This window comes from Nocardioides sp. NPDC057577, from assembly GCF_042801335.1.
GTDB lineage: Bacteria > Actinomycetota > Actinomycetes > Propionibacteriales > Nocardioidaceae > Nocardioides.
In genome coordinates this window covers 1-55,034 of the sequence record NZ_JBHVGB010000013.1, presented here as the reverse complement: position 1 = coordinate 55,034, position 55,034 = coordinate 1, and the positions used below count along the sequence as shown (strand labels likewise).

Annotated in this window: 59 protein-coding genes (1 of these 59 running past the window's edge); 28 read left to right on the top strand and 31 right to left on the bottom strand. The window is 69.7% G+C overall.

The genetic code is table 11. The annotated features are described in order from the left end of the window. From ACFU7D_RS04710 to ACFU7D_RS04685, 6 genes are all read left to right on the top strand, one after another. A protein-coding gene (locus ACFU7D_RS04710) for a carboxyl transferase domain-containing protein (RefSeq protein WP_378863963.1) crosses the window boundary here: on the top strand, positions 1-378 show its final stretch. The gene continues 1,149 nt to the left of window position 1, outside the view; 378 of the gene's 1,527 nt are visible here — the last part of the coding sequence; the start codon falls outside the window, past its left edge; the stop codon is at positions 376-378. Between the two features lie 5 nt (positions 379-383). Next, positions 384-2,300, top strand: a complete 1,917-nt coding sequence (locus ACFU7D_RS04705) for an acetyl/propionyl/methylcrotonyl-CoA carboxylase subunit alpha (RefSeq protein WP_378863959.1) — start codon at positions 384-386, stop codon at positions 2,298-2,300. Between the two features lie 111 nt (positions 2,301-2,411). After that, on the top strand, positions 2,412-3,350 hold the full coding sequence (locus ACFU7D_RS04700; RefSeq protein WP_378863957.1) for a hydroxymethylglutaryl-CoA lyase: 939 nt from the start codon (positions 2,412-2,414) through the stop codon (positions 3,348-3,350). Positions 3,351-3,450: 100 nt separating this feature from the next. Next, entirely contained in the window at positions 3,451-4,560 is a 1,110-nt protein-coding gene (locus ACFU7D_RS04695) for a hypothetical protein (RefSeq protein ID WP_378863954.1), read from the top strand. Then, complete coding sequence (locus tag ACFU7D_RS04690) at positions 4,560-5,681, top strand: hypothetical protein (RefSeq protein ID WP_378863951.1); 1,122 nt, start codon at positions 4,560-4,562, stop codon at positions 5,679-5,681. Before ACFU7D_RS04695 ends, ACFU7D_RS04690 begins: the two co-directional genes overlap by 1 nt. Before the next feature lie 12 nt (positions 5,682-5,693). Next, positions 5,694-6,893 (top strand): hypothetical protein, encoded by a 1,200-nt coding sequence (locus tag ACFU7D_RS04685; protein ID WP_378863948.1) that lies wholly within the window; start codon positions 5,694-5,696, stop codon positions 6,891-6,893. On the opposite strand, the gene ACFU7D_RS04680 is transcribed toward ACFU7D_RS04685, so the two are convergent. Both ACFU7D_RS04680 and ACFU7D_RS04675 read right to left on the bottom strand, forming a co-directional pair. Continuing rightward, positions 6,890-7,492, bottom strand: a complete 603-nt coding sequence (locus ACFU7D_RS04680) for an AAA family ATPase (RefSeq protein ID WP_378863945.1) — start codon at positions 7,490-7,492, stop codon at positions 6,890-6,892. The two genes, ACFU7D_RS04685 and ACFU7D_RS04680, sit on opposite strands and share 4 nt — an antisense overlap. A gap of 90 nt (positions 7,493-7,582) precedes the next feature. Beyond that, positions 7,583-8,281, bottom strand: coding sequence for an EcsC family protein (locus ACFU7D_RS04675; RefSeq protein WP_378863942.1), 699 nt, complete (start codon positions 8,279-8,281; stop codon positions 7,583-7,585). A gap of 56 nt (positions 8,282-8,337) precedes the next feature. Between ACFU7D_RS04675 and aat the strand changes: the two genes are divergently transcribed. Then, positions 8,338-9,066, top strand: coding sequence for a leucyl/phenylalanyl-tRNA--protein transferase (gene aat / locus ACFU7D_RS04670; protein WP_378863940.1), 729 nt, complete (start codon positions 8,338-8,340; stop codon positions 9,064-9,066). Positions 9,067-9,075: 9 nt separating this feature from the next. On the opposite strand, the gene ACFU7D_RS04665 is transcribed toward aat, so the two are convergent. After that, positions 9,076-9,402, bottom strand: a complete 327-nt coding sequence (locus ACFU7D_RS04665; protein ID WP_091043669.1) for a rhodanese-like domain-containing protein — start codon at positions 9,400-9,402, stop codon at positions 9,076-9,078. Between the two features lie 9 nt (positions 9,403-9,411). After that, positions 9,412-10,275 (bottom strand): Fpg/Nei family DNA glycosylase, encoded by an 864-nt coding sequence (locus ACFU7D_RS04660; RefSeq protein WP_378863937.1) that lies wholly within the window; start codon positions 10,273-10,275, stop codon positions 9,412-9,414. Positions 10,276-10,480: 205 nt separating this feature from the next. On the opposite strand from ACFU7D_RS04660, the gene ACFU7D_RS04655 reads away from it, so the two are divergent. The 5 genes from ACFU7D_RS04655 (at position 10,481) to ACFU7D_RS04635 (ending at position 13,579) form a co-directional block, all read left to right on the top strand. Beyond that, a complete protein-coding gene (locus ACFU7D_RS04655; RefSeq protein WP_378727347.1) occupies positions 10,481-11,677 on the top strand; it encodes an AAA family ATPase in 1,197 nt (398 codons plus the stop codon). A 114-nt stretch (positions 11,678-11,791) separates the two neighbouring features. Then, entirely contained in the window at positions 11,792-11,959 is a 168-nt protein-coding gene (locus ACFU7D_RS04650) for a hypothetical protein (protein WP_378727348.1), read from the top strand. Beyond that, positions 11,956-12,372: a hypothetical protein gene (locus tag ACFU7D_RS04645; RefSeq protein ID WP_378863934.1), complete on the top strand. Its 417-nt coding sequence runs from the start codon at positions 11,956-11,958 to the stop codon at positions 12,370-12,372. Before ACFU7D_RS04650 ends, ACFU7D_RS04645 begins: the two co-directional genes overlap by 4 nt. Before the next feature lie 78 nt (positions 12,373-12,450). Continuing rightward, a complete protein-coding gene (locus ACFU7D_RS04640; RefSeq protein WP_378727351.1) occupies positions 12,451-12,795 on the top strand; it encodes a VOC family protein in 345 nt (114 codons plus the stop codon). Between the two features lie 31 nt (positions 12,796-12,826). Next, complete coding sequence (locus tag ACFU7D_RS04635; protein WP_378727352.1) at positions 12,827-13,579, top strand: hypothetical protein; 753 nt, start codon at positions 12,827-12,829, stop codon at positions 13,577-13,579. On the opposite strand, the gene ACFU7D_RS04630 is transcribed toward ACFU7D_RS04635, so the two are convergent. From ACFU7D_RS04630 to ACFU7D_RS04590, 9 genes are read right to left on the bottom strand one after another with little or no spacing between them, the layout of a single operon-like run. Further along, positions 13,539-14,723 carry an acyl-CoA dehydrogenase family protein gene (locus ACFU7D_RS04630; RefSeq protein ID WP_378863931.1) on the bottom strand — a complete coding sequence of 395 codons (1,185 nt, stop codon included), beginning with the start codon at positions 14,721-14,723 and terminating at the stop codon, positions 13,539-13,541. The genes ACFU7D_RS04635 and ACFU7D_RS04630 overlap by 41 nt on opposite strands. A 20-nt stretch (positions 14,724-14,743) precedes the next feature. Further along, on the bottom strand, positions 14,744-15,895 hold the full coding sequence (locus ACFU7D_RS04625; RefSeq protein WP_378863928.1) for an acyl-CoA dehydrogenase family protein: 1,152 nt from the start codon (positions 15,893-15,895) through the stop codon (positions 14,744-14,746). Further along, a complete protein-coding gene (locus ACFU7D_RS04620; protein ID WP_378863925.1) occupies positions 15,895-16,794 on the bottom strand; it encodes a 3-hydroxyacyl-CoA dehydrogenase family protein in 900 nt (299 codons plus the stop codon). Before ACFU7D_RS04620 ends, ACFU7D_RS04625 begins: the two co-directional genes overlap by 1 nt. Next, positions 16,791-17,570, bottom strand: a complete 780-nt coding sequence (locus tag ACFU7D_RS04615) for an enoyl-CoA hydratase/isomerase family protein (protein ID WP_378863923.1) — start codon at positions 17,568-17,570, stop codon at positions 16,791-16,793. Before ACFU7D_RS04615 ends, ACFU7D_RS04620 begins: the two co-directional genes overlap by 4 nt. Beyond that, complete coding sequence (gene pcaF / locus ACFU7D_RS04610; RefSeq protein ID WP_378863920.1) at positions 17,567-18,769, bottom strand: 3-oxoadipyl-CoA thiolase; 1,203 nt, start codon at positions 18,767-18,769, stop codon at positions 17,567-17,569. The genes ACFU7D_RS04615 and pcaF overlap by 4 nt, the downstream gene beginning before the upstream one ends. Continuing rightward, positions 18,766-20,406: an AMP-binding protein gene (locus tag ACFU7D_RS04605; RefSeq protein WP_378863917.1), complete on the bottom strand. Its 1,641-nt coding sequence runs from the start codon at positions 20,404-20,406 to the stop codon at positions 18,766-18,768. The genes pcaF and ACFU7D_RS04605 overlap by 4 nt, the downstream gene beginning before the upstream one ends. A gap of 24 nt (positions 20,407-20,430) precedes the next feature. Further along, complete coding sequence (locus tag ACFU7D_RS04600; RefSeq protein ID WP_378727357.1) at positions 20,431-21,171, bottom strand: SDR family NAD(P)-dependent oxidoreductase; 741 nt, start codon at positions 21,169-21,171, stop codon at positions 20,431-20,433. Between the two features lie 24 nt (positions 21,172-21,195). Further along, positions 21,196-22,344, bottom strand: a complete 1,149-nt coding sequence (locus tag ACFU7D_RS04595) for an acyl-CoA dehydrogenase family protein (RefSeq protein ID WP_378863915.1) — start codon at positions 22,342-22,344, stop codon at positions 21,196-21,198. A gap of 28 nt (positions 22,345-22,372) precedes the next feature. Further along, positions 22,373-23,170 carry an enoyl-CoA hydratase-related protein gene (locus ACFU7D_RS04590; protein WP_378863912.1) on the bottom strand — a complete coding sequence of 266 codons (798 nt, stop codon included), beginning with the start codon at positions 23,168-23,170 and terminating at the stop codon, positions 22,373-22,375. 131 nt (positions 23,171-23,301) lie between these two features. On the opposite strand from ACFU7D_RS04590, the gene ACFU7D_RS04585 reads away from it, so the two are divergent. From ACFU7D_RS04585 to ACFU7D_RS04575, 3 genes are all read left to right on the top strand, one after another. Then, on the top strand, positions 23,302-23,973 hold the full coding sequence (locus tag ACFU7D_RS04585; RefSeq protein ID WP_378863909.1) for a TetR/AcrR family transcriptional regulator: 672 nt from the start codon (positions 23,302-23,304) through the stop codon (positions 23,971-23,973). A 65-nt stretch (positions 23,974-24,038) separates the two neighbouring features. Then, entirely contained in the window at positions 24,039-25,763 is a 1,725-nt protein-coding gene (gene poxB / locus ACFU7D_RS04580; protein ID WP_378863906.1) for a ubiquinone-dependent pyruvate dehydrogenase, read from the top strand. A 79-nt stretch (positions 25,764-25,842) separates the two neighbouring features. Beyond that, positions 25,843-26,280: a hypothetical protein gene (locus ACFU7D_RS04575; RefSeq protein ID WP_378863903.1), complete on the top strand. Its 438-nt coding sequence runs from the start codon at positions 25,843-25,845 to the stop codon at positions 26,278-26,280. 49 nt (positions 26,281-26,329) lie between these two features. Here the strand turns inward: ACFU7D_RS04575 and ACFU7D_RS04570 are convergent, their stop codons facing one another. Together ACFU7D_RS04570 and ACFU7D_RS04565 are read right to left on the bottom strand one after the other, a co-directional pair. Then, positions 26,330-27,784 (bottom strand): dihydrolipoyl dehydrogenase family protein, encoded by a 1,455-nt coding sequence (locus ACFU7D_RS04570; RefSeq protein ID WP_378863900.1) that lies wholly within the window; start codon positions 27,782-27,784, stop codon positions 26,330-26,332. A 1-nt stretch (position 27,785) separates the two neighbouring features. Continuing rightward, positions 27,786-28,358 (bottom strand): hypothetical protein, encoded by a 573-nt coding sequence (locus tag ACFU7D_RS04565; RefSeq protein WP_378863897.1) that lies wholly within the window; start codon positions 28,356-28,358, stop codon positions 27,786-27,788. A 141-nt stretch (positions 28,359-28,499) separates the two neighbouring features. On the opposite strand from ACFU7D_RS04565, the gene ACFU7D_RS04560 reads away from it, so the two are divergent. Then, positions 28,500-29,075: a TetR/AcrR family transcriptional regulator gene (locus ACFU7D_RS04560; protein ID WP_378863894.1), complete on the top strand. Its 576-nt coding sequence runs from the start codon at positions 28,500-28,502 to the stop codon at positions 29,073-29,075. Here ACFU7D_RS04560 and ACFU7D_RS04555 read toward each other — a convergent pair. The 6 genes from ACFU7D_RS04555 to ACFU7D_RS04530 form a co-directional block, all read right to left on the bottom strand. Continuing rightward, entirely contained in the window at positions 29,068-29,994 is a 927-nt protein-coding gene (locus tag ACFU7D_RS04555; protein ID WP_378727365.1) for an ABC transporter substrate-binding protein, read from the bottom strand. The genes ACFU7D_RS04560 and ACFU7D_RS04555 overlap by 8 nt on opposite strands. Before the next feature lie 27 nt (positions 29,995-30,021). After that, positions 30,022-30,735 (bottom strand): ABC transporter permease, encoded by a 714-nt coding sequence (locus ACFU7D_RS04550; protein WP_378863891.1) that lies wholly within the window; start codon positions 30,733-30,735, stop codon positions 30,022-30,024. After that, entirely contained in the window at positions 30,732-31,388 is a 657-nt protein-coding gene (locus tag ACFU7D_RS04545; RefSeq protein ID WP_378863888.1) for an ABC transporter permease, read from the bottom strand. Before ACFU7D_RS04545 ends, ACFU7D_RS04550 begins: the two co-directional genes overlap by 4 nt. Next, positions 31,385-32,458 (bottom strand): ABC transporter ATP-binding protein, encoded by a 1,074-nt coding sequence (locus ACFU7D_RS04540; RefSeq protein WP_378863985.1) that lies wholly within the window; start codon positions 32,456-32,458, stop codon positions 31,385-31,387. The genes ACFU7D_RS04545 and ACFU7D_RS04540 overlap by 4 nt, the downstream gene beginning before the upstream one ends. A gap of 224 nt (positions 32,459-32,682) precedes the next feature. Further along, positions 32,683-33,231, bottom strand: coding sequence for a cysteine dioxygenase (locus ACFU7D_RS04535; RefSeq protein WP_378727369.1), 549 nt, complete (start codon positions 33,229-33,231; stop codon positions 32,683-32,685). Beyond that, positions 33,228-34,151: an amidohydrolase family protein gene (locus ACFU7D_RS04530; RefSeq protein WP_378863885.1), complete on the bottom strand. Its 924-nt coding sequence runs from the start codon at positions 34,149-34,151 to the stop codon at positions 33,228-33,230. The genes ACFU7D_RS04535 and ACFU7D_RS04530 overlap by 4 nt, the downstream gene beginning before the upstream one ends. A 63-nt stretch (positions 34,152-34,214) precedes the next feature. Here ACFU7D_RS04530 and ACFU7D_RS04525 point away from each other — a divergent pair, with 63 nt between their 5' ends. Then, complete coding sequence (locus ACFU7D_RS04525) at positions 34,215-35,231, top strand: NADP-dependent oxidoreductase (protein WP_378863882.1); 1,017 nt, start codon at positions 34,215-34,217, stop codon at positions 35,229-35,231. Between the two features lie 6 nt (positions 35,232-35,237). Here the strand turns inward: ACFU7D_RS04525 and ACFU7D_RS04520 are convergent, their stop codons facing one another. Further along, complete coding sequence (locus ACFU7D_RS04520; protein ID WP_378727372.1) at positions 35,238-36,617, bottom strand: lytic transglycosylase domain-containing protein; 1,380 nt, start codon at positions 36,615-36,617, stop codon at positions 35,238-35,240. Positions 36,618-36,810: 193 nt separating this feature from the next. Here ACFU7D_RS04520 and ACFU7D_RS04515 point away from each other — a divergent pair, with 193 nt between their 5' ends. From ACFU7D_RS04515 to ACFU7D_RS04495, 5 genes are read left to right on the top strand one after another with little or no spacing between them, the layout of a single operon-like run. Further along, positions 36,811-37,581 (top strand): hypothetical protein, encoded by a 771-nt coding sequence (locus ACFU7D_RS04515; protein WP_378863879.1) that lies wholly within the window; start codon positions 36,811-36,813, stop codon positions 37,579-37,581. Continuing rightward, a complete protein-coding gene (locus ACFU7D_RS04510; protein WP_378863876.1) occupies positions 37,578-38,294 on the top strand; it encodes an SDR family NAD(P)-dependent oxidoreductase in 717 nt (238 codons plus the stop codon). Before ACFU7D_RS04515 ends, ACFU7D_RS04510 begins: the two co-directional genes overlap by 4 nt. A gap of 45 nt (positions 38,295-38,339) precedes the next feature. Beyond that, positions 38,340-38,720, top strand: coding sequence for a DoxX family protein (locus tag ACFU7D_RS04505; RefSeq protein ID WP_378863872.1), 381 nt, complete (start codon positions 38,340-38,342; stop codon positions 38,718-38,720). Positions 38,721-38,768: 48 nt separating this feature from the next. Continuing rightward, positions 38,769-39,539: a glycerophosphodiester phosphodiesterase gene (locus tag ACFU7D_RS04500; RefSeq protein ID WP_378727376.1), complete on the top strand. Its 771-nt coding sequence runs from the start codon at positions 38,769-38,771 to the stop codon at positions 39,537-39,539. Positions 39,540-39,583: 44 nt separating this feature from the next. Further along, the gene (locus ACFU7D_RS04495) at positions 39,584-40,522 is read left to right on the top strand and encodes a DUF5926 family protein (RefSeq protein ID WP_378863869.1); all 939 of its coding nucleotides are present in this window, start codon (positions 39,584-39,586) and stop codon (positions 40,520-40,522) included. A gap of 98 nt (positions 40,523-40,620) precedes the next feature. Here the strand turns inward: ACFU7D_RS04495 and ACFU7D_RS04490 are convergent, their stop codons facing one another. The 8 genes from ACFU7D_RS04490 to ACFU7D_RS04455 form a co-directional block, all read right to left on the bottom strand. Beyond that, on the bottom strand, positions 40,621-41,493 hold the full coding sequence (locus tag ACFU7D_RS04490) for a GyrI-like domain-containing protein (RefSeq protein ID WP_378863866.1): 873 nt from the start codon (positions 41,491-41,493) through the stop codon (positions 40,621-40,623). 97 nt (positions 41,494-41,590) lie between these two features. Then, entirely contained in the window at positions 41,591-42,478 is an 888-nt protein-coding gene (locus ACFU7D_RS04485) for an adenylate/guanylate cyclase domain-containing protein (protein WP_378863863.1), read from the bottom strand. 131 nt (positions 42,479-42,609) lie between these two features. Then, positions 42,610-42,981 (bottom strand): cyclic nucleotide-binding domain-containing protein, encoded by a 372-nt coding sequence (locus ACFU7D_RS04480; RefSeq protein ID WP_141802178.1) that lies wholly within the window; start codon positions 42,979-42,981, stop codon positions 42,610-42,612. A 104-nt stretch (positions 42,982-43,085) separates the two neighbouring features. Continuing rightward, positions 43,086-44,288 carry an arginine deiminase gene (locus ACFU7D_RS04475; protein WP_378863860.1) on the bottom strand — a complete coding sequence of 401 codons (1,203 nt, stop codon included), beginning with the start codon at positions 44,286-44,288 and terminating at the stop codon, positions 43,086-43,088. 25 nt (positions 44,289-44,313) lie between these two features. Further along, a complete protein-coding gene (locus ACFU7D_RS04470; RefSeq protein WP_378727381.1) occupies positions 44,314-44,916 on the bottom strand; it encodes a TMEM165/GDT1 family protein in 603 nt (200 codons plus the stop codon). Between the two features lie 111 nt (positions 44,917-45,027). Next, entirely contained in the window at positions 45,028-46,251 is a 1,224-nt protein-coding gene (gene larC, locus ACFU7D_RS04465; RefSeq protein WP_378863858.1) for a nickel pincer cofactor biosynthesis protein LarC, read from the bottom strand. Next, the gene (larB, locus tag ACFU7D_RS04460) at positions 46,248-46,925 is read right to left on the bottom strand and encodes a nickel pincer cofactor biosynthesis protein LarB (RefSeq protein ID WP_378863855.1); all 678 of its coding nucleotides are present in this window, start codon (positions 46,923-46,925) and stop codon (positions 46,248-46,250) included. The genes larC and larB overlap by 4 nt, the downstream gene beginning before the upstream one ends. Before the next feature lie 3 nt (positions 46,926-46,928). Next, positions 46,929-47,768: a prephenate dehydratase gene (locus ACFU7D_RS04455; protein WP_378727385.1), complete on the bottom strand. Its 840-nt coding sequence runs from the start codon at positions 47,766-47,768 to the stop codon at positions 46,929-46,931. A 24-nt stretch (positions 47,769-47,792) separates the two neighbouring features. Between ACFU7D_RS04455 and ACFU7D_RS04450 the strand changes: the two genes are divergently transcribed. Beyond that, positions 47,793-48,203, top strand: a complete 411-nt coding sequence (locus ACFU7D_RS04450; protein WP_378727386.1) for a DUF4446 family protein — start codon at positions 47,793-47,795, stop codon at positions 48,201-48,203. 406 nt (positions 48,204-48,609) lie between these two features. Here the strand turns inward: ACFU7D_RS04450 and ACFU7D_RS04445 are convergent, their stop codons facing one another. Beyond that, on the bottom strand, positions 48,610-50,181 hold the full coding sequence (locus ACFU7D_RS04445; RefSeq protein ID WP_378863852.1) for a YegS/Rv2252/BmrU family lipid kinase: 1,572 nt from the start codon (positions 50,179-50,181) through the stop codon (positions 48,610-48,612). A gap of 1 nt (position 50,182) precedes the next feature. Here ACFU7D_RS04445 and ACFU7D_RS04440 point away from each other — a divergent pair, with 1 nt between their 5' ends. From ACFU7D_RS04440 to ACFU7D_RS04420, 5 genes are all read left to right on the top strand, one after another. Then, complete coding sequence (locus ACFU7D_RS04440) at positions 50,183-52,903, top strand: calcium-binding protein (protein ID WP_378863850.1); 2,721 nt, start codon at positions 50,183-50,185, stop codon at positions 52,901-52,903. A 117-nt stretch (positions 52,904-53,020) separates the two neighbouring features. Continuing rightward, positions 53,021-53,695 (top strand): peptidoglycan-binding protein, encoded by a 675-nt coding sequence (locus ACFU7D_RS04435; protein WP_378863847.1) that lies wholly within the window; start codon positions 53,021-53,023, stop codon positions 53,693-53,695. Between the two features lie 137 nt (positions 53,696-53,832). Continuing rightward, on the top strand, positions 53,833-54,453 hold the full coding sequence (locus ACFU7D_RS04430) for a nucleotidyltransferase domain-containing protein (RefSeq protein ID WP_378863844.1): 621 nt from the start codon (positions 53,833-53,835) through the stop codon (positions 54,451-54,453). Between the two features lie 82 nt (positions 54,454-54,535). Continuing rightward, on the top strand, positions 54,536-54,868 hold the full coding sequence (locus ACFU7D_RS04425) for a hypothetical protein (RefSeq protein WP_378863841.1): 333 nt from the start codon (positions 54,536-54,538) through the stop codon (positions 54,866-54,868). 61 nt (positions 54,869-54,929) lie between these two features. Continuing rightward, positions 54,930-55,034 (top strand): hypothetical protein (locus ACFU7D_RS04420; RefSeq protein ID WP_378863982.1); only part of this gene is annotated, 105 nt, incomplete at its 3' end.

Genomic DNA, 55,034 nt, shown 5'->3' with positions numbered 1-55,034 from the left:
GCGGTCGCCTGCTCGGTGGTCCCGAAGTTCACCATCGTCATCGGCGGGTCCTACGGCGCCGGCAACTACGGCATGTGCGGGCGTGCGTACGACCCGAGATTCCTGTGGATGTGGCCCAACGCGCGGATCTCGGTCATGGGCGGCGAGCAGGCCGCATCGGTGCTCGCGACGGTCGCGGGCAAGCCGGACGACGAGGAGTTCAAGGCGCCGATCCGGGACCAGTACGAGACCCAGGGCTCGCCCTACTACGCCACCGCGCGTCTGTGGGACGACGGGATCATCGACCCCGCCGACACCCGACGGGTGCTGGCGATGGGGCTCGCGGTGGCGGCGAACGCGCCGACGCCCGAGCCCCGCTACGGAATCTTCAGGATGTGACTGGGATGTTTGAGTCTGGGATGTTCGAGACCCCGATCTTCGAAAGCGTGCTGGTCGCCAACCGCGGCGAGATCGCGCGACGCGTCTTCCGCACCTGTCGTGAGCTGGGGATCAGGACGGTCGCGATCTACACCGCGCTCGACGCGGATGCGCCCCACGTACGCGACGCCGACGAGGCCGTCGAGGTCGCGTCCTACCTCGACGCCGACGCGGTGGTCGCGGCCGCCGCCGAGGCGGGTGCCGAGGCCGTCCACCCCGGCTACGGGTTCCTCTCCGAGCGGGCGGAGTTCGCGCGAGCGGTGGCGAAGGCGGGGCTGACCTGGGTCGGCCCGACGCCCGAGGTGATCGAGCAGATGGGCCGCAAGGACGCGGCCCGGGAGATCGCGGTCGCCGCCGGCGTACCCGTGGTGCCGCGGGGCGAGGACAGCCCCTACCCGTTGCTGGTGAAGGCCGCGGCGGGCGGCGGCGGCAAGGGCATGCGGATCGTCCGCTCGCCGGAGGAGCTCGACGAGGCCCGCGCGGCCGCCGCCCGCGAGGCGCTGAGCGCGTTCGGCGACGAGACCCTCCTGATCGAGAAGTACGTCGAGCGTGGCCGCCACATCGAGGTGCAGGTCTTCGGCGACACCCACGGCAACGTCATCCACCTCTTCGAGCGCGACTGCTCGGTCCAGCGCCGCCACCAGAAGGTGATCGAGGAGGCGCCCGCGCCGACGCTCACCGACGAGCAGCGAGACCTGGTCCTGACCAGCGCCGTCGCGCTCGCTCGCCAGGTCGACTACACCGGCGCCGGGACGGTCGAGTTCCTCCTCGACGAGGCGTCCGGCGAGGCCTACTTCCTGGAGATGAACACCCGTCTCCAGGTCGAGCACCCGGTCACCGAGGAGGCGGTCCGCATCGACGGTGCCGCCGCCGATCTCGTCGCTCTCCAGCTCCGGGTCGCCGCCGGTGAGCCGCTGGGCATCGCCCAGGACGACGTACGCATCGACGGCCACGCCATCGAGGTCCGGGTCTACGCGGAGGACGCCTTCGAGGGCTTCCTTCCCCAGGCCGGCCGGACGAGCATCGTGCGCTGGCCCGAGAGCGCTCGCGTCGAGCATGCCTTGGAGAGCGAGCAGGTGGTGAGCACCGCCTACGACCCGATGCTCGCCAAGGTCATCGTCCGCGGCGCCGACCGCGAGGAGGCCCGGGCCGCGATGGTCAAGGCGCTCGATGCGACCGCCGTCCTCGGACTGACCACCAACACCGGCTTCCTGCGCGTGCTGGCCGCCTCGGACGCCTTCCGCGAAGCGGAGATCGACACCGCCTGGCTCGACCGCAACGAGGTCGCCGCGCCTGATCCCGAGGTTCCGCGGACCCTCGTCGCCTGGGTCAGCGCGATGCTGTCGGCGTCGTCGGACACCACGACGCCGTTCCGTGCCGACGGCTGGCGGCTCGCCGGATCACCGGCGCCGACCGTCGTCGACCTCGACCGCAGCGTCACCGTCGACCGCCCCTCCGGCCGCGTCGCCAGCGATGTCGCCAGTCACCTCGTCCGGCAGCTCAGCGCGGCCGACCACGTCCTCGTGGCCGTCGTCGACGGCGTACGTCACCGGGCAGTGATCAACGTCCAGCCCGGCCTCGCCGAGATCGTCCACCAAGGACACCGCTTCGACTTCTCCCCTCCCGACCGCGTCGCCGGCGCCGCCGCCCACCACAGCGACGGTGCCGTCGAGGCCAAGATGCCCGGCACTGTCATCGACGTACGCGTCCAGGTCGGTGACCAGGTCGAGGAGGGCCAGGTCCTCGGCGTCATGGAGGCGATGAAGATGGAGGTCTCCCTCAAGGCCCCGTTCGCCGGCACCGTGACCGTGGTCGGTGCGTCAGCGGGATCCCAGGTCCCCCTCGGCTCCGAGTTGTTCGTCGTGGAGCCGACCGATGCCTGACCGCGATCCGTGTAACACGTCGTTCGTAGGTCTTTCCGGTCGTTCTCATAGGGCGAGTAGTCCTACGAACAGCGTGTTACACATGGAACGAACCGAGCAGGAGCCAACTCCATGAACGATCTTCCCGCAGTCGTACGCCACGACGACCTGCCCAGCAGGATCACGATCTACGAGGTCGGTGCGCGTGACGGCCTGCAGAACGAGCAGACGGCGATCGACACCGGCGTCAAGGCGGACCTGATCACCAGGTTGCTCGACGCCGGGCTGAGCCCGGTGGAGGCGACGAGCTTCGTGCACCCGAAGTGGGTGCCGCAGCTGGCCGACGCGAAGCAGCTCATGGAGGAGCTGGTCGACCGTCTCGGTGACAGGGCGCGCGAGCTCCCCGTGCTCGTTCCCAACGAGAAGGGTCTCGACCGTGCCCTCGAGCTGGGGCTGCGGCACATCGCGATCTTCGGCAGTGCGACGGAGACGTTCGCCAACAAGAACCTCAACCAGACCTTCGACGGTCAGTGGGCGATGTTCGAGCCGACGATGGAGCGGGCGAAGGCGGCCGGGATGACGGTCCGCGGTTACCTCAGCATGTGCTTCGGAGACCCCTGGGAGGGGCAGGTCGAGATCGCGAAGGTGGTCGAGGCGGGCAAGCGGCTCCTGGATCTCGGTGCCGACGAGCTCAGCCTCGGGGACACGATCGGCGTCGCGACGGCCGGTCACGTGAAGGCCCTGATCGGAGCGTTCGAGGAAGAAGGCGTCACGACCGACCGGCTCGCGCTGCACTTCCACGACACCTACGGTCAGGCCCTGGCCAACACCCTCGCCGGGCTCCAGTCCGGCGTGACCACCTACGACGCCAGCGCCGGCGGTCTGGGCGGTTGTCCGTACGCCAAGAGCGCGACCGGCAACCTGGCCACCGAGGACCTGCTCTGGATGCTCGACGGCCTGGGGATCGAGCACGGTGTCGATCTCGGCAAGGTCGCTGACACGAGTCGTTGGCTCGCCGACCACCTCGGCAGGCCGAGCCCCTCGGCCGTCGTACGTGCCTTGCGCTCCTAGCTGGAGACACGCCCTAGACTGCACTCAAGAGTGACGGCCGGGTGACAAAAGACGGACCGCCGCGACAATCTCTACTAACTTGGTGCAGAATAGCGGGATCATGGCGCGCAAAGTCTTCCTCCACGTCGGCGCTCCGAAGACGGGCACGACGTACCTCCAGGACAGGTTGTTCCACAACCGGGTGTCCCTGGAGAACCATGGCGTCTTCTATCCGGTCGGCGGCCAGCCCGACTTCTTCCGGCCTGCGCTCGACCTGATCGACCGCCCGTGGGGCGGGATGAGGAAGACCGTCCACGGCGAGTGGGACACGCTCGTCAAGCGGGTGCGCCGCCACGAGTCCGAGACGATCCTGATCAGCCACCACCTCTTCGCCGGCGCCCGGCCCGACCGGGTCGAGAAGGCGATGACCGACCTCGGTGAGGGCGGGCGCACCGAGGTGCACATCGTCTACACCGCCCGCGACATCGCGCGCGTGCTGGCCGCGGAGTGGCAGGACCAGGTGCAGCGCGAGCGCAAGGTCACCTTCGCGCGCTACCTCGAGCGGATGCAGACCGCGAAGCAGTCCCGCTCGGCCGCCTGGTTCTGGCGTACGCACGGCCTGCCCGACGTGCTCAGCCGGTGGGGTCGCAACCTGCCGCCGGAGCGCGTCCACCTCGTCACCGTGCCGCACGACGGGGCGCCGAGCGAGGTGCTCTGGCGCCGGTTCTGCGAGGTCGTCGGGATCGAGGAGTCCTGGACCCCGATCGACAGCGACCGTCACAACCAGTCGCTCGGCCGGGCCGAGGCGACGCTGCTGCGCCGGCTCAACGCGCGGCTCGAGGCGGAGGAGCTCCCCCGCGAGGACTACCGCCACTTCGTCACCGACGTGATCGCCAAGCGCACCCTCGCCCACCGCGACGGCCGCGAGCGGGTCACCCTGCCGCCATACGCCTTCGACTGGGCCGACCAGGTCGCCGAGTCCTGGATCGAGTGGGCCGAGCTGGCCAAGGTCGACATCGCCGGCGAGCTCGACGACCTCCACCCGCAGCGTCCCGGTGCCGACGTCGAGTGGATCGATCCGGACGCGCCGCGCACCAAGGACGTCGCCGACGCGGCGATCGACGCCCTGGTCGCGGTCGTCGTCGAGGCCGCACGCACCGACCCGCCCCAGCGCCCGGTCGCCTCCCGCGCCGCCGGCCTCATGCGGCGGGTCAAGGGGCGACGCTCCTGATGCCAGCTGCACCCACCAGGGGTTGGGGTTGGGCCGCGCACCTGCGCGAGGGCGGTACGACTCCTTGGACATCCTGGTCCGAGACCGCCACGCCCTTCACGACCGACCACCTGCCGGGTGCCGAGTTGCTCGAGCTGCTGCGGCGGCTCAACGAGACCGGCCCGTCGGAACCGCACCGGGTCGACGCGCTGCTGAGCACCAGCCCGCCCGGCCGCGGCCGCCGTGACCTGCCGCTGCTCGGGGACACCGGGACGAGGACGTACGGCCCGCTGCCGGTCGATCCGGCGACGCTGTCGGCGCGCGAGCTGCTGAGAGCGGCGAGCGTGCTGCTCGCCGAGGACCTGCTCGCCACCGTGGAGACCGCGCCCCGTCCGCGCTCGCGACGGTGGCCGCGCCGACCCAGGAAGTCGGAGCCCGACCAGCAGAAGCTCCCCTATCGCCTGGTCGGTTCGCCGTGGCTCACGCTGCCCATCCGCGAGGAGCTGGAGCGGCGGGGAAGGCTGCCCGGCGGGGATGGCTACACCGTCTACGTCCTCGGCGGCCCGTTGGACGAGGTCGCCGCCGGTGCCTGGAGGTTCCGCACCTTCACCAACCGGGTCAACCCCTGGCACATCTGGATCCGTGACGCACAGTGGCGCGGTTGGCTCGGTCCCCGTGCCGACCTGCCCAGGATCGCCCGCTGGTGGGCCGCACGGGTCGGGAAGGACCGCGTCGAGATCGTCACCGATCCCGCCCTGCTGCCCGGCCTGCTCGGTGTGGACAGCCTGCCCGGCCCCTGGCCGATCTCGGCCGAGGGCAACGAGGTCGCTCGCGTGATCGGGCAGGTTCTCAGCGTACGAACCGATCTCGAGACCCAGCGGAAGCTGCTGATGGGCCAGCTGCGACCACGCTTGGAGAAGCTCGAGACGCTCGTTCCGGACGCCCGAGAGATCGGCGTGCCTTCGCAAAGTTTGGAATGGGTCGAAACACAGGCGCGGGCCCAACGTGATGCATTGGTGGAAGCCGGATACGCTCTCCACGGAGACCCTGACCGGCTGCTCCCCTCGGGGGTGGCGACGCAGGGTCCCGACGAGCGCCGGGCGCTGGCGCTCGCGTTGTCATTGCTGGCGGGGCGTTCCTAGAGGAGTAGAACGTTGGAGACTGGGCGGCGCGTGCTGCTTCATGTCGGCACCCCGAAGACGGGCACGTCCTATCTTCAAGACGTCCTCTTCCACAACCGGGAGTCCCTGGCCGGGCAGGGAGTCCATTACTTCGCCGATCGCTTCGACGCCCACTTCCTTGCGGCCCTCGACCTGATGGACCTGCCCTGGGGCGGCATCGAGGAGGAGGCGACCGGCGCCTGGGACACGCTCGCGGAGCAGGTGCGCTCCGTCGAGAACGGCACCGTGATCATCTCCCACGAGATCCTGGCGAGCGCGTCCTGGCAGCAGGCCAAGCACGCGCTGGACTCGCTGGGCGGCGACTCCGAGATCCACATCATGCTCTCCGCGCGCGACCTGGCCAGGCAGATCCCGGCCGAGTGGCAGGAGAACGTCAAGCACCGCTCGGTCGTGACCTACGCCGAGTTCCTCGAGGAGATCCGTGACCCGGCCCGCGAGGGGCGGATCGGATCGTGGTTCTGGGGCGTCCAGGAGCTGCCCGACATCCTCGACAGGTGGACCCAGGGCATCGCGCCCGAGCGCGTCCACCTGATCACCGTCCCGCCGCCGGGGTCGTCCTCGTCGCTGCTGTGGGAGCGATTCTCCACGGCCTTCGGCCTCGACGACCTGACCATCGACTTCGACGGGATCGACCGCGGCAACCCGTCCCTCGGCGTACCCGAGGCGGCGCTGCTCCGCGAGGTCAACCTGGCGGTCGTGCCGGTGCTCGAGCCGGCCGACTACCGGCCTTTCGTGCGCGAGTTCCTGGCCCACCGCACGCTGGCCAAGCGCCGCGACTCCGCGCGCCTGGCGCTCTCCCCCTCGATCCTGCCGTGGGTCGAGTCGCTCTCCGAGAGTTGGGTCAAGGCGCTGTCGGGACGTGGCTACGACGTGGTCGGTGGGTTGGAGGAGCTGCTGGTGCCGGCCGACCTGGCGGACAAGCCGTTCATCGACCCGGACACCATCTCCTCGCGCGAGGTGCTCGACGCCGGCGTCGCCACCATCGACGCGCTGCTCCAGGAGGCCATCCGGCTGCGCAAGTCCGAGGCGCGGCTCGAGGACGAGGTCGGTGAGCTGCGCGCCGAGCTGGAGCACACCCGGTCGCTGGTGCCGAAGCAGCGTGCCCGCGAAGGTCTCGAGCGTCGCTGGTGGGGCCGCGCGGTCCTGAAGCTCTACCGCCTCGTTCGGCGCTAGAGGATCGCCTCGAGCCGTCCCGCCGCGCGGGCACGGTCGATGACGTGGACCCGGTCCCAGGAACCGTCGGCGTCACCGAAGGTCGCCGCCGTCAGGAGCCGCGGCTGGTCGTCGGTCCAGCGGTGCCAGTGACGCTCGAAGGACTCCGTGCGGACCATCCGTCCGCGCTCGTGCTGGCCGTCGAGCGCCGCGACGCGCGGCACGTCGATCATGACCAGCGACGTACGCCAGCCGCGGGCGCGGGCGATCCGCCCGAGCAGCTCGCGCCGACCGGGCCGGGTGGCCGGGTCGTGGACGAGGAGGGTGTGGCCACCGGCGGTGGGGCCGAGCAGGACCAGGACCAGGGTCGCGATCGCGTGCCACAGATGCACCAGCGGCCGGTAGAGGCGGTAGGGCACCTCCGGCAGCCGTGCCGCGAGCCAGCGCCCCGGGGACTCCGGGTCGAGAGTGCGTACGTCAGGACGCCGGTCGGCCACGTCGCGGATCAGCGTGCTCTTACCGGCGCCGGGTACGCCGCCAAGGAGAAGCAGGTGAGGTCTCACCTCGACCCCGGCAACGCGGGCTGGGCTGATCGGGGCGCACGTCGTGTCGACGGTCATCTGCTGCTCCTCCCAAGCGGACACCAACAGTGTGGAGTTCCGTGCTCAGAGGAACGTAGGACGGACCTGTGAAGTTCCTGTGAGCCGGGCTCAGGGGAGCTCGGGGTGGCGCGGCAGCAGCTCACGCGAGGCGTAGCGACCGATCTGGTAGGTCATCCACCCATCGGCCCCACCACCGACGACACCGCCGACCAGCGGAATCCGCTTGGCGGCCATGGAGATCATGCCCCTGCCGGTGACCCGGCTGAGCAGCTCCTGGGCCACTTCCGAGGCGACGATGGCGTCGATCGTGCGGTCGTAGGTCGGCGCGGTCGCGATGGCCATCGGCGGAGCGGGGATCTTCTTCGCCTTGATCTGCTTGCCGACCTTCTCCTCGCTCAGGAGGGTGAGCAGGATGCCGTTGCGCACCCGAGGATCGGTCAGGTCGTAGCCGCGGAGATGCGCGATCACGGCCACCATGCGGCACTGGATGATGGCCATCCCGGTGATGTTGGCCGGGAGCGTGATCGCCTGGGTGACCACACCGCCGATGTTGGTCGCGAAGCCACCGACACCAGCCAGCCGCACGTGGTTGTCGATGACCTGCTTCACCGCGAGCTCGACGTCGTTGCCGTGCTCCTTGAGGTGCTTCTCGGCGGCCGCGGCGGCTGCTGGGAGCGGTCCGACCCCGACGATCGCGTGGTGCAGCGCCTGCCGGACCACGGTGGTGGTCACGCCAGGAGCGGACTGGATGACCTTGGGCGCGAGCCGGCCGGCCGCACTGGTGAGCACTGCCTTGGGACCGATCATGAGGCAAATCCTAAGTGTGTGGTGGTTGGCGCCGCACGGGGCGATAACGTTTCGTCGTGGCGAATCTTCGGGGACCGATCGAACCCGAGCCCTCGCCGTGGGCCTTTGCCGACCTCCGGGAACCGGGTGCGGGCCATGGCGGGGCTGAGCTGGACGATCTGGTGGGCATGGGTGCGGACGTCGCGCCCGGGACACTCTTGGCTGCGTACCGGCACGGGATCTTCCCGATGCCTGGGGAGTCCCTGCGCGATCCGATGATGTGGTTCTCGCCGGTCCGGCGCGGCGTACTTCCGCTGGACGGGCTCGTCGTCTCGCGGTCGTTGCGCAGGTCGGTGCGGGACTTCGAGATCAGGATCGATACCAGCTTCGACGAGGTGATGGCCTCGTGCGCCGACCCGCGCCGGCCCCACGGCTGGATCGACAAGCGGATCCGCCGGGCGTACGGGAACCTGCACGAGCTGGGCTGGGCACACTCGGTCGAGGCCTGGCAGGACGACCGCCTGGTCGGTGGGCTCTACGGGGTCGCCATCGGCGGTCTCTTCGCCGGTGAGTCGATGTTCCACCGGGTCCGCGACGCGTCCAAGGTCGCCCTCGTCGGGCTGGTCTCGGCGCTGCGCGAGGCGGGCTCGAGTGACCAGCGGATCCTGGACGTGCAGTGGCGCACCGATCATCTCGGTTCGCTGGGTGTCGTCGAGGTCGGTCGCAACGACTACCTCGATCGCCTGGAGAAGGCGCTCAGGCTGCCGCTCCCGGAGGCGTTCGGCGGACCGCCGGCCCGGTCTTAGGGGGTAGTCCTAGAGGACGTACGCCTCAGCGCCGGTCTCGCTGACCATCGGCCGTCCGGCGGCGGCCCAGTCGAGCATCCCGCCGGCCAGGTTGACGACCTCGAAGCCCTGCTGGGCGAGGTAGTTGACCGCCTGGGCGCTGCGTCCGCCGACCTTGCAGACCACCAGGGTCTGGCCCTCGGGAAGGTCGCCGAGACGCGCCGGAAGCTCCTGGAGGGGGATGTGCGTCGCGCCCTCGATGTGGCCTGCGGCCCACTCGTCGTCCTCGCGGACGTCCAGGACGGCCACGGGCAGGGGATCGGGCACGCCGGCGATCTCGACGGTGGGGATGGTCACCGGTCAAGCCTACTTGAGAAGCCGGGACATCCGCCGATCGGCGAGCGGCTTCCCGCCGGTCTGACAGGTCGGGCAGTACTGCAGGCTCGAGTCGGCGAAACTGACCTCGAGGACCGTGTCTCCGCAGGCCGGACACTTCTTGCCGGCCTTGCCGTGCACGGCGAGGTTGGTCTTCTTCTCGCCCTTGAGCTCGCTCATCGCCAGCCCGGAGTCGCGCTGGACGGCCTCCTCGAGCGTCGTCCGCAGCGCGGCGTAGAGGTTCTCGGACTCCTCCTCGGTCATCTCGGCGGGTTTGAAGGGCGACATCTTCGCCGCCCACAGGATCTCGTCGGAGTAGGCGTTGCCGATGCCCGCGATGATCGACTGCATCCGCAGCACGCCCTTGATCTGCTTACGGCCTTGACCTGCGAGGATCTCGCGGAACCTGGCCAGCGTGAAGTCGTCGGCGAGGGGGTCGGGGCCGAGCGAGGCGACGCCGGGGACGTCCTGCGGGTCGTGGACGACGTAGAGCGCGAGGCGCTTCTTGGTGCCGCCCTCGGTGATGTCCAGCCCGGTGTCGTCGTCGAGCACGATCCGGATCGCCAGCCCCGACTTCGACCCCGGGCGGGGTGGCGCCGCCGGGATCTCGTCGCGCCACCTGATCCAGCCGCCGCGGGCCAGGTGCAGCAGCAGATGGATGCCGCTGGCCTCGATGTCGATGAACTTGCCGTGGCGGGTCACGTTGTCGACGAGCGTGCCCTCGACCGCGGTCAGCGGCGGATCGTACGTCTTCAGGGCGCTGAACTGCGGGACGTGCACCTTCGTGATCGCACGACCGTCGAGGCGCCCGCGCAGATCCTCGGCGAGCGCTTCCACCTCGGGGAGTTCCGGCATGTTCGCGAGTCTAGGTCTTCGAGGTTGCACCGGGGGAGAGAATGCCGCTATCATCGAACACACGTTCGAGACTAGCGATCGATCGGGCTGTCTGCGCCTTTCTAGGATTGATCTTAGAAAGATGAATAGAGACCTACGCTCGTGAAAGATGTGGCTCGCTAGCGAAATCTAAGACGCGTCCTAGAGATGTGGATATCGTCTGATCATGGACCCGATCCGCAATCCGTACGCTCCCGGCGCCGGTCAGCGGCCCCCTGAGCTCGCCGGCCGCAACGAGCAGCTCGGGCAGTTCGATGTGGTGCTGGAGCGGGTGGCGCGCGGTCGCCCGGAGCGGTCGCTGGTGCTCACCGGGCTCCGTGGGGTCGGCAAGACCGTCCTGCTCAACACGCTGCGGTCCGCGGCGGTCCGCAAGGGGTGGGGCACCGGGAAGATGGAGGCGCGCCCCGACCAGTCGTTGCGCCGGCCGCTGTCGAGCGCCCTGCATCAGGCCGTGCGCGAGCTCGGTCATCCGAGCTCCGACGACGTCGACCACGTGCTCGGCGTCATCCGCTCCTTCGCCCAGCGAGAGGCCGGTCCCAACGCCAAGCTGCGCGAGCAGTGGTCACCCGGCATCGAGGCGCCGGCGGTGCGGGGCCGGGCCGACTCCGGTGACATAGAGATCGACCTGGTCGAGCTGCTCACCGACGTCGGCGGGCTCGCTGCCGATGTCGGCAAGGGCGTCGGCGTCTTCATCGACGAGATGCAGGACCTCGGCCCCGACGACGTCTCGGCGATGTGCGCGGCCTGCCACGAGATCAGCCAGTCGGGACTGCCGGTGATCGTCGTCGGCGCCGGCCTGCCGCATCTGCCGGCAGTGCTCTCGGCGAGCAAGTCCTACTCCGAGCGGCTCTTCTCCTACCAGCGCATCGACCGTCTGCAGCGTGACGCCGCCGACCGCGCCCTCGCCGCCCCCGCCGGCGAGGAGGAGGCCGAGTTCGAGCCCGCCGCCCTGGCGGAGATGTACGCCGCCACCGGCGGTTACCCCTACTTCATCCAGGCCTACGGCAAGACCGTGTGGGACCAGGCACCGCGCTCGCCGATCACCCTGGAGGATGTGAAGGTCGCGGCCCCCGAGGCCGAGCGCGAGCTGGCGGTCGGCTTCTTCGGCTCGCGCTACGAGCGCGCCACCCCCGCGGAGCGGGACTATCTGCGGGCGATGGCCGACGCCGCCGTCGAGCTCGGCGCCGACGACATCGGCACCGTCGCCACCGCGGATGTCGCCGCCTTCCTCAACAAGAAGCCGCAGTCGCTCTCCCCGGCGCGCGACGCGCTGATGAAGAAGGGCCTGATCTACTCCGGCGAACGCGGCCGGATCGCGTTCACCGTCCCCCACTTCGGTCGCTACCTGCGCCAGCAGGGCTGAGGGACCACCGTCCCGGCGTACGGGCAGTTCGGCCCTCACCGGCGCGACGACGGTGCCTCTAGCGTCGTGAGCAGGCGCAGTCGTGGGGACGCGCGGCGGAAGGTGGGATCGCCGATGACGATCGTCTGGTTCATCATCTGGCTCATCGCGAACAACGTGGGGGCCGACGAGCCGCTCCTGTTCGACCCGGTCAACGTCTGGACCGGCACGCTGATCCTGGCGATCGCGCTGGACCTCGCCGGCTCGCACGCGGCGACGGTCTCGTCGAGGCGCGACCAGTGAGCACTGCGGGTGCCGGCGCGATCGCCCCGGTGCCCGCGTGGCGACGTACGGTCGGGGTCCTCTCCGCGCTGACCGGCGCCGCCGCTGCGGTCGGATCGGTCCAGCTGCTCACCGGCACCTTCGCCCCGCCGGTCAGCGACCTGGAGGCACTGGGTCTGGAGTCGTGGGCGCTGCCCGCGCTGTGGCTGGCCGGAACCGTCGCGGTTCCCTGCGCGGCTACGGCCGTCCTGGCATGGCGGCGATCGCGGTGGATGGGTGCCGCGGCGGTCGCGGCCGGGTCCCTGCTCCTCGTCGAGCTCGCGGTCCAGCTGCCCTTCGTGGGCCTCGATCCGCTGCAAGGTGTCATGGCTGTCGTCGCGGGCTCCCTGGTGTGCCTGGGGTGGTCGAGTGCCCGCCGGGCGCAGGACCAATGACCGGCCGGTGCGGACCTTCTCCCCTGCGACCGTTCCAGCGTCTCGTCGGATGCTCGAAGGAGACGGAAGGAGACGGTGATGGCACATCCTGTGGTGCACTTCGAGATCGCCGGGCCGGACGGGAAGGGGCTCGTCGAGTTCTACCGCGACCTGTTCGGCTGGGATATCAAGGAGTCCGGGCCCGACTACTGGCTGGTGGCGCCCCCGGATGGCGGCATCGGAGGCGGCGTCATGCAGACCCGCGACGAGATGCCCTCCTACCTCACGGTGTACGCCTCGACCGACGACCTCGAGGGCAGCCTCCGTCGCGTCGGCGAGCTGGGCGGCGAGACCGTCGTACCGCCCACCGAGATCCCCGACGTCGGGTTCTTCGCGATGTTCCGCGACCCCGGCGGCAACGTCATCGGACTGTTCCGTGAGTGACCCGGCGGGGCGGCCGCGCGAGGCGGGCCCCATGACGAGCGAGCGACCTGAGGAGCCCCGTCCGACCCGGAGCCGCTGGACGGCCGGGCGGGTCATCGCCGTCGTGGCCGGCAGCGTCCTCCTGGTGATCTCGTTCGGCTTCATCGCCGGCGGAGCTGCGCTCACGGTGGCCTCGATCCTGCGCGACTCCGACGGCTATCTGATGACCGACGTGGTGGCGATCTCCACTCCTGGTCACGCGATCACCTCCGAGTCGATCTCCGTCGAGACCGGCCCCGGGGTGGATGTCCCCGAGCGACTGATCGGGGATACGAGGCTGGTCGTCACCTCGGCCGACGAGCGGCCGCTCTTCGTGGGCATCGGGCGGTCCGAGGACATCGCCGCGTACCTCGACGGTGTCCGGCACTCGACGATCGACGGCTTCGACGGCCGGACCCCGACCTACGACACGGCGTCCGGAGCCGCCCCGGCGACCCTCCCCGCGGACGCTGGGATCTGGGTCGCCTCGACGACCGGCACCGGGCCCCGGACCCTCACCTGGGACGTCGAGTCGGGTGAGTGGACCATCGTGGTGATGAACGCCGACGGCAGTGCCCCGGTGACCGCCGTCGCAGCCGTCGGGGCGACCGTTCCGGCGCTGGGCACCGCGATCGGTGTGCTGCTCGGCGTCGGTGGCGTACTCCTGCTGGTGGCACTCGCCCTGCTGATCGGTGGGCTGCTGTCGGCGAGCCGGGCGGAGCCCGCTAGCGATAGGCAGCCTGTCCGGTCAGCGCCTGGCCGATGATCAGCTGGTGCACCTCGCTGGTGCCCTCGTAGGTGAGCACCGACTCGAGGTTGTTGGCGTGGCGCATGATCGGGAACTCCAGCGTGATGCCGGCGGCCCCGAGGATGGTGCGGCACTCCCGCGCGATCGCGATCGCCTCGCGGACGTTGTTGAGCTTGCCGAGCGAGATCTGCTCCGGCCGTAGCAGTCCCTCGTCCTTGAGTCGTCCGAGCTGGACGGCGAGCAGCATGCCCTTGCCGAGCTCGAGGGCCATGTCGGCGAGCTTGGTCTGGGTGATCTGGTACGCCGAGAGCGGCTTGTCGAAGATGTCGCGGCCGGCCGCGTAGTCGATCGCCGTCTCGAGGCAGTCGCGGGCAGCACCCAGTGCGCCGAAGACGATGCCGAAGCGGGCCTCGTTGAGGCAGGAGAGCGGACCCCTCAGGCCCCTGACCTCCGGGAAGGCGGCGGAGGCGGGGAGGCGTACGTCGTCGAGCACCAGCTCGCTGGTCACCGAAGCACGCAGCGAGAGCTTGTGCTTGATCGCGGGCGCGGAGAAACCGGGGGTGTCGGTGGGGACGACGAAGCCGCGGACGCCCTTGCCGTCGTCGCCCTCGTCGGTCTGGGCCCAGACCACGGCGACGTCGGCGACGGAGCCGTTGGTGATCCACATCTTGTTGCCGGTCAGGATCCAGTCGCCGCCAGCGTCGCGGCGGGCGCGGGTGCGCATGCCGGCGGGGTTGGAGCCGAAGTCGGGCTCGGTGAGCCCGAAGCAGCCGATCGCCTCCCCGGCGGCCATCCGCGGCAGCCACTCCTGCTTCTGCTCCTCGCTGCCCCACTTCCAGATGGCGTACATCGCCAGGGAGCCCTGGACCGAGACCAGCGAGCGCAGCCCGGAGTCTCCGGCCTCGAGCTCGAGACAGGCCAGGCCGTACGCCGTCGCGGAGGTCCCGGCGCAGCCGTAGCCCTCCAGGTGCATGCCGAGGACGCCGAGGCTGCCGAGCTCCTTGGCCAGCTCCTTGGCGGGGATCTGGCCGGTCTCGTACCAGTCGGCGACATGGGGTTTCACCGATTTGTCGACATAGGCGCGGACGGTGTCGCGGATCGCCCGGTCCTCCTCGGTGAGGAGGTGGTCGATCGAGAACAGGTCGAACGGGGTCTGGGCCATGACAGGCCCTCCTTTCGGGGTCAGACGAACGCGTTGATGCCGGTCTCGGCGCGGCCGATGAGGAGCTTCTGGATCTGGCTGGTGCCCTCGTAGAGGGTCATGACGCGGGCGTCGCGCATGTATTTCTGGACGGGGTACTCGTCGACGTACCCGTAGCCGCCGAAGGCCTGGATCGCCAGGTTCGCCGCCTTGACCGCGGCCTCGGAGGCGAACAGCTTGGCCTTGCACGCCTCGGTGCCGAACGGCTCGCCGGCCTCGATGAGCGTGGCCGCACGCCAGGTGAGCAGCCGCGCGGCATCGGCGTCGACCGAGATCTCCGCGATCATGTCCTGGATCAGCTGGTAGGAGGCGATCGGCTTGCCGAACTGACGGCGCTGGGTCGTGTAGTCGACCACCGCCTCCAGGCAGCCCTGGATGATCCCGGTGCAGCCTGCGCCGACCGAGACCCGGCCCTTGTCGAGCGAGGTCATCGCGAACCTGAAGCCGTCCCCCTCGGCACCGACGATCGCGTCCGCCGGGACACGGACGTCGTCGAAGCTCAGCTCGGCGGTGGCCTGGCCGCGCAGGCCGAGCTTGCCGTGGATCTCGGTGCGTCCGAAGCCGGGAGCGTCGGTGGGCACGAGGAAGGCCGAGATGCCCCGGGCTCCCTCGCCTCCGGTGCGGGCGAAGACCATGCACACGTCGGCCCAGGTGCCGTTGGTGATGAAGATCTTCGACCCGTTGATGACCCAGTCGCTGCCGTCGCGCACGGCCCGGGTCTTCAGGCCCGAGGGGTCGGAGCCGTTGTCGGGCTCGGTGAGACCGAAGCAGCCCAGCTGGGCGCCGGTCGCGATGCCCGGGAGCCACTGCTGTTTCTGCTCCTCCGAGCCGTGGTCGAGCAGGACCTTGCCGAACAGGCCCATCGAGACCGACACGATGCCGCGGATCGAGGAGTCGGCGCGGCCGAGCTCCTCCATGCCGAGGCAGTAGGTGATGTAGTCGCCGCCGACGCCTCCGTACTCCTCCGGGATGGTGAGCCCGAAGAAGCCGAGCTCGCCGAGCTTGGGGACGATCGCGAGGTCGACGGCCTCGCGGCGGTCCCACTCTGCACGGAACGGCACGACCTCCTTGTCGAGGAAGTCGCGCGCCATCTTCTTGAACGCCAGCTGCTCCTCGGTGAGCGTGAGATCCATCAGTCCTGTCCCTTCAGGTCGGCGGTGCCGGTGCGGTTGCCCGCCTCGTCGTAGGTGTAGAAGCCGCGGCCGCTCTTGCGGCCGAGGTGGCCCTGATCGACCAGCCGGGTGACGGTCGCGGAGGGCGCGTCGGCCGGGTCGCCGGTCTCCTCGAAGCGGGCGCTCTTGGTGAGGTGGCCGATGTCGATGCCGGTGAGGTCCATCAGCTCGAAGGGCCCCATCGGGTAGCCCAGCGCGGTCCGCGCGGCGGTGTCGATCGCCTCGACCCCGGCGTAGCCGCCCTCGAGGAGGCCGATCGCCTCGTCGCGTACGGCCCCGAGGAGACGGTTGGCGACGAAGCCCGGGATCTCGTTGTCGAGCACCACCGAGGTCTTGCCGAGACGTTTCACGAACTCCAGCGCTTCCTCGACGGTGACGTCCGCGGTCTGCGGCCCGCGCACCACCTCCACGCAGGCCATCACCAGGGCGGGGTTGAAGAAGTGCATGTTGAGGAACCGGTCCGCGCGGGCGGTGGCGGAAGCCATCGAGGACGGTACGAAGCTGGAGGAGTTGCTGGCCAGCAGCGTCCGTGCGGGGCAGAGCCCGTCCAGTCGCGCGAAGAACGCCCGCTTGAGCGGGAGCCGCTCCACGATCGCCTCGATCACCAGGTCGACGTCGGCGGTCTCCTCGGTCAGGTCCGTGGTGAGGGCCAGGCGGCCGAGGGCAGCCTCGACCTCCTCGGCGGGCCGGCGGCCCTTGGCGACCTGGCGGTCGAGCCGCGTGCGGAGGTCGGCGAGCGCACGGTCGAGCGCGCCCCGGTCGATGTCGTAGAGGGTGACCTCGCACCCGGCGAGCGCGGCGACCATCGCGATCTGCGATCCCATGGCCCCGGAGCCCGCGACGAGAACCTTCTCGATCATCGTCCGCTCCACTCCGGCGCCCGCTTGGCCAGGAAGGCCTCCGCTCCCTCACGCTTGTCGTCGGTCGTGTAGAGCAGCGACTGGGCCAGCTGCTCCACGACGAGTCCGGTACGCCGGTCGGCATCCATCCCGGTGCGGATGACCGTCTTCGCCAGCCGGACCGCCAGCGGCCCCTTGGCCAGGATCGACCGCGCCACCTCGTGTGCCGTCGGGAGCAGGGCATCGGGGTCGGTGACACGCGTGACCAGGCCCGCGGCGAGCGCGTCCTGCGCGCCGAGCATGTCGCCGGTCAGGATCAGGTCGATCGCGCGGCCGACCCCGACGAGCCGGGCGAGCCGCTGCGTGCCGCCGGCACCGGGCAGGACCGACAGGTTGGTCTCGGGGAGGCCGAACCGCGCGGTGTCGGCCGCGATCCGGATGTCGCACGCCATCGCGAGCTCGCAGCCTCCGCCGAGGGCGTACCCGTTGACCGCGGCGATGGTGGGCTTCTCGTACGTCTCGACCTCGTCGTAGAGCCGCTGCATCGAGGACACCAGGCCGGTGTGCAGGTCGTAGTTCTGCAGCTGGCCGATGTCCGCACCCGCGGCGAAGGCCTTCTCCCCGGCGCCGGTCAGCACCACGGCGCCGACGGTGTCGTCGTTGCGACAGGCGTCGAGGGCGGCGCGCAGGTCGGTCTGGACCCGGGCGTTGATCGCGTTGCGGACCTCGGGCCGGTTGAGCGTGATCACCGCGACGCGGTCGCTGACCTCGACGAGGAGGGTCTCGTAGGTCGTCATGGGGTCTCCAGGAGTAGTGAGATGCCCTGGCCGACGCCGATGCACATGGTGGCGACGGCGCGGCGGGCGCTGCGTACGGACAGCTCGATGGCGGCGGTGAGGGCGAGCCGGCCCCCGCTGGCGCCGAGCGGGTGGCCGAGCGCGATCGCGCCGCCGTTGGGGTTGACGTGGTCGGCGTCGTCGGGGAGCCCGAGCTCGCGGGTCACCGCGAGCGCCTGCGCGGCGAAGGCCTCGTTGAGCTCGATCACGTCGACGTCGCCGAGCGTGAGCCCGGCACGGTCGAGGAGCTTGCGGGTGGCCGGGACCGGGCCGATACCCATGATCCGGGGCGGTACGCCGGCGACGGCTGCTCCGCTCACCCGGGCCAGCGGGGTGAGACCGTAGGTGGAGACGGCCCGCTCGGAGGCCAGCAGCACGACGGCGGCCCCGTCGTTGACGCCCGAGGAGTTTCCCGCGGTGATCGAACCGTTCTCGACGATCGGCCGCAACGCGCCGAGCTTCTCGAAGGTCGTCGAGCGCGGGTGCTCGTCGGCGTCGACGATGACCGGGTCGCCGCTGCCGCGAATCGGCACCGGGACCGGGGTGATCTCTCGTGCCAGCCGTCCGTCTGCGATCGCCTTCGCGGCCCGCTCCTGGGAACGGAGCGCGAACGCGTCCTGGTCGGCCCGGCTGATCTCGCGCTCGGTGGCGAGGTTCTGAGCGGTCTGCGGCATCGCCTCGGTGCCGTAGGCGGCTGCCATGGCGGGGTTCACGAACCGCCACCCGATGGTGGTGTCGTGCACGTCGTTGCTGCGTGACCACGCTCCGGCGGCCTTCGGCATCACCCACGGGGCCCGGGTCATCGACTCCACCCCGCCGGCGACCACCAGATCGGCCTCGCCGGCCCGGATCATCCGGGCGCCCTGCGCGACCGAGTCCAGGCCCGAACCGCACAACCGGTTGACCGTGCCTCCCGGCACGTCGACCGGGAGGCCGGCGAGCAGCCCGGCCATCCGGGCGACGTTGCGGTTGTCCTCGCCGGCCTGGTTGGCGCAACCGAGGAGCACGTCGTCCAGGCGCGCCCAGTCGACCGTGGCGTACCGGTCGACCAGGTGGCCGATCACATGGGCGGCGAGGTCGTCCGGCCGGACCGCGGCCAGCGCGCCGGCGTACCGCCCGAAGGGAGTACGAAGCCCGTCGACCAGATAGGCGGTGCTCATCCCGCACCACCCGTGTGGTCGGAGACCTGCTCGCGCAGCTGGAACTTCTGGATCTTGCCGCTCGGGGTCTTGGGGAAGTCGTCGAGCACGACCAGCTTCTCGGGCCAGTACTGCTTGGCCACGCCCTTCTCGGCGAGGAACGCCTGCATCTTCTCCATCCCGAAGCCGTTGTGCCCGTTGCCGAGGACGACACAGGCGCACGCCCGCTCCTGAAGCCGCGGGTCGGGGATCGCGACGACGGCGACCGCGTCGATGTCCGGGTGCTCGTAGAGGACGTTCTCGATGTAGGCGACCGGGATGTTCTCCCCGCCGCGGATGATCACGTCCTTCGTACGACCAGAGATCCGGAGGTAGCCGTCGGGGTCGACGTAGGCCAGGTCGCCGGTGTCGAACCAGTCGCCCCGGTCGTCGTCCGCCGGTCGCAGCTGCTCGCGAGTGAGCTCGAGCCGATCGGCGTACCCCACGAAGAGGAAGGGTCCGCGGACCTGCAGGGCACCCTCCTCGCCGGCCGGCAGCTCCTCTCCGGAGGTCACGTCGACCACCCGGATCTCCATCCCGGGCCACGGGAAGCCGTCGGTCTCGACGATCTTCTCCTCGGGGTCGCCCGGGATGCCGATGGTGACCAGGCCCTCCTCGGACTGACCCCAACCGCCGACCACGACCAGGCCGGGCAGCTTCTGCTTGGCCTCACGGACCATCGCCCGCGGGATCGGAGCGCCCATGCAGCAGAAGCGCTCCAGCGAGCCGGTGTCGTGATCTGTCAGGTTGGCCGCGGTGATCAGGTCGTGCAGGAACGGCGTCGCGGCCGAGGTGTAGCTGATCCGGTGCTTCGCGATCAGCTCGACGAAGGCCTGCGGGTCCCAGACGTCCTGGAGTACGCAGGTGGCGCCGTTCTGCACGTTCAGCCGGGCGCCGTACAGGAAGCCGGTCAGGTGGGCCAGGGTCGAGGCCATGTGGAGCACGCTGTCGGCGGTGATGCCGAGCCGCTCCGGCAGCGGGTCGTTGGCCGCCACCATGGTGTTGTGCGTGTGCATCACGCCCTTCGGTTCCCCGGTGGTGCCCGAGGTGAAGATCAGCAGCGTGACGTCGTTGGGGTCGGGTCGCAGCTCGTCGAGGACCCGCGGATCCTGGTCGTCGCCCGCTGCCGCCAGGTCGGTCCAGGACCGCTCGCCGACCACGACCACCTCGGGATCGAAGTCCCACTCGCCGCGCAGCCGCTCGATCATCTCGGGATAGCGGAATCCGCGGAACTCGGTGGGAACCACGATCAGCTTCGACTTCGCCAGACCGACCATGAAGCCGACCTCGCGCTCCCGGTAGATCGGGATCAGCGGGTTGCTGACCGCGCCGACCCGGGTCGCGGCGTAGTGGACCACGATCCACTCGATCCAGTTGGGCAGCTGGAAGGAGACGACGTCGCCCGGGCCGATGCCCTTGGCCCGCAGGCCCAGCGCCACCCGGTCGACGTCGGCCGCGAGCTCGGCGAAGGTGACCTGACGACGGCTGTCGACGAAGGCGACCTTCTCCGGGGTGGTGGCGGCCGCCTCGGCGAGGAAGTCGGTGATGACCTTGTCGCGCCAGTGTCCGGCGCGGGTCTCCCGAGCGATCCGCTCGGGCGACAGCAGTGTCTCGAACATGTCCGGTTCCCGTTCCTGAGCCGGTCAGCTCATGGTGAGGCCGCCGCTGACGCTGACGGTCTGGCCGGTGATGAAGGAGGCCTCGTCGGAGGCGAGGAAGGCGATCGCGTTGGCGAGGTCCTCGGGCTGGCCGAGGCGGCGCAGCGGGATCGCCTTCTGCAGCGCCTCACGCAGCTTGTCGCCGCCCATCGAGGCGAACAGGGCGGTGTCGGTCGGTCCCGGGCAGACGCAGTTCACGTTGACCTTGGCGCGGGCCATCTCGCGGGCCATCGCCTTGGTGAACGCGATGACGCCGCCCTTGGCGGCCGAGTAGACGGCCTCGCCGGAGGAGCCGACCCGGCCGGCGTCGGAGCCGAGGTTGACCACCTTCCCGAAGCCCTGCTCCGCCATGATCGGCAGCACCTTCTTGGAGGTGTTGAGCACGCCGTAGAGGTTGATCTGGATGATCCGGTCCCAGGTCTCCGGCTCGGAGTCCACGAACGGCTCGCCCTTGTCCCAGCCCGCGTTGTTCACGAGTACGTCGATCCGACCGAGCTCGGCGAGGACCTGGTCCACCATCGCGTCCACCGAGTCGCGGTCGGTGACGTCGGTGCGGATGCCGATGGCGCCGTTCCCGAGGGCCGACGCGGTCTGCTTCGCGGTCTCCTCGTTGATGTCGGTGACGACGACCGTCGCCCCCTCCGCGCTGAGCTTGGCGGCGACGCCGGCGCCGATGCCCTGCCCGGCGCCGGTGACGATCGCGATCTTGTTGTCGAGCTTTCCCATGGTGTAGTCCCTTCGAGTGCGGGCTCAGGGCGCGTACGCGCGGCCGAGCAGGTTGCGGGAGATGACGAGCTTGGAGACCTGGGCGGTGCCGTCACCGATCTCCAGGCCGATGACGTCGCGCAGGCGCTGGCCGACCTTGTGCTCGGTCGAGTAGCCGATGTGTCCGAGGGTCAGCAGGCACTGATGGATGACATCGGTCGCGAGCTTGGGGGCCCAGAACTTCGCCATCGCGGCCTCGGCGCTGTGGTCGAGGTCGTTGTCCTTGCGCCAGAGCGCCTCGTAGCAGATGTGACGGGCCCCTGCGACGTACGTCGCCTGCTCGGCGAGCGGGAACGAGACGCCCTGGAAGGTGCCGATCGGCTTCCCGAACGCGACCCGGTCGCGCGACCACTGCAGGGCCTCGTCGAGGCTCTGCTGGGCGGCGCCCAGGCAGAGCAGCCCGATGATCGCCCGCGAGTAGTCGAAGCCCTGCATGACGGAGACGAACCCGCCGCCCTCCTCGCCGATCAGGTCGGCACGGGTGACCCGGACCCCGTCGAAGTGGATCGAGGCCCGGCCGATGGCGCGGCTGCCCAGGTCGTCGAACGCGGTCCGGGAGATGCCGGGGCCGGACATGTCGACCCAGAAGGCGCTGACCCCGCGGGCTCCGTCTCCTCCGGTGCGCGCCAGCACCACGGCGCCGTCGGCGGCCATGCCCAGCGTGATCGAGGTCTTCTCGCCGTTGAGCACCCAGGCATCGGGCCCGTCCGGAACGGCCTTGAGCCCGAGACTTGCTGCGTCCGTACCGGCCCCCGGCTCGGTGATCATGATGCAGGGCACGCTCTCGCCGGACGCGATGCCCGGCAGCCACGCCTGCTTCTGCTCCTCGGTGCAGTTGCGCACCAGGATGTCGCTGATCAGCGCGGTGTTGATGATCAGGTAGCCGGCGTTGAAGTCGGCCCGGCCGACCTCCTCCGCGGTGATGCCCGCGATGACCGCGGTGGCGTCCTGGCCGCCGTACTCCTCCGGGATCCGCAGGCTGGTCAGACCCATCTGGGCCATGTCCAGGGCCTGCTGACGACGGAAGACCGCCGCCTTGTCATCGTCTTGATAGTGCGGCGCGAGGACCTTCTCGGCCCACCGGTGCACCTCGACACGGAAGGCTTCTTCGTCCTCGTCGAACCCGTAGTGCATGGTCTCTTCCTTCGCTCGCGGCGGCGGCTCAGTGCCAGTTGACGTGCGGGGCGAAGTCGGGCGTGCGCTTCTCGGCGAACGCGGTCGCGCCCTCCATGCCCTCGGGCGAGACGCCGAAGATGTCGAGCGCGCTCATCGCCAGGTTCGACAGCCCGGCCTGGTGGTCGGTGTCGGCGTTGAAGGACTGCTTCAGGAAGCGGATCGCGGTCGGGCTGAGCGCCGAGACCTCCTCGCACCAGGACTTCGCCTCCTTCAGCAGCTCGTCGGCCGGGACGACCTTGTTGACCAGCCCCATGTCGAGGGCCTCCTGCGCGGAGTACTGCCGGCAGAAGAACCAGATCTCGCGGGCCTTCTTCTCGCCCACGACCCGGGAGAGGTACGCCGACCCGAACCCGGCGTCGAAGGAGCCGACGCGGGGGCCGGCCTGGCCGAAGCGCGCGGTCTCGCTGGCGATCGAGACGTCGGCGAGCACCTGCAGGACGTGGCCTCCGCCGATCGCGATGCCGTTGACCGCGGCGATGACCGGCTTGGGGATGTCGCGCATCAGCTTGTGGAGCTCCCCGATCCGGAACCGGCCCAGCTCGGCGGGACCGTAGTCGCCGGTCTCGGCGCGCTGCTTGACGTCGCCGCCGGTGCAGAAGGCCTTCTCGCCCGAACCGGTCAGCACGACGGCTCGTACGTTCTGGTCGGACCAGGCCGCGTTGAAGGCGGCGATGAGCTCGTCGACCGTCTTCGAGCGGAACGCGTTGTAGCGGGCCGGCCGGTTGATCGTGATGATCCCGGCCGCGCCGTCGACCTCGTAGGTGATGTCCTCGAACTGGCTCACGACTGCCTCCACAGCAAAGAGTGAATATTGGTTCAGTGAGAGTGAACGTATATTCATTTTCTGAGATGGTCAACGTCTCGCGAGGAGTTTTTGCCCTAGGATGAATCTCGATTCACCTCAGGAGGAGACCCATGTCAGAGCCCGCCACATCGATCAAGCCGCACGACGCCGCCCGGCAGGCGCTGGTCGAGCACCGCTCCCGCCAGCTGCTCGACGCGGCGGCGCGACTCATGGAGCGCGACGGCTCCGAGGCGGTCTCGATGCAGGCGCTGGCGGCCGAGGCGGGCGTGAGTGTCGGCCTGATCTACCGCTACTTCGGCAGCAAGGACGACGTTCTCCTCGCTGTCATCACCGACGTGCTCGATGCCTTCTCGACCACGGTCCCGGCGGCGGTCGAGGAGGCCGGCGAGGATCCCGTACGCCGCCTGGCGGCAGCCTTCGCGGCCTACTGCCGGGTCATCGACTCCCATCGCCACGCCGCGGTGCTGACCTACCGCGAGTCCAAGTCGCTCGACGAGGCCGGACGCGACCGGATCAAGCGCCTCGAGGTCGAGACCAGCGAGCCGCTGCGCGCCGCGGTGCGTGACGGGGTCGGGGCCGGGAAGCTGGTCGCCGCCGACCCGGACCTGGTCGCCTACAACCTGCTGCTGCTCGCGCACGCATGGGCGCTCAAGCACTGGTACTTCGAGCAGACCAGGACCCTCGACTCCTATATCCGCGACCAGCTCGCCCTCGCTCTACGGGCCATCCTGGCGGACGGTCTGGGCGACGCGTACGCCGATCTTCTCTCCGTCGGTCGCTGAGCCTGCCCGGGTCTGCATGGTCGCCGACCTACGGTGGATGACGTACGCGTCGAGAAGGAGACCGCATGTCGACCATCGCCGAACAGATCGTGTCCACCTTGTCCGCCAGCGGTGTCCGCCGCGTCTACGGGATCCCGGGTGACTCCCTCAACGGGTTCACCGACGCGCTCCGCAAGAACGGGGACATCAGCTGGATCCACGTACGGCACGAGGAGGCTGCCGCGTTCGCGGCGGCCGCCGACGCGGCCACCACGGGTGACCTCGCGGTGGTCGCCGGGAGCTGTGGGCCTGGCAACCTCCACCTGATCAACGGGCTCTTCGACGCCAACCGCTCGCGGGTGCCGGTGCTCGCGATCGCCGCCCACATCCCGACCGCCGAGATCGGCACCGGCTACTTCCAGGAGACGCATCCGCAGGAGCTGTTCCGCGAGTGCTCGGTCTACACCGAGTACGTCGCCCAGCCGAGCCAGATGCCGCACGTGCTCGAGATCGCGATGCGTACGGCGGTCGAGAAGCAGGGGGTGGCGGTGCTGGTGATCCCCGGCGACGTCGCGCTGGCCGAGTCCGTGGTCGAGCGGTCCGTCGAGATCCGTCCGACGCGCTCCCGCGTCATCCCCGAGGAGGACGCGATCAGGCGGGCGGCCGACCTGCTGAACGCGGGTGAGAGCGTTACCATCCTCGCCGGCGCCGGCTGTGCCGGCGCGCACGACGAGGTGGTGGCCCTGGCCGAGACGCTCGGTGCCCCGGTGGTGCACGCCCTTCGCGGGAAGGAGTTCCTGGAGTACGACAACCCCTACGACGTGGGGATGACCGGCCTGCTGGGCTTCGCCTCCGGCTACCGCGCGATGGAGCGGGCCGACACGCTGCTGATGCTCGGCACCGACTTCCCTTATCGGCAGTTCTTCCCGAAGCGCGCGAAGACCATCCAGGTCGACGTACGCGGCGAGCAGCTCGGTCGTCGCCACCCGATCGAGCTCGGGTTGGTGGGGACGGTCAAGGACACGGCCTCGGCGTTGCTGCCGCTGCTCGGCCGCAGTGATGACCGGCGGCACCTGGACGACTCCCTGGACCACTACCGCCGCACCCGGACCAAGCTCGACGAGCTTGCCACCCCGTCGAAGTCGAAGGCGCCGATCCATCCGCAGTACCTCGCTCGGCTGGTCGACCAGAGCGCCGCCGCCGACGCCGTCTTCATCCCCGACGTCGGGTCGCCGGTCGTGTGGGCGGCGCGCTATCTGACCATGAACGGTCGCCGCCGGCTGATCGGCTCCTTCGCCCACGGCTCGATGGCCAACGCGCTGTCGCAGGCGGTCGGCGCCCAGGTCGCCCACCCGGGCCGGCAGATCGTCGCGCTCGCCGGTGACGGCGGGCTCACCATGCTGCTCGGCGAGCTGGTCACCCTCATCCAGAACCGGCTCCCGGTCAAGCTCGTCGTGTTCAACAACTCCTCGTTGAACTTCGTCGAGCTCGAGATGAAGGCTGCCGGCTTCGTCACCTACGGCACCGACCTGGTGAACCCGAACTTCGCCGACGTCGCCAACGCGATGGGCATCTACGCGCGTCGCGTCGAACGCTCCGAAGATCTCCCGGACGCGGTCGCCGACGTCCTCGGCCACGACGGCCCCGCGCTCCTCGACGTCGTCACCGAGCGCCAGGAGCTCTCCATCCCGCCCAACATCACCGCCGAGCAGCTCAAGGGCTTCACCCTCTACGCCCTGCGGTCGGTCATGTCCGGCCGAGGTGACGAGCTGATCGACCTCAGCAAGGCCAACCTCCGCCAGCTGTTCTGACGCCTAGCGATCGTGCTCCGCCCTGATAGTTTTCCCGTCGGCGGGTCGTCTGGTCTGCTGATGAGGCGATGCTGACCTCGTGCCGACGGGCGGCCTGGAGATCGCAGTGCGTGCAGATCCGAACAAGACGACACGCAAGTCGCGGACGGTCTTGGCGTTCGTTGCGCTGTTCGCAATCTCATTCGCGGCCTCCACGGCCATCACCGCATCGTTCAGCGTGGGCGAAATCTCGGGCTTCCCGTTGGCTGCCTTCCTCTTGGCGGCTTCGACGACCCTGACCGGATGGCTGACATTGACGGTGTTCTCGTACTCCGCGGGCTTCGCCGGACGCCGACCAGTTCCGCTGGCAGTCGTTTCCATGGTCGCCGCCTTTGTCGGCGGCGCCGTCTGCATCCTCGCGCTCACCGCCACCGTCGTGACCGGGCACACCTTTGCTGGCCCGATTCTTGCTGTTCAACTCGTTTGGAGCCTCGCGCTCGGCGCGCTCGGGTTTCTGGCTCTGGCGGGCAGCCGTTGATGAATCGGGGAGGGGCCGTCGTATGCAGATCCGGTTCGGCTGATCGTCGCTAGCGGTCGCGTCCCGCGGTCTCGAGCAGGCGGAGCCAGATCTCGCTGATGGTCGGGTAGGCGGGGACTGCGTGCCAGAGGCGGTCCAGCGGGACCTCGCCGACGATCGCGATGGTGGCGGCGTGCAGGAGCTCGGAGATGTCCGGGCCGACCGCGGTGAAGCCGACCAGGATCTTGCGCTCCTCGTCGATGACCATCCGCGCCTGACCGCGGTAGCCGTCCGCGTGCAGCGATGCGCCGGAGACCGAGCCGAGGTCGTAGTCGACGACGCCGACCTCGATGCCGGCCGCCTCGGCCGACTCGGCGGAGTGTCCGACGGCGACGACCTCGGGGTCGGTGAAGATCACCTGGGTGGTGGCGCGCTCGTCGGCGGTGGCGGCGTGACGCCCCCAGGTGCTCAGGTCGGGCTCCTCGCCGCGAGCACGTGCCGCGATCTGGTCGCCCAGCGCGCGGGCCTGGTACTTCCCGTGGTGGGTCAGCAGCGCCCGATGGTTGACGTCACCAGCGGCATAGAGCCAGCCGTCCTCGAGCTGCCCGCTGTCGTCGACCACCGCCAGGGCGTCGTCGACCTTCAGCCAGCTGCCGGGCTCGAGACCGACGTGCTCGAGCCCGAGGTCCTTGGTGTTGGGCACCCGGCCGGTGGCCACGAGGACCTCGTCCGCGGTCACCTCGGTGCCGTCGGAGAGAGTCACCCGCACCTCGCCGCCGTCATCACGCCGGGCCTCGGTCGCACCGGCGTCCAGGTGGAGCGTGACCCCGTACGTCCGGAGCGCATCGGCCACCTGCTCACCCGCGAACTGCTCGACTCCCGGCAGGAGCCGGGTGCGGGAGATCAGCGTCACCTGCGAACCGAGGGCGCTGAAGGCGGTCGCCATCTCGGCGCCGACGACTCCGCCGCCGATGATCGCCAGGCGACCGGGTACGGACGTGGCGCCGGCGGCCTCCCGGTTGGTCCACGGGCCGGCCTCCTCCAGGCCGGGGATCGGCGGGATGAGGGAGGAGCTGCCCGTGGAGACGACCACGGCGTGGCGTGCCTCGAGGTTCGTGGTCGTGCCGTCCTCGGCGGTGACCGTGACAGAACGGGTGCCGGTGATGCGCCCGTGTCCGCGGACCAGGGTGATCCCGGCGCCGGTCAGCCAGTCGACCTGGCCCGAGTCGTTCCAGTCGGAGGCGAAGGAGTTGCGTCGAGCGAACACGGCGGCGGGGTCGAGGGTGCCGGTGACCGCCTTGCCGGCAGCAGGAAGGGCCCGGGCGGCCCGCAGGGCAGCCGCGTCGCGGAGCAGCGCCTTCGTGGGCATGCAGGCCCAGTAGGAGCACTCGCCGCCGACGAGCTCGCTCTCGACGATGGCCGCGGTCAGGCCGCCCTGCACGACGCGGTCGGCGACGTTCTCGCCGGTCGGTCCGGCGCCGATGATGATGACGTCGACGGTCAGGTCTTGGCTGGAGCTCGTCATGTCAGTTGACCTTACCCGCGCGCCGGCGCAGCCGGAGGGCAGAGATCAGGAAGAAGATGCCGCCCAGGGTGGCGTAGCCCGCGAGGCCGGTGAGCGACGCCTTCGGGCCGGCGGCCATCAGGATGAAGCCGGTTCCGGCGAAGGTCGAGATCCCGCCGCTGAGGATCATCGCCCACTGACCACCGAGTCGGTAGCGGCGTACCGCGACGAACAGCTGGACCAGGCCGGCGGTGATCGCCCAGGCGCCCCACACCCGCAGGATCCCCGGGATCCCGGAGGTGGCGGCGACGGCGACGCCGACAGCGGTGAGCAGGCTGAGCGCCATGTTGACGTAGAGCAGGACGCGCGGGCCGTCGGCGCCCGAGGTGCGGTGGTCGACCACCGCGGCCGCCACGTCGAACAGCGGGTAGATCACCAGCAGCGCGATGCTCGCGGCGTTGAGCGTCGTCGCGGTGAGAGCGACCAGGACGGCCCAGACGATCGCGAACCCGAAGCGGAAGAAGTAGAGCTTCGGCAGTGCGTGGGTCGGGGTGCTCAGTGTGCCGGAGTGACCGGTCTCGACGGAGGTGGACATCGGATCCCTTTCTCGGATCAAGCTGGGAGACAGAACGATCGTTCTACCTGAGTCGAGAGTCTGCACCAGCCGATCGACAAATGCAAGACCGATCGTTCTGTCTGCTACCGTCGAGACAACGTAGAACGAGAGGAATGGCGGATGTCTGAGGCCCGGGATCGACTGCTCACCACGGCGAGCCGGCTCTTCTACACCGAGGGTCTGCACTCGGTCGGAGTCGATCGCGTGATCGCCGAGGCGCAGGTCACGCGGGCAACGCTCTATCGGCACTTCCGGAGCAAGGACGACCTCGTCGTGGCGTACCTGACGCAGGCCGACGAGGCGATCCGGGCGCGCGTGGACGGCGCCCGGTCAGAGGTCGAGGACCCCGACGACCTCATCCGGACCGTCGGCCGGTCGATCGCCGCGGACATCCAGAGCGAGGGATTCCGGGGTTGCGCGTTCCTCAACGCCGCGGCCGAGTATCCGGACCCGGCGCACGTGGTCCATCAGGCGGTGCTCGAGCACCGGCAGTGGTTCCTGGCCACGATGACCGAGCTCTTCGCGGCCACCGGGAAGCCTGATTCGGAGTTCGCCGGCCGCCACTTCGTCATGCTGCGAGACGGTGCGATGGCGGCCGGCTGTCTGACCGATCCGGCCCCGGTGGGCGAGACGTTCCTGCGAGGGCTCGAAGGACTTCTCGCCTACCGGAGCAGCCTGGGGTCAGCGCTCAGCTGACGCCGTTGTCGGCGAGGAACTCCTTGGCGACGGTGGCCGGGTCGGCCTTGTCGACCTGGACCTTGGCCAGGGCCTCGGTGAGGTTGGCGGTGGTCAGCGCCTCGGAGACCGCGTTGAGCGCCGTCTCGGCGTCGCTGCTGAGCGCGTCGGAGCGGATCAGCGGGACGACGTTCTGGGAGAGGAAGAGGTTCTTCGGGTCCTCCAGGACGACCCATCCGCTGGTCGGGATCTGGGAGTCGGTGGAGAAGACGTTGGCGACGTCGATGTCGCCCTTCTCCAGCGCGCCCTTGACCAGCGGGCCGCCGGCGTCGAGCGGCTTGAACTCCTTGAAGGTGACCCCGTAGACGTCCGTCAGGCCGACGACGCCCTGGTGGCGCTCCTTGAACTCCGGGCCGGCGCCCAGCGAGAGGTCCTTCGCGACCGGCGCGAGGTCTTCGATGCTGGTCAGCGAGTACTTCGAGGCCGTCTCCTTGGTGACGGTGAGGGTGTCCTTGTCCTCGGCCTCGGACTGCGGCAGGGTCTCGGTTCCCTCCGGCAGGACGTCCTGGAGCGCCTCGTAGACGTCCTCGGGGGCGGAGATGTCGTCGGGCACGCCGTCGGGCTTCAGGTAGGCCAGCAGCGCTCCGTTGTACTCCGGCAGCAGGTCGATGTCGCCGCTCTTGAAGGCCTCCATGTAGACCTCGCGGGACCCGATGTTGGGCTTGGTCTCGACCTTGACGCCCTCGGCCTCGAGAGCCTGGGCGTACATCTCCATGAGCAGCTCGCTCTCGGGGAAGTTGGCCGAGCCGACGACGATCGTGCCGCCGCCCGAGTCGGAGTCCGATCCGGAGTCGAGCGGGTCACCGCCGCAGGCGGTCAGGGTGCCTGCCACGGCGAGCGTCGCGAACAGGTACGCGGTGGTGCGGATTCGGCGGGACATTGAGATACCTCTCGGTTGCTGGATGGGTCAGCCGGCGGGTTCGGGTTGCGGTTCGGGGCGGACGGTGGTCGGACGGTCTCGGGCGCCGCGGCCGTCGACGCCGGGCGAGACGAGGAGCCGCTGCGCACCGGCGAGTGTCAGGTCGACCACCACCGCGAGCACCGCGATCACGATCGCGCCGGCGACCACCTGGTCGTACTGGAGCGTGGCCAGTCCGTCGAAGAGATAGCGACCGAGGCCGCCGAGACCGACGTACGCGGCGATGGTCGCGGTCGAGACCACCTGGAGCGACGCGTTGCGCAGGCCGCCGATGATGATCGGCAGCGCGATCGGGACCTCGACGCGCCAGGCGATCTGGGCCTCGGTCATGCCGACACCTCGCGCCGCGTCGACGGTCTCGTCGGCGACGGACTGGATGCCGGCGTACGTCGTGGCGAGGATGGGTGGGATGGCGAGCACGACCAGCGCGATCGTGACCGGGACCAGGCCGATCCCGACCAGGCCGAGCGCGAGCATGAGCACGCCGAGGGTCGGCAGCGCGCGGCCGGCGTTGCCGAGGTTGATGGCGACGAGCGCGCCGCGGCCGGTGTGGCCGATCAGCAGGCCGATCGGGAACGCGATCACTGCGGCGATGGTCAGGGCGAGAACCGTGTAGCCGAGGTGCTCGAGGATGCGCTGGGGGAATCCGTCGGGGCTGGTCAGCGACCAGTTGGCGGCGTCGAGCAGATAGTCGAGACTCATCGGGCACCCGCTCGCGCCCATGGGGTGATCCCGCGCTGGAAGGCGACGATGAGGAGGTCGGCGACGACCGCGAGGGCGACCGAGAGGACCAGTCCGATGATGATCGGCGGCAGGTAGAAGCCGAGCTGGAACCCTCGGGTGAAGAGCTGCCCGAGGCCGCCGATGCCGATCAGGGCCGCGATGCTGACCATGCTCACGTTGGCCACCGTCGCCACCCGCAGACCCGTCAGGATCACCGGCATCGCCAGCGGCAGCTGGACCGTGAACCAGCGGCGTAGGGGCCGATAGCCCATCGCGGTGGCGGCCTGCAGCACGGTGGTGTCGACCGCGTCGAGACCGTCGGCGGTCGTGCGGACGAGCAGGGCGAGCGAGTAGAGGGTGAGCGCGATGACCACGTTGACCGGATCGAGGACGCTGGTGCCGAGGATGCCCGGGAGCAGCAGGAGCAGGGCCAGCGACGGGACGGTGTAGATCACGCTGCCGGCGGTGAGCGCGATGTGGCGCGCCGGGACGTAGCGATGGACCAGGGCGCCGAGCGGCAGCGCGAGGAAGAAGGCGATCGCCACCGGCAGGAGCGCGAGCCAGATGTGCTGGACGAGCGCGGTGAGGACGTCGTCGCCGTTGGTCTGGAGGTAGCGCCAGATGTCGCTCACCCGGCCTCCTCCGTGGCCGGCGCGGACGTGGCCAGGGCCGTCAGCCGCTCCCGCTGCTGGGAACGTACGCTGCCGGCCAGGTCCTCGAGCAGGACCAGGCCGTCGGCGCGACCCTCGGCGTCGACCCGGATCGCGGCGCCGGCGGGCGAGAGGATGACCAGGTCGGTGACCGTACGCAGGTTGGCGCCGTCGCTGAAAGTGCCTTCGGTCGGGAGGAGCCCGTCGGGACCGCGCCAGCCCAGCGGTCGGCCGTCGTGGTCGACCTCGAGGGCGAGCCCGTCGACGCCGTGGTCGATGGGCGTGAGCGCGACCGAGCTCCCGTCGGCGAAGCCGAGGCCCCGGAAGCCGCGGTCGCGACCGACGAGCGAGGCGACGAAGTCGTCGGCAGGGGCGGCGAGGAGATCGGCGGGCGCGGCGAACTGGGCCAGGCGGGCGCGTTGGGCGAAGACGGCGACCTTGTCGCCGAGCCGGATCGCCTCGTCGATGTCGTGGGTGACCAGGACGATCGTCTTGCCGAGCTCGCCCTGGAGCCGGAGCAGCTCCTGCTGGAGGTCGTCGCGTACGACCGGGTCGACGGCCGAGAACGGCTCGTCCATGAGCAGCACCGGCGGGTCGGCCGCGAGCGCCCGGGCGACGCCGACGCGCTGCTGCTGTCCTCCCGAGAGCTGGGCCGGGTAGCGCTCGCCGAGGTCGGCTGCGAGCCCGACGCGCTCGAGCAGGTCGAGGGCGCTCGTGCGGGCCTCTCGACGCGAGATGCCCTGCAGGATCGGGACGGTCGCGACGTTGTCGAGGACCGTGCGGTGCGGGAAGAGCCCGGCGCCCTGGATCACGTAGCCGATCTCGCGCCGCAGCTGTGCCTCCGGGCGGCTGGTGACGTCGTCACCGTCGATCAGGATCCGGCCGGAGCTCGGCTCGATCATCCGGTTGATCATCCGCAGTGCGGTCGTCTTGCCACATCCCGAAGGCCCGACGAGCACGGTGATCTGCCCGGTGTCGACCGTCAGGGAGAGGTCTTCCACCGCAACGGTGCCGTCCGGATAGCGCTTGGTCACGCCCTCGAACTCGATCACAGCCACCGCTCCTGTCTGTCGTTCTTCACCTGCGGACGCCTGTGCACAAGATCATCAGCCTGCCAGATCGGCGGACGGAACCGAAGATGTTAAACAGAAAAGGAAAGTCGGTCTCGGTGTCCGATCCTCGCTCCTCGGTGCTTGAAATGTGCCACATCTCCCCTGGCCTGTCGGTCAACCGGGACCCGATGCCCGAGGTGTCGCCGCGTCCGCACCGCGGTCGCTCAGTCCTCGATCGGGCGCAGCTCGTCGGCGTAGGAGACCGAGACGCGGCGCATCACGCCGTCGTCGCTGATCGCGTACTGCCCCATCCGCCACAGCGGCGGCGAGTAGGCATGGATCGAGACCGAGCCGTCGACCGCGCCGCTCATCCGGTGGATGTGGTCGGGCCCGAAGCCGAAGCTGCCGCCCGCGCCGACCTCCCGTTGAACGGGTTCGCCGCCGAACCTCGGCTGCAGCTCGAAGACCGATCCGTGGGTGACCGCGACCGCGCCCGAGGAGATGTCGTGGTCGTGCCAGCCGGTGTCGTCGACGGTGTTCCAGCACAGCAGCCACACGTCGATGTCCTTGTCGCGGTGGAGCGAGACGTAGTGGCGACCGCCGGTGTCGTGGCGCGCCAGGTGCTCCCACCGCTCGGGGTGCGCGGCGAGCTCGTCGACCCAGGCGCGCAGCTCGCCGGGAGCGAGCGTACGTCCCGGCAGATCGGGAAGGTCCGCGGCGCTCAGTACCCCGTCGACGGTGGGCCCGGTCACGGTCGGTTCGGTGATGGTCATCGGTGTCCTCCGGTGAGCAGATGGTGCGGGTTGACGACGAAGATCGCCCGGCTCAGGGCCTCGCCGAGGCCGTACTGATCGCCTCGGGCTCCGCTTCGGCCGTGGCCGATCGGCTCGGCGTAGGGCCGGTCCGAACCGTTCACCAGCGGGTCCACACCGACCACGCGGGACATCGCGTCGATCGCCTGGGTGCCGTAGGACGAGGTCTCGTAGTAGACGTGCCGGTCGATCGCACCGAGGTTCCCGCCGCGCTGCGCGAGGCGCTCGTGGTGGAGCGGCGCGAGTCCGGCCAGCCCCACGAACGCGATCCGCAGGGTCGGCAGCAGCGACCGCCCCGCGATGTGCCAGGAGTGCCACGCGGCGCTCTGCTGGGCGACGTACGAGGTCAGGGCGGGCCACCAGCCGGGCACGTCGGTCGGTGTGCCCGGGCCGGCGGGTCCCGGGTGCACGAGGACGGGCAGGTCGGCCTGCTGGACCGTGGTGAGCACCGGCGCGAGGGCCTCGAGCGCGGACGGGGTCGCCAGCGCGGTCGCCGGCACCTGGAGGCCGTGGACGCGGTCGTGCGCCAGGGTCTTCGCGAGGCCGTCGAGGTCCGGTTCGACGAGGGCGGGCGCGGCCCACAGCCCGTAGTCGGCGGGCAGGTCGTCGGCGAAGCCGTGCCAGGCGTCGAGCAGCCGGTGCGCCTCGGCGGGGGCGAGCGACTCGATCCCCAGCGGGCTGGAGAGCGACAGCAGGACGAGCCCGTCCTCCTGCGTCGCGCGACGGGTGAGATCGTGATCTTCCGGGTCGACGGAGTAGGGCGGCTCCCCGTCGAGGTGGAGCACCCAGCCGTCGAGGTACGGAGGCTGCCGCCGGCGGCGCAGCTCCTCGACTAACCCCGGCGGCCACAGGTGCTGGTGGACGTCGACCGTGGGATTCATGGGCTAAGTCAATAGGTTTAGTTGTGATTAAGCAAGCCTGCCACGGTGAGGCACCATGGCGGGATGACCGACACCAACACCCAGATCCTGCTCCGCGCCCGCCCGATCGGTGAACCGACCGCCGAGGACTTCTCGATCGCCACCTCCGAGGTGCCGACACCTGCGGACGGCGAGGTGCTGCTGCGTACGAAGTTCCTCTCGCTCGACCCCTACATGCGCGGGCGGATGAGCGATGCGCCGTCGTACGCCGAGCCGACCGCCCTGGGCGACGTGCTGCCCGGCGCCACGGTCGCGGAGGTGGTGGAGTCGCGCGATCCGTCGCGGCAGGTCGGTGACGTGGTGCTGGCGTACGGAGGCTGGCAGGCGTTCTCCGTCGCGCCGGCCAAGCACACCCGCCGCCTCGATCCGTCCCTCGCGCCGGTCTCCACCGCGCTGGGTGTGCTGGGGATGCCGGGGTTCACGGCGTACGCGGGGCTGACCCAGATCGGGCAGCCGAAGCCCGGCGAGACCGTCGTGGTGGCGGCTGCGACCGGTCCCGTCGGCGCCACGGTCGGACAGATCGCGAAGATCCTCGGCTGCCGCGCCGTCGGCATCGCCGGCGGCCCGGAGAAGGTCGCGCATCTGACCGAGCTCGGCTTCGACGCCGCCCTCGACCACCGGGCGCCCGACTTCAAGGAGCAGCTGAAGGCGGCGGTCCCGGACGGGATCGACGTCTACTTCGAGAACGTCGGCGGGCACGTGTGGAACGCCGTGCTGCCGCGGCTGAACAAGTTCGCCCGGGTGCCGGTCTGCGGGATCGTCGCGCACTACAACGACACCGCCGCTCCCGAGGGGCCCGACCGAGCACCCGGTCTGATGCGGCACGTGCTCAACAAGTCGCTGCTGATCAGGGGTTTCATCCAGACCGAGTTCGTCCGTGACCACGAGGCGACCTTCCTCGCCGAGGCCACCGGCTGGCTCGCCGAGGGCAAGCTGCGCTACCGCGAGGACATCACCGAAGGGCTCGAGAACGCGCCCGCCGCGTTCAACCGGATGCTCCGGGGTCAGAACTTCGGCAAGACGGTGATCCAGGTCAGCTGACCCGGCTCACTCGCCGCCCGAGGACGCCGACGAGGTGTCCTCCGGCGGCGCCGCTCCGGTGTCGTCCTTGGCCGGCGCGGGAAGGTTGGGATACGCCTCGTCGTCGGGGTTGTAGAGGCTCGCCACGAACGTCTCGGCCTCGGCCACGGTGGGAATCGCGGTCTCGTACTGGGCGGTGGTGCAAGCATTCAGCACCGCGTCGTAGGTCGCGCTGTCGCTCTCCGAGGTGACACTCGGGTATACGACCGCGATGGCGTCCTTGCAGCGGCTCTCGACGGTGGCGACAGGCTCCGGCTCCTCCGTGGTCGGCGGATCCGTGGGCGTCGGAGTCGGGGTGGGCGTCGGGGTCGGCGTCGGCGACTCGGTCTCGCCACCCGACGAGTTGTCGTCGGGGTCGGAGCCGCCCGTGTTGTTGCCGGTGGGGGACGGCGACTTGCTCGGCGCCGGACTCTCGACGGGATCCTTGACCGGAGTCTTGACCGGCGCGGCCTTGGTCTCCGACTTGGTCGTCGGCTTGACGGTGTTCGAGGTGACCGGGAGCGGGGAGGCAGTGGGCCGCATCGACGAGGTGGACCCGTCCACGCTCGGCGAGCCGGGGAACTCGCCACTGCGGTACTGCCCCGCGATCTTCAGCACCGCCTCGACGTACGTATCGCTCTGGTTGTAGCGGTAGACCGCGGACTGGGCGCCGGAGTCGGTGCTGACGTCCTCGGTGCCGGCGCAGAGGTAGGCCGCGGTGGCAACGGCGGAGTCGTCGATGTCCTGGGGATCGCGGCGGTTGTCGCCGTCACCGTCGGTGCCGACGATGGTCCAGGTGGAGGGGATGAACTGCATCGGGCCGACCGCGTGGTCGTAGACCGTGTCGTGGTCGTAGAGGCCGTTGTCGGTGTCGCGGATCGCCGCGAAGTTGCCGGCGCCGTTGAGCTGCGGGCCGATGATCGCGGGGAGGGCGAGGCCGTTGGAGTTGAGCTCGCTGCCGCCGAAGCGGCCGTGGTTGCTCTCGACCATGCCGATCGCGGCGACCAGCGCCCAGTCGATGCGGCAGGAGGCGTCGGCGTCGTTGAGCACGGTCGCCGAGCGCTGGTACGCAGCCAGGGCGACCGGCGGGATCGACAGCTCCTCGGCGTTGGAGGCCAGCCTCACGGCATCGGTCGGGGTCAGGTTCTTCACGCCACCCAGGCCGCCGGCGATGCCGAGGGGGTCCTGAAGAGCGCCCGGATCGGGCAGCTCAGGCTGCTGATGACCGGTGTCGAGGTTCCCCTCGGTCGGGGCCGCGACCGCGAAGGCAGCGGTCAGCGCGACGGCGGCAACGGCCCGAGGCCCGATGCTGGTCAGCGCCGCTGTACTGATGCTTCTGGCCCAGAATTTTCGGGGTTCTTTGGTCATGCCGGTCTCACCTCTTCCACGCGTGGGGTACGTGTCCGTCCCCTGAGCCTACCTAGGTATCCCATTTCTGCGCCGTGCAATTAAAAATCCCCCCACCTTGGTGATGAACGGCCACGGTCGAGCCACCTGACGTTGGGCTGGTGTTCCTCGATACGCCGCCTGGTCTCACCTTGCGCCTGTCACCGTGGACGACATGACTGAACGGACTCGTCTGTGGATGGTTCCGCTGGTCGCGGCCGCGGGGTGGGGTGTCGGTTTCCTGCCCCAGCTCGTCCAGCCGCAGCCGCTGCTGCTCGCCCCGATGGTCGCCGAGCTGGTCTCGTTCGCGCTGCTCGCCGCCGCGCTCGGTGGGCTCGCCGCCGGGCTGCGTCCGGACCGGCGGCTGCTCAGTGCCCTGCTCGCCGGCACCGGTGTCGTGGCCGCGGCCCTCCTGGGGCTGACCTTCGCTGCCGGACCGGTGGCGACCGACCCGTCGATGCTGACCCATCTGATCGTCATCGCCGCGATCACGACGGCCGCGGGTCTCGCCGCCGGGATCGCGGCGAGCCTCGGGCCGTGCGTGCTGCGGGCGCCGATGCTGGCCGCGCCGGCCGTCTGCGTACCTCTCTGGCTCGACGGGATGCTCCCCGGCGAGCTGCCGTCGTCGGTGATCGACGCGCTGCTGGCGGCCGCGCTGGTGACCGTGCTCGTGACCTCCGTACGCCGCGCCGTCGATCTCGTCGCCTGGGTGCCCGCCTGGATCCTGGGCTGGGCGATGCAGACGCTGCTGACCGTGCTGGTCGCCATCGGCGTACTCATCCAGGAGGGCCGATCGGTCGACGCCGGGCTGCTCTCCTCGCACCTGGTCTACTTCCACGAGCGCTGGAACGAACCTGCGGTGCACTACCCCGCCGGCTGGGCGCTCGCCGGAGTGCTGGCACTGGCGTTGGTGGCGTGGAGGCTGCGTGACACCCTTCGGGTGTGAAACGGACTCTCATCACCGGAGGCACCCGCGGGATCGGTGCTGCTGTCGCTCGTCTGCTGGCTGCTGAGGGCCACTCCCTCGTGCTCGGTTACCTCTCCGACGAGGCTGCTGCCATGGCGACGCGGGACGAGGTCCGGGCGCAGGGCGTCTCCTGCGAGATCGTGAGCGCGGACATCACCACCGACGCCGGGATCGCCGCGCTCTTCGAGACCGCCGGCCCGCTCACGGGCGTGGTCAACAACGCCGGCGCGACCTACCGTTACGCACCCCTCGTCGACACTCCCGCGGACGAGATCCGCAGGACGTACGCCGTCAACCTGGTCGGTCCCACGCTGGTCGCCCGGGCAGCGGTGTCGGCGCTCGCCGAGGGTGGCGTGATCGTCAACATCTCCTCGGGTGCCGCCACGCTCGGATCACCGGGGGAGTACGTCCACTACGCCGCCGCGAAGGCCGGGATCGACGCGCTCACCAAGGGCCTCGGGCTTGAGGTCGCCGCGCTCGGCATCCGGGTCGTCGCGGTCGCTCCCGGGCTCATTGAGACCGACATGCACGCCAACACCGGCGACCCCGACCGGATCGCGCGGATGGCGCCCCAGATCCCGATCGGCCGCGCGGGCTCACCCGACGAGGTCGCCGAGGCGGTCGCCTGGCTGATGAGCGACAAGGCCTCGTACGTCACCGCGACGACACTGCGGGTGACCGGCGGGCGGTGATGTCAGTGATGTCACGGGACGGCGGCGTACCTCGTCCTGGTTGGCATGAACATCATCTTGTGGATCGTGACGATCTTTCTCGCCGCCGGTTTCCTGGCCGGTGGACTGGCGATGCTGCTGCTGTCGAAGGAGCGGTTCCGCAACACGTTCGACGGGTGGCGCTACGCCGATGACTTCCCCGACGGCTTCCTCAAGGTCATCGGCGTGATGAAACTGCTGGCCGCCGCCGGGCTGATCCTGCCCGCCGTGACCGGGGTCGCGACGTGGCTGGTGCCGCTCGCCGCTCTCGGACTGGTGCTGCTGATGACCGGCGCGACGACCACCCGCATCATCCGCAGGGAGTGGGGTGCCGCCGTCGGTGACCTCGTCTTCTGGTCGCTGGCGGCCTTCGTCGCGTTCGGTCGGCTCGAGGTCGTGCCGCTCTGATCGCTCGTGTCGCGAGACGAGCGGACCTCGATGTCGCACAATCTCCTCATGAGGCCCCAGGTGGTCGCGCATCGCGGCGCCAGTCATGAGATCGCAGAGCACACCCTGGCTGCGTACGTCGCAGCTCTTGATGCGGGTGCGGACGCCTTGGAGTGCGACGTACGTCTGACCATGGACGGTCATCTCGTCTGCGTGCACGACCGGCATCTGCGCCGGATCGGCGCGCGTGGGCTGGTCTCGGAGATGACCCTCGCCGAGCTGCAGGCGATCGACTTCGCGGCCTGGAAGAACGGGTTCTGGGACGGCGAGGACGAGCCGCCGGACCGGGACATGCGAGGGGTGCTCACGCTGCACCGGCTGCTGCGGGTTGTACGGGACTACGGCCGGCACGTCGAGATGGCGATCGAGACCAAGCACCCCACGCGCTACGGCGGGCTGACCGAGGGCCGCCTGGTCGACGTGCTCAACGACTTCGGCTGGGCGGGCCCGGGCAGCCCGGTGCGGGTGATGAGCTTCTCCTTCACGGCACTGCAGCGGGTGGAGCGGCTGGCACCGGGCGTACCTCTGGTCCAGCTCATCGACCGCGCCGCCAACTGGTCGCTGCTGCGGCACGCGATCGGCCCGGACTGGTGGCTCGGCGCGGGCATCGAGATGCTCACCGCTCACCCGAAGCTCGGGCGGCGGTTGGCGTCGAAGGGCCGCAACCTCCACGTCTACACCGTCAACACCGAGGAGCAGCTCAAGCTCTGCCTCGACCTCGGGGTCAAGGCGGTCATCACCGACCGGCCAGGGTTCATGCTGGAGCTGCTCGGCCGCTAAGGCGTGTTACATGGTGAACGGGCCCGGCAGGTTAGGGTTTGGCCGTGGCCAAGAAGTCCCGAGTCAAGAACCGTCAGGCGGCTGCGGCCCCGACGGACGGTCCCAACCCGCGTGCGGCCTGCCCGTGCGGGTCCGGCAAGCGCTACAAGGCGTGCCACGGTGCCGCCGGCGGCGCTTTCGTGGGGCGCCCGTTCGAGGGCCTGCCCGGCGAGTGCGACCTGGTCGCGCTGCGCGAGCTGGTGCCTTCGGCGACGGTGTCGCTGACCGTGAAGGGCTTCGAGTCGACCGCCGTCACGCTGGGCACCCTGCTGCCCGGCGCCGCGCCGGCGATGTCGCGCGACTCGGGCGAGGTCTGGGCCGGGCTGCAGGTGCAGCACAACTACGGTGACGTGTCGCGCGACATCGCCGCGGCACTGCTCCAGGCGCTGGAGGCACGTGCCGCCGGCGAGTCGGGCATCTTCGGCCTGACCGCGGCGCCGGGCGAGGGCCCGCGTCTGCAGGACCTGGTGACCGACTCGTCGCTGGACGTCAACGTCCACGAGGGCTTCGACTGGTGGCTCGCCGACGTCGAGGACAAGGGCGACTTCGAGCACGCGCTCGAGCACGCCAACGAGTCGGTGCTGCCGACGGCGCGACTGACCTCGGTCGAGGCTGCGTACTGGACCTCGGTGGGCTCCAAGGAGCACCTGCGCTGGGTGATGCCCGAGCCCGAGGACGCCCTGCTGACCGCGCTCGCGCGGCTGCACGTCACCGGCGACGACGTGATCGTCCCCGACGCCCGTTTCGTCGGCATGTTCCGTGCCCACGGTCTGCTCGCCCCTGTCTGGGACCTGCCGGTCGGCACCGGCGCCGAGGCGCTCGAGGAGCCTGCGGTGGCGTTCAAGAAGCTGCTCGACGAGGCCCTCGCCGACGACTCCGAGATCACCCCGGAGGTCCGCTCGGCTCGCGCCGGGCTCGCGAACCGTCAGGTCACCATCCGCTGACGGTGTGGATGCTGACCGAGGTACCTCGGTCAGCACTCACCTACTTCGCGGAGTTCCCCGAGGGAAGCGACCGTTCACCGAGTTACCTCGGTGAACATTCACCGCTCGACCGGCAACCACAGCTCGCACGACGCGTACGTCTCGGTGAGCTCGAGGTAGCGCAGGACGGACGGGCCGGGGCGGAGCCGCCACGGGTTCGACGGGAACCAGTCGGTCGCGGTGGCGGCCCAGAGCTGCTGCAATGCCTCGGGGTGCGGGCCGCTGGAGGCGAAGACCGCCCAGGAGCCGGCCGGCACGGTGATGGCGTCCAGCCCCTCCGGCACCGACGCCGACGGCGTGACCGCGACCCCGTGCAGATAGGTGATCATCGACCCCTCCGGCGCATCGGGCGACGGGGACTCGGTGACGGCGAGGATGCCGCGCGGATCGGTGTCGTTGAGCTCCTTGAGCCGAACGTGCTCCGAGGGCTCGAGAGAGGCGATGTGTGCCTGGATGTGCGGGTTCACGCCCTCGTAGATCAGCGGGACCTTGGCGGCGTGGCCGACCAGCCGCAGCTCGGGCATGTCGTTGATGGTGACGTCCATCGGGGTGCTCCCTTCGACGCTCAGGCGGAACCTGAGCGTGGGTTGTGTGCGTAGCGGACCACCGGATCGGCGTACGTCGGCGGGCGCCGAACCGTGCACAGCACGGAACGCGCGCCCGAACGCCTCGGTCGAGCCGTAGCCGTAGCGCACCGCGACCTCCAGGAGGTCAGGGGCACCGCCCACCAGGTCGGCCGCTGCCAGGGTCATCCGGCGGCGGCGTACGTATTCGGAGAGGGGCATCCCGGCCAGGGCCGAGAACATCCGGCGCAGGTGATACTCGGTGGTGCCGTGGTCGCGGGCGACCCGGGCCACGTCCACCTCGCCGGTGAGCCCGTCGCCGAGCTCTGCCTCGACCAGGTCGACCAGGGTGTTGAGCGTTCCGATCATGTGGTCCTCCTTTCGCGATCAAGCCTGGCTCGGGAGCACCCCGCCGGGCCCGACCTTTCTGGTCAGATTCAGTCTGGCCAGGTTCGATCGGCCCGGTTCAGTCGGACCGCGAACGCAGCCGGAACGCCTGCAGGCGGGAGTAGCCCTTCACGCTCGTACGCCGCATCTTCTCGACCTGGAAGCCGTCGACGTCCTCGAGCGCGGCGGCGGCGTTCTCGTCGATGACCACCGAGGAGGGCCGGGCGAGGGTCGTCAGGCGGGCGGCGATGTTGACCGTCGGGCCGAAGACGTCACCGAGCCGGAGCACCACGTCGCCGTAGGAGATTCCGGCTCTGACGTGCGGAAACGCGCTCTCCTTGTCTTCCCCGAGGGTGGCCAGCTCGAGCGCCGTCCGGGCTGCGGCCTCGACGTCCTCGAAGGTGAAGAACACCCCGTCGCCGAGGTATTTGATCACCCGTCCGCCGTGCTCGACGACGACGTCGGAGCAGGTGTCCTCGAACTCCTCGACCCAGTCGACCAGCTCCTTGTCGCTGAGCCGCTTGGAGCGGGCGGTGTAGCCGACGATGTCGAGGAAGCCGACCGCCAGCGGCACCGCGGAGGCGTCCGCGACGGTGAGCATCCGCCGGGCGGCGCTGACCAGATGGCGGCGCCAGACATAGCCCTGCAGCGATTCGACGAGCGGCAGCACCTGCGCGCTCAGCGCGACCAGGTCCTCGACCTCGTCGCCGCCTCGCTCCCGGGCGACCTCGGCCAGCAGCGATGTCTGCCACTCGGCCAGGCGCGCGTAGGACCGTCCCCAGGTCCGCACGAGCGCGGCCTGCCGGTCCTCGCTGAGCACCCCGAGGCGTACGAGCTCCTGCGTCATCCGCAGGGCCTCGACATCCGCCTCGGTGAAGGCGATCTCGTCCTCGCCCGCATGCGGGAAGCCGAGGTGGTGCCAGAGGTCCTCGGTGACGTCCATCGGTACGCCGGCGGCATCCGCCACCTCGACGCGGGTCAGCGTGGGCGTCTGGCCGAGGACGAAGGACTCGACGACGGAGAGCGCCTCGGCCAGCTCGATGTCGGCCTCACGGCTACGGCCCTGGCCGAGGCCCTCGTCAGTCTGATCGTCGAGCGTCAGGAGCCGAACCTCTCCTTGGCGACCTTGTCCAGCGCCCGTGCGAACGACGGCATCTCGACGGACAGCTGCTGCAGCTTGTCGGCGCTGAGGTGGATCAGGTCGAGCGGGGTGAGGGCGACGATGGAGGCCGTACGCAGCGACCCGCGCAGGATCGCCGCCTCGCCGATGATGTCGCCGGGACCGCACTGCGCGATCTCCTCCTTGTCCCGGCGGACCGAGACGGTGCCGTCGAGGATGATGTAGGCCTTGTCCGGCGGGGTGTCCTCCCAGATCGGCGACCAGCCCTCGGGCAGGTGCACGCGGGTGCCGGTGGCGCTGATGTGCGCGATCTCCTTGGGCGTGAACATGGAGAAGAACGACTCGGTCACGAGGGTTTCCTTCGGGGTCGGCTGTGGGGTGGCTGTCGTGATGTGACGACAGTTACAGAGTTCAACGATGTTCGTCTACAGGGGTTACCCGCGGGTTCGGTTGCCTATGCGGGCAGCGGGTCACGGGCGATCGGGCAGCTCATGCAACGCGGGCCGCCGCGGCCGGAGCCCAGCTCGGAGCCGGCGATCGCGATGACCTCGATCCCGGCGGCCTTCAGGGCCTCGTTGGTCTGCGTGTTGCGCTCGTAGCCCACGACCACGCCCGGCGCCAGTGCCAGGGTGTTGTTGCCGTCGTCCCACTGCTCGCGCTCGGCGGCGACCGGGTCGAGGCCGGTGTCGACGTGGTGGAGCTTGTCGATGCCCATCGCCTCGGCGGCGACCTCGAGGAACGGGCGCGGGGCCGCGATGTTCAGCCGACCGCCATCGGCGCCGGGGGTCACTGCGTAGGCCACCAGCGAGTCGACCGCGTTCGGGTAGATCACCATCTTGTCGGTGTTCACCAGCGTGGCGATCGTGTCCAGGTGCATCGTCGCGCGCTCCTGTGCGATCGGCACCGCGAGCACGGTGTGGGCGAGCTCCTCGGCGAAGACCTGACGGGCGAGCCGCTCGGCCCCCGCGGGGGTGGTGCGCTCCCCGACCCCGACCGCGACCACACCGGGAGCCAGGAGGAGTACGTCCCCGCCCTCGACATGCTCCAGGTGGGCGCCGTGCAGCCGCGGGCTGTCCCGGAAGCGCGGGTGGAACTGGTAGATCAGCTCGGTCAGCGCGGTCTCACGCTTGCGAGCAGGCATCGCCAGGCTCGTGACGGTTGCGCGGTCCCGGATCCACACCGACGAGTCACGGGTGAAGAGCAGGTTGGGAAGCGGGTCGATCAGGAAGTCGTCGTGGGCCAGCAGGCTGGTGACCAGACCGTGGCCGCCGCGCACCTCGTCGTTGCGGACGCCCGCGGTCAGGTGGTCGGTCAGCTCGGCCGGTCCGGCGTCGGCGAGGGCACCGCTCAGGTAGTCCCGCAGGGTGTCGCCGAGGGTGAGCGAGCCCAGCACGTTCTCGAGCGCCAGCTTCCGCGCCTCGGGCACCTCGAGGGTCTCGGTGAGCAGGTCGGTCAGATAGAGCACCTCGACGTCGCGATCCCGCAGCGCGGCCGCGAAGGCGTCGTGCTCGTCCTGGGCCCGCTTGACCCACGGAATGCCGTCGAAGAGCAGCTTGTCGTTGTTGCGCGGCGTCAGCCGGGTCAGCTCCCGGCCGGGCCGGTGGAGCATGACCGTACGCAGTCGTCCGACCTCGCTGTCGGCGCCAAGTTCTACCATGCCGGGCAGCCTAGGCGACCTCCGCTCAGGCGAACACCTCGACCAGGGTCAGGATGCCCAGGACGAGGCAGACGACGGCTCCGACGTAGTGCAGGACGTGCAGCTTGATGAACCGGAGCAGCGTACGTCCCAGCAGCACCGCGAGCCCCGACACCGCCAGCAACGCGGCCCAGGAGCCGATGAAGACCGAGACCGGGTCGTGGTAGCGGGCCACGAGCGAGACGCTCAGCAGCTGGGAGAGATCTCCCCACTCGGCCGCGAAGAGGACCATGAAGCTGGCCAGGACCTGGCGGAAGCCGCGTACGTCCTTGGCCTTCTCGGCGAACTCGCTGCCGTCGTCCTCGGTCGCGGTGCCGTGGTGGCGGCGCCCCTCGATGAACAGGAACACCGCGCCGCCGAGGAAGAGCAGAGCGGCGACGATGTGGATCAGGTCGGTCGGGAGGAGGGTGGCCACCCCGCCGATCGCCACCGCGATGAGCGTCTGGACCGCGAACGCCGCGCCCACCCCGAGCCACACGAAGATCGGCCGGTACTTCGTCGACAGCACCAGGGTCGCCAGGAACGTCTTGTCGGGGAGCTCGACGACGAAGATCGCGGCGAAGGCCAGCGCGACGACGGTGATGTCCATCAGGGGTTCCGTTCCATTCCTTTACGTCCGGCCCTCATCCTCGCACCCTGCCGAGACGTCGCTTGCGTTGGCCGAGGTGTCAGGTACGTCGGTCGAGGCGTCGCCGGCTGCCTATTCGCTCGACGGGGGTGACGCTTCGGCCGACCGGGGTGACGCTTCGGCGAGGGCTTTGGCTTCGGCGAGTACGTCGATGGCGGGGCGGTCGAGAGCGGCAGCGGCGCGGGCGACGTCGTCCCACTCGGGCTGCAGGTTGACGACCTCGCCGTCGAGGCGGGCGGCCTTGACCGCGATCGGGTGTCCGCCGACGCTCACGGTCAGCATCTCGCGAGGCAGGGCGCGCTTGACGACCTCGTGCTCGCGTACGCCGATCGTCGAGGTCTCCCGGAAGAACACCCGCCGAACCGCCTCGGCGGCGGCATGCGGGGTCAGCGCGTGGAGCGTGTAGGCCGGTCGGCCCTTCTTCATCAGGATCGGCGTGACCCAGGCGTCGTGGGCGCCTGCGGCGAGGAGCGCGTCGAGCGCCCCGGGGATGAGCCGAGGTTCGAGATCGTCGATGTTCGCCTCGACGACCAGCTCGTCTTCAGGGGCGGGAGATGCCGGCGGCGGCCCAGCAGCCTCTCCGATCAGCAGCCGCAGCGCGTTCGACCAGCCTTCCGGATCTCGCCCGCCGGCTCCGACGCCGATCGCGCTCGTCACCATCGGTGGCTGGTCGCCCCACGACGTCGCGAGGGTGGTGAGCAGCGCGGCGCCGGTCGGCGTACACATCTCCATCTGCGGATGCCCCGGAGGCCCCGCGTAGGAAGGTACGCCGGTGAGCAGCCGCGCCACGGCCGGCGGCGGCACCGAAAGAGTGCCGTGAGCGGCCCGGACCGAGCCCGAGCCGACCGCCACCGGGGAGACCACGACCTCGGTGACGCCCAGGTGCACGAACCCGGCACACACACCGACCACGTCCGCGATCGCGTCCAGCGCCCCGACCTCGTGGAAGTGGACCTCGTCGGGAGAGATCCCGTGGACGGCGCCCTCGGCCTCGGCCAGCCGCTCGAAGACCCGCAGCGCCAGGTCGCGCACGGCGTCGTCCAGAGCGGCGTCGGTCAGCAGCACCCGGACGTCGGTCCAGGTCCGATGGTGGACCGAGTCGGCGATCGAGACATGACACCGCGTCGCAGCCAGGGCACCGCGGGTCACCTGCGAAGCGGCGAGATCCACCGGCTCCGGGGCGACCGCGTCCACCGCCGAGGCGATCTCCGAGATGGGGACACCGGCGCCGACGAGCGCGCCGAGCAGCATGTCCCCCGAGGCCCCGGCGGAGGCGTCGACCCAGACGACGCTCACCGGGCCCGCCGCGCGATCCGGGCCGCCGCGACCCCGGCGCCGTAGCCGTTGTCGATGTTGACCACTGTCACGCCGGGAGCGCACGAGTTGAGCATCGCCAGCAGTGCGGCCAGCCCCCCGAAGGAGGCGCCGTAGCCGACGGACGTCGGCACCCCGATCATCGGCACCCCCACCAGCCCGCCGACCACCGAGGGCAGCGCGCCCTCCATCCCGGCGACGACGATCAGGCAATCGGCGGCCTCGAGCCGGTCGCGTACGGCCAGAAGACGATGGATCCCGGCGACGCCGACATCGGTGATCCGCTCGACTCCGGCCCCGTGGACCCGGGCCGCGAGCGCGGCCTCGGCCGCGACCGGTCCGTCGGAGGTCCCGGCGGCGACGACGCACACCCGGCCGTGCGGGGTCGGCAGCGGCCCGAGCGTGACCGCGCGCGCCTCGGCATCGTGGTCCGCCGTCGGCAGCTCGGCCGCGACCAGGGCGGCCGCCTCGGCGGAGACCCGGGTGGCCAGGACGGCGCGCGAGGGATGCGCCTCATGCAGTCGGCGAAGGATCGCGACGACCTGCTCGGGTGTCTTGCCGTCGGCGTACACGACCTCGGGGTCACCGGTGCGGCGCTCCCGGTCGAGGTCGACGCGGGCGAACCCGAGGTCGGCGGTCGGCTCGTCGTCCGGCATGACTCAGAACCGCGCCGGGTCGGCGGGATAGACCCCCAGCAGCTTCACATCGGTGGTGAAGAAGGCCAGCTCCTCCAGGGCACGCTTCAGCCCCGGCTGGTCGGGGTGGCCGTCGACCTCGGCGAGGAACTGGGTGGCGGTGAACTTCCCGCCCACCATGTAGGACTCCAGCTTGGTCATGTTGACGCCGTTGGTCGCGAAGCCGCCGAGCGCCTTGTAGAGGGCCGCCGGGAGGTTGCGTACGTTGAAGATGAACGAGGTCACCACCGGACCGTTGTCGGCCGGCGCCTGGATGAAGTCGGGCGAGAGCACCACGAACCGGGTCGTGTTGTGGTCGGCGTCCTCGATGTCGGTGGCGAGGACGTCCAGGCCGTAGATCGAGGCGGCCAGCGGCGGCGAGATCGCGGCCATCGTCGGGTCGCCGGCCTCGACCACCTCGCGCGCGGCGCCGGCGGTGTCGCCGGAGACGACCGGGGTGAACCCGTGCTCGCGGATGATGTTGCGGCACTGGCCCAGCGCGTGGACGTGGGAGTGGACCGTACGGATGTCGTCGAGATGGGCGCCCGGAAGGCCGAGCAGGTGGAACCGGATCCGCAGGTAGTGCTCGGCGATGATGTGCAGGTTGGACTCGGGCAGGAAGTGGTGGATGTCGGCCACCCGCCCGGCCAGGGAGTTGTCGATCGGGATCATCGCCAGCGACGCCTCACCTGCCTCGACGGTCGCAAAGACGTCCTCGAACGAGGCGCACGGCACCGACTCCAGCTCGGGGTAGTGCCGCTGGCACACCATGTGTGAGTTGGACCCTGGTTCGCCCTGATAGGCGATGCGTTGTGGCTCGGACACGTCGACAGTCTAGATTCGCCCGATGTGCTCGCTCTTGCCATTCTCACTCTGCTGACAGCAATCGCCGCTCTGGTCCTCGCCGGAGCGGCCTGGCAGAAGACGAAGGACGTACGTCGCCCCGACCCTGCCGCCGTCGAGTCGCTCCCGACCGACGTCGCCGGTCTGCGCGCCGAGGTCGCGGCCCTGCGCGCCGAGTCGGCGATGAACCTGCGCCACCTCGCGGTCGTGCGCTTCGACGCCTTCGGAGACGCCGGCGGCCACCTGAGCTGGTGCCTTGCGCTGCTCGACGACAACGGCGACGGGGTCGTGCTCACCTCGATCCACGGCCGCACCGAGGCGAGGTCGTACGCGAAGAGCATCAGTGGCTGGAAGTCGTCCCAGCTGATGTCGCCGGAGGAGACCGAGGCCGTCCAGCAGGCCAAGCCCAGAAGCTGATCCCGGATCCACGGCGAAAACGACACCGGCACGCTCGGGCGTGGCGGGGGAACCGTTCCGAGCGTGCCGGCTTTCAAACCCGGGCTGCGGGTGGGACGGCCCGGGAGTCGACCACTGGTCGCGGGGGATTTCCGACCAGTGTGTGGGTCTTGCCACGTCGCCGGCCGGAGTCAGGCTTGAGCCCAGCGGGAGACGCCGACTGGGCTGACGCCGAGTCGTGTCAGACACCTTATGAATATTTACTTGTCAACAAGACATCTGTGTCGGCGAGTCGGCTCGGATCGACTCGAGAATCGATGCCAAACGCACCGAAAGCACGCGAGAAACGGGACTTTAGACCCTGATTCTCGGGACGTTCGACCTCATCGCGTGTCGTTTAGATTCGGGACCGAATCGGGACTCGTCCTCAGCGTGGCACGCGGACGAGCAGGCGCCCGGGAAGGCACTGCATACGCAGCTCCCGGCCCTCGGAGATCGTGTCGCCGTCGAGCTGGCGCGGCTGGTCGTGGTTGGTCCGGATCACGACGCTGGCACCGGTCATCCGGTTGATCAGATTGTCGGTGCGCGGCCGCTTGCTCAGCACCCGGGCCGCGAGCGGGAGCCAGGACCAGAACCGCTGCGGATAGAGCAGCACCACGTCGATGAGACCGTCGTCGAGCGCGGCCGCCGGCAGCAGCGGCATGTTCGCCTGGAGGTAGCCGACGTTGCCGACCACGACCGTGCGCGCCCGGTGCCTGGTGAACTCTCCGTCGTCGACGGAGATCTCCAGCCGCATCGCCGGGAACATCAGGCTCTTGAAGGCGGAGAGGACGTACGCCATCCAGCCGATCCGCTTCTTGATGTCCTCGTTGACGCCGCTCATGATCGCGGCGTCGAAGCCCATCCCGGCCATGACCAGGAAGTTGGTGTCGTCGAGGTTGTCCCCCGAGACCTCGACCAGGTCGATCGCCCGGTCCTGCCCGGTGAGCGCGACGTCGATCGCGGCGCGGATGTAGAGCGGGATCGACAGGTTGCGGGCCAGCAGGTTGCCGGTGCCGCCGGGGACGATCCCGACCGCGATGCCGGTGCCGGCCAGGGCGGAGCAGACCTCGCGTACGGTGCCGTCGCCGCCACACACGAGGACCAGGTCGGCGCCCTCCGCCTGGGCCGCTCGCGCCATCCCTCTGCCCGGGTCGTCGACCGTGGTCAGGTGCCAGGTCGGCGTCTTCCAGCCGGAATCCTTGGCCATCGCGGTGACCATCGTCTTGAAGTGCTCCACCGACTCGACCTTGATCGGGTTGAGCACGACCGCGATCCTCCGGTTGCCACGCACCGAGTCGACCAGCGGCCGCCGCCCCAGCGCGTGCGAGGCGGGCAGCGGCGTGTAGACGGCCATGCCGAGGAAGACGGCGCCGGCGGCGAAGAGGATCCCGCCGAGCACGTCGGAGGGGTAGTGGCGACCGAGGAAGACCCGGTCGGCGGCGACGAGCACGACCAGCAGGATGAGACCGGCGTAGGCCAGGCGGCGGATGCCGCGGCGGCGTACGAACATCGTCACGACCACCGCGATCACGCCCGCCAGCACCGCGATCCCGGTCGCATGACCGGACGGGTACGCCGGTGACTCGTGCAGCCACGACGTCAGCTGCCACACGGGCCGGTCCCGGTCGACGAGCAGCACCACCCCGCGGCGTACGACCAGGGTGATCACCACGACGCCGAGCACGTAGACCGCGGCGCGCAGATACTTCCTGAACAGTCCCGCGGCGACCAGGAGGGCGACGCCGACAGCGAGATACCACTCGGTGGCCACCTCGACGATGTGCCCGAAGTCGAGCATCCAGCCGTGCTCCGCCGTCACCGCCGTCGCGTCCCGGCCGAGCTCGTCGATCGTCGAGACCGGCGGCCACCCGTTGATCCCCGCGATCCCGATCAGGGCGCACAGAGCGAACAGCGAGGCCGCCCAGAGCAGCAGGGCACGGCGCGAGAGATCAAGCACGATGAGTCAGTATGCGCGAAACGTGATCCACACAGTGAATGAACAGGCCGCCCAAAGTCGCACGCGGGGCCTGATGGAAAGCGCTATCGTTCGCTCTCCGCGCATGATTCGGGTCGGCGCCGGCACCCCTCGGTCCCTCGTCGTTGTGAGGTCTCTCATGCGCTCTCGCGCCTCCTCGTACGCCCTCATCGGGCTGCTCTCCGTCCCCGCCGTCGCCCTCGGTGTCGGTGGTCTCCTCGCCGGCTCCGCCGCCGCGGCAGAAGGTGAGTGCGGTGGCAAGCCCGTCACCGTCGATCTCTCGGTCGAGGGTCAGGTGCCCACCGAGGGGGACGACGTGATCTTCGTGCCGGACGATCACTCGGTCGATGCGCTCGGCGGTAACGACATCATCTGCGTCGCGGGGTCGGGCATTGCCACGATTGCGGCGAGCGAAGGCGACGATGTCGTGTACCCCGCCTATGGGAACCGGGTCGAGGCGGGAGACGGGAACGACACGATCGTCGGTGAGAGTGGGTCCATCGACGCGGGACCGGGGAATGACGTCATCCGCTCCACGAGGCAACAGTTCGCTGCCAATGGCGGCGCGGGAGACGACGTTCACTACGTGGAGTCTGGTGCGGGCTGGTTTGAGGGCGGCGACGGCAACGACACCTTCTGGGGTGGCGCCGGTGATGACATCGCGCGCGGCGGCGCTGGGAATGACGTCATCCACGCCGGCGCCGGTGACGACACCGTTCACAACGAAGCCGGTGACGACCAGATCTACCTGGGAGACGGCGACGACCTTGCATCCTCAAGTAGCAACGGGCTCGGCGCGGACGTCATTCAGGGCGAGAACGGTGCTGACGACATCCATGTCAGGGCGATTGGTGCGGGCGGTGACGTCATCGACGCTGGTTCGTCGGACGACGCCATCGACACCCTCAGCCTCTCCGGCTCCACGAAGGGCATCAAGCTCGACATGGCGTCAGGTGGCACCGACTGGGACGCCACCTTCGCGGGGTTCGAGGCTGTGGAGGCAACAGACTTTGCCGACGTGATCACCGGCACGAGCGGCGACAACACCTTCGATGTCGGCAACGGCGCCAACCGTGTCGTCGCTGGTGACGGCAACGACACGATCGACGGTGGGCGTGACGTCGACCAGATTGATGCAGGCGCGGGTGATGACAGAGTCCGGGGTTGGGGCGGAAATGACGACCTCGTCGGCGGCGCAGGTGCCGACACGATCGAAGCCGGCGCGGACAATGACGCTGTCAGCGGCGGCGACGGCAACGACATCATGAGTGATGGCGGCGGTGACGACGTGCTTCATGGCGATGAAGGCGATGACACGATCACCCCGAACCCGTATGGCGGAGACGACTTCGACGTGTTCTACGGCGATGCCGGCAACGACAACATCACGGGCGGGCGGTTCGGCCACGACACCATTGACGGCGGCGATGGTAACGACACCTTGACCGCTGTCGAAGCAGGCGCCGTCATCAGGGGCGGGATGGGTGACGACACCATTCACCTCGGTGACTCGGAGACCTGGGCTCAGAGTGCGTACGGCCAAGATGGCAACGACACGATTCGAGTCGGACCGTTTGGCGCCGACGTTTCCGGTGGCAACGACAACGACGTCATCTACGGTGGTGCGGGTTCGCTCAACGCAGAGGGTGGAGCCGGCGACGACGAGATCTACGGTGCTGCGGAAAGCAACCGCATCAACGGTGGTTCCGGTAGCGACCACATCGAGGGTGGCGCTGGGCGTGACCACCTGGCCGGCGGCGCGGGCACAGACTCGATCCTCGGCAAGGCAGGCGTGGACGAGATCTACGGCGATGAGGACTACTACAGCCCCACCGTCGGGTCCGCTGACACCATCGACGGCGGGGACGGGAACGACACGGTCAAGGCCGGCCCCGGCAACGACACCGTGAATGCCGGAGAAGGCGCGGACACCGTCGTCGGCGAGGCCGGCAACGACCGAGTTCTCGGCGGAGGCGGCAACGACCGGCTGAAGGGCGACGCAGGCAACGACTCGATCGAGGGTGGCAGCGGCAACGACACGCTGGAAGGCGGGAACAACACCGACTCCATCCGCGGTGACAGCGGTGACGACCTGCTGGCGGGCAACGCCGGCGACGACTCGCTGAACGGCGGTACCGGCATCGACACGGCGTCGTACTTCACTGCCGACAATCCCGTCACCGCGTCTATGTCCCGCGCGACCGGGGGTGGCGGCACCGACACGCTCGCCGGGATGGAGAACCTGACGGGCAGCCCGTACGCCGATCGTCTCGTCGGTGACGGTGGCGCCAACGTACTTCTCGGCGGAGGCGGCAGCGACACGATCTTTCCCGGCCTCGGCAACGACCGCGCGGAGGGCGGCTCGGGCACCGACACCGTCGCGTACTCGAACGTACGAAACGGCGTGAAGGTCGCGCTCAACTCGACCTCGGTGCAGTCGACCGGCGCGGGAGCGGATCGCCTGCTGACCTTCGAGCGGCTGACCGGCACGAACTACGCAGACGTCCTGCGGGGCAACAGCGGAGCCAACAAGCTGGTCGGCCTCGGTGGTTCGGACCGGATCGAGGGCGGTTCGGGCAACGACTCCCTCTACGGGCACTCCGGCAACGACCGGCTCGTCGGCGGCTACGGCCGTGACTACGGCGACGGCGGCACCGGCAGCGACAGCAGCTCCTCCGTCGAGCGGCGGCTAAGCATTCCGTAACCACGGAGGTACGGGAGAGGTACGGGTTCGGGCGTCGCCGCCGGTCTGCGACCATGCGCCTTTACTTAACGAGCATGTGAATCGACCCAGAGGGGACCCGAACAAGTGAAGACATCGATGCGGTTGCGCATTGGCGGCATGGTCGCGGCAGTGGCCGTCGCAACGGGCGGACTGGTGGCGGTGGACGCGGGCACGGCGCCGGCGGAGGCCGCGGTCAGCTGCACGATCAGCAGTCCGAAGACCGTACGTCCCGGCAACACCGGCAGCTGTGTGAAGCTGCTCCAGAGGGTGCTCGGCGGGCTCAAGCCGGACGGTTCGTTCGGGTCGTCGACCACCGCCCGGGTGAAGAACTTCCAGCGTGCGAAGGGACTCTCGGCCGATGGCGTCGTCGGTTCGCGCACGTGGTCGAAGATCAAGGCGGGCATGCCGGCCGCCGGCACGCTCATCACCTCGGGGAGCAACGCCAACTGGTACGCCTGCCTCATCGTCCGCGGTGGCTCCTCGATCCGCTACACGGTGACCAACAAGCGCAGCACGTCGTGGAAGCAGGCCTACATCTACGCGAGCAGCGCGAGTGGCCTGGTCCGAGGCACCATCGCCAGCAAGAAGTCCCGCTCGACGGCCTCGAACCCGTCGGGCTTCCCGAAGACGTACAACACGACGGCTTCGTACGTCACCTACACCAAGGCGAACTTCTTCACGAACGACTCCTACGGTTACAACTTCACCGACGTGAAGGTCTACCGCTCCTGGATCCGTCCGTGCGGCAAGACCAGCCCCGTCTACTGGTGATTCGCGGCTGGGAGCCAGCCACGGTGAGATCTTAGGTAGGCATTGCCGAGGTCGATCCAGGTCCACTGAGACATCCGATTGGGATCACTTGACACAAATATGTGTCAAGTGATCCCAATATGTGTCACACTTGCCGAGTGGACCTGTCAGACCCGACTGCCGCCGTCGTTCCATCGCTCGATGGAAGGGTGCTTGCGGTTCTCGCGGGGACAACCAAGCCACTCACGGGCCGGGAGATTCAACGGCTGGCGGGCCGTGGGAGCCAGCACGGCGTCCAACGGCTGCTCCATCGGATGGACGAACACGGCTTGGTCGATGTCGTTACGGCAGGGTCGGCCAATCTCTACACGCTCAACAGGGAGCATGTCGCAGCCGAAGCTGTGGTCGTGCTGGCGGCGTTGCGGACCAGGCTGTTCCAGCGGATCCGTGAGAACCTCGAGTCTTGGCCCATACGGCCGGCTGCAGCCGCCGTCTTCGGATCCGCTGCCCGAGGTGACGGCACAGCGGAGTCGGATGTCGACGTGTTCGTCGTACGCCCTGACGACATCGATGCCGAGGACGAGAGTTGGTCAGACTCGGTCGACGGACTGGCGCAGGCGATCATGCGTTGGTCCGGCAATCGGGCGAGCATCATTCAAGCCACTCGGGGGGAGATCCAGCAGATGGTGGAACGCGAAGCACCGATCGTCGCGGAGCTGCGACGCGACGCGGTGTCCTTGACGAAGGACCCGGTTCTGCCCGCGAGGCCGGCGGGGTGAGCCCGCGCGGGAGCAGCGTACGGCGACCTGCGGTCACGTCGAGGCCGCCTCGAGACTGGAGCAGGCACGCAAGTTCCTCGAGGTGGCGGAGCTCCTGGAGCCGGTCGACACGCCTGCTGAGGGCAACGTCGCCGGCTCCTTGGCCGTCCTGGCGGGTATCGCAGCGGCTGATGCCGCTTGCTGTGCTGCGCTTGGCCGTCGCTCCAGGGGGCAGGACCACAAGGCCGCGCTCGATCTGGTCCGTCAGATCGAACCCGCCGGGCGGGAGGCGGCCAAGAAGCTCGACCAGTTGCTCGACATCAAGGACGCCGCCCAGTACGGCGTCATCAGCCTTTCGGGGAGTTCGCTCAAAACAGCCCTTCGCTCCGCGTCATACCTCGTCGAGTTCGCGACCGGAGTCGTACGCAGGGGTTGACCTCTGATGACGCTCAGTTACTGAAGTGAGATCTGGTGGTCCGGTCGACTAGCCTTGCCGCATGATCGACCCGCGCATCCTCCGCGAAGACCCCGACCGCGTACGTGCCTCGCAGGAGCGCCGTGGCGCGTCCTCCGACGTGGTGGACCGGGCGCTGTCCGCGGAC

What these genes read in the sequence shown, in the direction of transcription:
- ACFU7D_RS04705 (WP_378863959.1), top strand. Translation starts at nt 384, where the DNA reads ATGTTTGAGTCTGGGATGTTCGAGACCCCGATCTTCGAAAGCGTGCTG.
- ACFU7D_RS04700 (WP_378863957.1), top strand. Translation starts at nt 2,412, where the DNA reads ATGAACGATCTTCCCGCAGTCGTACGCCACGACGACCTGCCCAGCAGG.
- ACFU7D_RS04695 (WP_378863954.1), top strand. Translation starts at nt 3,451, where the DNA reads ATGGCGCGCAAAGTCTTCCTCCACGTCGGCGCTCCGAAGACGGGCACG.
- ACFU7D_RS04690 (WP_378863951.1), top strand. Translation starts at nt 4,560, where the DNA reads ATGCCAGCTGCACCCACCAGGGGTTGGGGTTGGGCCGCGCACCTGCGC.
- ACFU7D_RS04680 (WP_378863945.1), bottom strand. Translation starts at nt 7,492, where the DNA reads ATGACCGTCGACACGACGTGCGCCCCGATCAGCCCAGCCCGCGTTGCC.
- ACFU7D_RS04675 (WP_378863942.1), bottom strand. Translation starts at nt 8,281, where the DNA reads ATGATCGGTCCCAAGGCAGTGCTCACCAGTGCGGCCGGCCGGCTCGCG.
- ACFU7D_RS04660 (WP_378863937.1), bottom strand. Translation starts at nt 10,275, where the DNA reads ATGCCGGAACTCCCCGAGGTGGAAGCGCTCGCCGAGGATCTGCGCGGG.
- ACFU7D_RS04655 (WP_378727347.1), top strand. Translation starts at nt 10,481, where the DNA reads ATGGACCCGATCCGCAATCCGTACGCTCCCGGCGCCGGTCAGCGGCCC.
- ACFU7D_RS04650 (WP_378727348.1), top strand. Translation starts at nt 11,792, where the DNA reads ATGACGATCGTCTGGTTCATCATCTGGCTCATCGCGAACAACGTGGGG.
- ACFU7D_RS04640 (WP_378727351.1), top strand. Translation starts at nt 12,451, where the DNA reads ATGGCACATCCTGTGGTGCACTTCGAGATCGCCGGGCCGGACGGGAAG.
- ACFU7D_RS04635 (WP_378727352.1), top strand. Translation starts at nt 12,827, where the DNA reads ATGACGAGCGAGCGACCTGAGGAGCCCCGTCCGACCCGGAGCCGCTGG.
- ACFU7D_RS04630 (WP_378863931.1), bottom strand. Translation starts at nt 14,723, where the DNA reads ATGGCCCAGACCCCGTTCGACCTGTTCTCGATCGACCACCTCCTCACC.
- ACFU7D_RS04625 (WP_378863928.1), bottom strand. Translation starts at nt 15,895, where the DNA reads ATGGATCTCACGCTCACCGAGGAGCAGCTGGCGTTCAAGAAGATGGCG.
- ACFU7D_RS04620 (WP_378863925.1), bottom strand. Translation starts at nt 16,794, where the DNA reads ATGATCGAGAAGGTTCTCGTCGCGGGCTCCGGGGCCATGGGATCGCAG.
- ACFU7D_RS04615 (WP_378863923.1), bottom strand. Translation starts at nt 17,570, where the DNA reads ATGACGACCTACGAGACCCTCCTCGTCGAGGTCAGCGACCGCGTCGCG.
- pcaF (WP_378863920.1), bottom strand. Translation starts at nt 18,769, where the DNA reads ATGAGCACCGCCTATCTGGTCGACGGGCTTCGTACTCCCTTCGGGCGG.
- ACFU7D_RS04605 (WP_378863917.1), bottom strand. Translation starts at nt 20,406, where the DNA reads ATGTTCGAGACACTGCTGTCGCCCGAGCGGATCGCTCGGGAGACCCGC.
- ACFU7D_RS04600 (WP_378727357.1), bottom strand. Translation starts at nt 21,171, where the DNA reads ATGGGAAAGCTCGACAACAAGATCGCGATCGTCACCGGCGCCGGGCAG.
- ACFU7D_RS04595 (WP_378863915.1), bottom strand. Translation starts at nt 22,344, where the DNA reads ATGCACTACGGGTTCGACGAGGACGAAGAAGCCTTCCGTGTCGAGGTG.
- ACFU7D_RS04585 (WP_378863909.1), top strand. Translation starts at nt 23,302, where the DNA reads ATGTCAGAGCCCGCCACATCGATCAAGCCGCACGACGCCGCCCGGCAG.
- poxB (WP_378863906.1), top strand. Translation starts at nt 24,039, where the DNA reads ATGTCGACCATCGCCGAACAGATCGTGTCCACCTTGTCCGCCAGCGGT.
- ACFU7D_RS04570 (WP_378863900.1), bottom strand. Translation starts at nt 27,784, where the DNA reads ATGACGAGCTCCAGCCAAGACCTGACCGTCGACGTCATCATCATCGGC.
- ACFU7D_RS04565 (WP_378863897.1), bottom strand. Translation starts at nt 28,358, where the DNA reads ATGTCCACCTCCGTCGAGACCGGTCACTCCGGCACACTGAGCACCCCG.
- ACFU7D_RS04560 (WP_378863894.1), top strand. Translation starts at nt 28,500, where the DNA reads ATGTCTGAGGCCCGGGATCGACTGCTCACCACGGCGAGCCGGCTCTTC.
- ACFU7D_RS04555 (WP_378727365.1), bottom strand. Translation starts at nt 29,994, where the DNA reads ATGTCCCGCCGAATCCGCACCACCGCGTACCTGTTCGCGACGCTCGCC.
- ACFU7D_RS04550 (WP_378863891.1), bottom strand. Translation starts at nt 30,735, where the DNA reads ATGAGTCTCGACTATCTGCTCGACGCCGCCAACTGGTCGCTGACCAGC.
- ACFU7D_RS04535 (WP_378727369.1), bottom strand. Translation starts at nt 33,231, where the DNA reads ATGACCATCACCGAACCGACCGTGACCGGGCCCACCGTCGACGGGGTA.
- ACFU7D_RS04530 (WP_378863885.1), bottom strand. Translation starts at nt 34,151, where the DNA reads ATGAATCCCACGGTCGACGTCCACCAGCACCTGTGGCCGCCGGGGTTA.
- ACFU7D_RS04525 (WP_378863882.1), top strand. Translation starts at nt 34,215, where the DNA reads ATGACCGACACCAACACCCAGATCCTGCTCCGCGCCCGCCCGATCGGT.
- ACFU7D_RS04520 (WP_378727372.1), bottom strand. Translation starts at nt 36,617, where the DNA reads ATGACCAAAGAACCCCGAAAATTCTGGGCCAGAAGCATCAGTACAGCG.
- ACFU7D_RS04515 (WP_378863879.1), top strand. Translation starts at nt 36,811, where the DNA reads ATGACTGAACGGACTCGTCTGTGGATGGTTCCGCTGGTCGCGGCCGCG.
- ACFU7D_RS04505 (WP_378863872.1), top strand. Translation starts at nt 38,340, where the DNA reads ATGAACATCATCTTGTGGATCGTGACGATCTTTCTCGCCGCCGGTTTC.
- ACFU7D_RS04500 (WP_378727376.1), top strand. Translation starts at nt 38,769, where the DNA reads ATGAGGCCCCAGGTGGTCGCGCATCGCGGCGCCAGTCATGAGATCGCA.
- ACFU7D_RS04490 (WP_378863866.1), bottom strand. Translation starts at nt 41,493, where the DNA reads ATGATCGGAACGCTCAACACCCTGGTCGACCTGGTCGAGGCAGAGCTC.
- ACFU7D_RS04475 (WP_378863860.1), bottom strand. Translation starts at nt 44,288, where the DNA reads ATGGTAGAACTTGGCGCCGACAGCGAGGTCGGACGACTGCGTACGGTC.
- ACFU7D_RS04470 (WP_378727381.1), bottom strand. Translation starts at nt 44,916, where the DNA reads ATGGACATCACCGTCGTCGCGCTGGCCTTCGCCGCGATCTTCGTCGTC.
- larB (WP_378863855.1), bottom strand. Translation starts at nt 46,925, where the DNA reads ATGCCGGACGACGAGCCGACCGCCGACCTCGGGTTCGCCCGCGTCGAC.
- ACFU7D_RS04440 (WP_378863850.1), top strand. Translation starts at nt 50,183, where the DNA reads ATGAGTCAGTATGCGCGAAACGTGATCCACACAGTGAATGAACAGGCC.
- ACFU7D_RS04435 (WP_378863847.1), top strand. Translation starts at nt 53,021, where the DNA reads ATGCGGTTGCGCATTGGCGGCATGGTCGCGGCAGTGGCCGTCGCAACG.